This window comes from Bradyrhizobium sp. SOJA106 (genome assembly GCF_059448745.1).
On the sequence record NZ_CM182549.1, the window covers coordinates 1 to 57,671 of the forward strand.

Annotated in this window: 45 protein-coding genes and 3 pseudogenes (1 of these 48 running past the window's edge); 39 read left to right on the top strand and 9 right to left on the bottom strand. The window is 65.5% G+C overall.

All coding sequences use genetic code 11. From position 1 onward, the window contains the following. The 9 genes and pseudogenes from dnaA to AC5V87_RS00045 all read left to right on the top strand — a co-directional run. On the top strand, positions 1 to 1,413 hold the full coding sequence (gene dnaA, locus AC5V87_RS00005; RefSeq protein WP_456841590.1) for a chromosomal replication initiator protein DnaA: 1,413 nt from the start codon (positions 1 to 3) through the stop codon (positions 1,411 to 1,413). A 385-nt stretch (positions 1,414 to 1,798) separates the two neighbouring features. Beyond that, positions 1,799 to 2,917: a DNA polymerase III subunit beta gene (gene dnaN / locus AC5V87_RS00010; RefSeq protein ID WP_456841591.1), complete on the top strand. Its 1,119-nt coding sequence runs from the start codon at positions 1,799 to 1,801 to the stop codon at positions 2,915 to 2,917. 197 nt (positions 2,918 to 3,114) lie between these two features. Beyond that, positions 3,115 to 3,479 (top strand): annotated as a pseudogene (locus tag AC5V87_RS00015) (endonuclease domain-containing protein). A gap of 86 nt (positions 3,480 to 3,565) precedes the next feature. Continuing rightward, a complete protein-coding gene (recF, locus tag AC5V87_RS00020) occupies positions 3,566 to 4,702 on the top strand; it encodes a DNA replication/repair protein RecF (RefSeq protein ID WP_495369632.1) in 1,137 nt (378 codons plus the stop codon). A 554-nt stretch (positions 4,703 to 5,256) separates the two neighbouring features. Beyond that, positions 5,257 to 7,692: a DNA topoisomerase (ATP-hydrolyzing) subunit B gene (gyrB, locus tag AC5V87_RS00025; RefSeq protein ID WP_495369633.1), complete on the top strand. Its 2,436-nt coding sequence runs from the start codon at positions 5,257 to 5,259 to the stop codon at positions 7,690 to 7,692. A gap of 226 nt (positions 7,693 to 7,918) precedes the next feature. Then, a complete protein-coding gene (murA, locus tag AC5V87_RS00030) occupies positions 7,919 to 9,214 on the top strand; it encodes a UDP-N-acetylglucosamine 1-carboxyvinyltransferase (RefSeq protein WP_495369634.1) in 1,296 nt (431 codons plus the stop codon). A gap of 186 nt (positions 9,215 to 9,400) precedes the next feature. After that, on the top strand, positions 9,401 to 10,795 hold the full coding sequence (locus tag AC5V87_RS00035; RefSeq protein WP_495369635.1) for an MATE family efflux transporter: 1,395 nt from the start codon (positions 9,401 to 9,403) through the stop codon (positions 10,793 to 10,795). Then, positions 10,792 to 11,280, top strand: coding sequence for a DUF2867 domain-containing protein (locus AC5V87_RS00040; protein WP_456841596.1), 489 nt, complete (start codon positions 10,792 to 10,794; stop codon positions 11,278 to 11,280). Before AC5V87_RS00035 ends, AC5V87_RS00040 begins: the two co-directional genes overlap by 4 nt. Continuing rightward, a pseudogene (locus tag AC5V87_RS00045) lies at positions 11,277 to 11,396 on the top strand (2-hydroxychromene-2-carboxylate isomerase); the annotation flags it as partial. The gene AC5V87_RS00040 and the pseudogene AC5V87_RS00045, both read left to right, overlap by 4 nt. A 187-nt stretch (positions 11,397 to 11,583) precedes the next feature. Here AC5V87_RS00045 and AC5V87_RS00050 read toward each other — a convergent pair. Continuing rightward, positions 11,584 to 12,699: an FUSC family protein gene (locus tag AC5V87_RS00050; protein ID WP_495369636.1), complete on the bottom strand. Its 1,116-nt coding sequence runs from the start codon at positions 12,697 to 12,699 to the stop codon at positions 11,584 to 11,586. Between the two features lie 123 nt (positions 12,700 to 12,822). On the opposite strand from AC5V87_RS00050, the gene AC5V87_RS00055 reads away from it, so the two are divergent. Further along, complete coding sequence (locus AC5V87_RS00055) at positions 12,823 to 14,190, top strand: MmgE/PrpD family protein (RefSeq protein WP_495369637.1); 1,368 nt, start codon at positions 12,823 to 12,825, stop codon at positions 14,188 to 14,190. A 384-nt stretch (positions 14,191 to 14,574) separates the two neighbouring features. Here the strand turns inward: AC5V87_RS00055 and AC5V87_RS00060 are convergent. The 3 genes and pseudogenes from AC5V87_RS00060 to AC5V87_RS00070 all read right to left on the bottom strand — a co-directional run. Next, a pseudogene (locus AC5V87_RS00060) lies at positions 14,575 to 15,966 on the bottom strand (serine hydrolase domain-containing protein); the annotation flags it as partial. A 141-nt stretch (positions 15,967 to 16,107) separates the two neighbouring features. Beyond that, a complete protein-coding gene (locus AC5V87_RS00065) occupies positions 16,108 to 17,166 on the bottom strand; it encodes an AraC family transcriptional regulator (protein ID WP_495372013.1) in 1,059 nt (352 codons plus the stop codon). Between the two features lie 53 nt (positions 17,167 to 17,219). After that, positions 17,220 to 17,792, bottom strand: a complete 573-nt coding sequence (locus AC5V87_RS00070) for a GNAT family N-acetyltransferase (protein WP_495369638.1) — start codon at positions 17,790 to 17,792, stop codon at positions 17,220 to 17,222. 64 nt (positions 17,793 to 17,856) lie between these two features. Here AC5V87_RS00070 and AC5V87_RS00075 point away from each other — a divergent pair, with 64 nt between their 5' ends. The 3 genes from AC5V87_RS00075 (at position 17,857) to AC5V87_RS00085 (ending at position 22,217) form a co-directional block, all read left to right on the top strand. After that, positions 17,857 to 18,774, top strand: coding sequence for a pirin family protein (locus AC5V87_RS00075; protein ID WP_495369639.1), 918 nt, complete (start codon positions 17,857 to 17,859; stop codon positions 18,772 to 18,774). A 63-nt stretch (positions 18,775 to 18,837) separates the two neighbouring features. Further along, positions 18,838 to 19,752, top strand: coding sequence for a phosphoribosylaminoimidazolesuccinocarboxamide synthase (locus AC5V87_RS00080; protein ID WP_495369640.1), 915 nt, complete (start codon positions 18,838 to 18,840; stop codon positions 19,750 to 19,752). Between the two features lie 248 nt (positions 19,753 to 20,000). After that, entirely contained in the window at positions 20,001 to 22,217 is a 2,217-nt protein-coding gene (locus tag AC5V87_RS00085; protein WP_495369641.1) for an SLC26A/SulP transporter family protein, read from the top strand. 145 nt (positions 22,218 to 22,362) lie between these two features. On the opposite strand, the gene AC5V87_RS00090 is transcribed toward AC5V87_RS00085, so the two are convergent. Both AC5V87_RS00090 and AC5V87_RS00095 read right to left on the bottom strand, forming a co-directional pair. Then, positions 22,363 to 23,853 carry an NAD-dependent succinate-semialdehyde dehydrogenase gene (locus tag AC5V87_RS00090; RefSeq protein ID WP_495369642.1) on the bottom strand — a complete coding sequence of 497 codons (1,491 nt, stop codon included), beginning with the start codon at positions 23,851 to 23,853 and terminating at the stop codon, positions 22,363 to 22,365. 177 nt (positions 23,854 to 24,030) lie between these two features. Then, positions 24,031 to 24,351, bottom strand: coding sequence for a hypothetical protein (locus AC5V87_RS00095; protein ID WP_194478636.1), 321 nt, complete (start codon positions 24,349 to 24,351; stop codon positions 24,031 to 24,033). Positions 24,352 to 24,682: 331 nt separating this feature from the next. Between AC5V87_RS00095 and AC5V87_RS00100 the strand changes: the two genes are divergently transcribed. Further along, the gene (locus AC5V87_RS00100; protein WP_495369643.1) at positions 24,683 to 25,876 is read left to right on the top strand and encodes a serine hydrolase domain-containing protein; all 1,194 of its coding nucleotides are present in this window, start codon (positions 24,683 to 24,685) and stop codon (positions 25,874 to 25,876) included. A gap of 241 nt (positions 25,877 to 26,117) precedes the next feature. Here AC5V87_RS00100 and AC5V87_RS00105 read toward each other — a convergent pair whose 3' ends face one another. Beyond that, entirely contained in the window at positions 26,118 to 27,119 is a 1,002-nt protein-coding gene (locus AC5V87_RS00105) for an adenosine kinase (RefSeq protein WP_456841606.1), read from the bottom strand. Positions 27,120 to 27,243: 124 nt separating this feature from the next. On the opposite strand from AC5V87_RS00105, the gene murJ reads away from it, so the two are divergent. From murJ to trmB, 16 genes are all read left to right on the top strand, one after another. Next, complete coding sequence (gene murJ / locus AC5V87_RS00110) at positions 27,244 to 28,794, top strand: murein biosynthesis integral membrane protein MurJ (RefSeq protein ID WP_495369644.1); 1,551 nt, start codon at positions 27,244 to 27,246, stop codon at positions 28,792 to 28,794. Positions 28,795 to 28,868: 74 nt separating this feature from the next. Next, positions 28,869 to 29,921 carry a tryptophan--tRNA ligase gene (trpS, locus tag AC5V87_RS00115; protein WP_456841607.1) on the top strand — a complete coding sequence of 351 codons (1,053 nt, stop codon included), beginning with the start codon at positions 28,869 to 28,871 and terminating at the stop codon, positions 29,919 to 29,921. Positions 29,922 to 30,027: 106 nt separating this feature from the next. Beyond that, positions 30,028 to 30,522, top strand: coding sequence for a universal stress protein (locus tag AC5V87_RS00120; RefSeq protein ID WP_456841608.1), 495 nt, complete (start codon positions 30,028 to 30,030; stop codon positions 30,520 to 30,522). Between the two features lie 285 nt (positions 30,523 to 30,807). Continuing rightward, positions 30,808 to 31,377 (top strand): NifU family protein, encoded by a 570-nt coding sequence (locus AC5V87_RS00125; protein WP_456841609.1) that lies wholly within the window; start codon positions 30,808 to 30,810, stop codon positions 31,375 to 31,377. 196 nt (positions 31,378 to 31,573) lie between these two features. Continuing rightward, entirely contained in the window at positions 31,574 to 32,266 is a 693-nt protein-coding gene (gene tsaB / locus AC5V87_RS00130) for a tRNA (adenosine(37)-N6)-threonylcarbamoyltransferase complex dimerization subunit type 1 TsaB (protein ID WP_456841610.1), read from the top strand. Beyond that, the gene (gene rimI, locus AC5V87_RS00135) at positions 32,263 to 32,748 is read left to right on the top strand and encodes a ribosomal protein S18-alanine N-acetyltransferase (RefSeq protein WP_495369645.1); all 486 of its coding nucleotides are present in this window, start codon (positions 32,263 to 32,265) and stop codon (positions 32,746 to 32,748) included. The genes tsaB and rimI overlap by 4 nt, the downstream gene beginning before the upstream one ends. A 38-nt stretch (positions 32,749 to 32,786) precedes the next feature. Beyond that, a complete protein-coding gene (locus AC5V87_RS00140; RefSeq protein ID WP_456841611.1) occupies positions 32,787 to 33,242 on the top strand; it encodes a Fur family transcriptional regulator in 456 nt (151 codons plus the stop codon). A 98-nt stretch (positions 33,243 to 33,340) separates the two neighbouring features. Further along, positions 33,341 to 34,021, top strand: a complete 681-nt coding sequence (locus tag AC5V87_RS00145) for an HAD family hydrolase (protein WP_456841612.1) — start codon at positions 33,341 to 33,343, stop codon at positions 34,019 to 34,021. 192 nt (positions 34,022 to 34,213) lie between these two features. Further along, positions 34,214 to 35,608 carry a tRNA (N6-isopentenyl adenosine(37)-C2)-methylthiotransferase MiaB gene (miaB, locus tag AC5V87_RS00150; protein ID WP_495369646.1) on the top strand — a complete coding sequence of 465 codons (1,395 nt, stop codon included), beginning with the start codon at positions 34,214 to 34,216 and terminating at the stop codon, positions 35,606 to 35,608. 64 nt (positions 35,609 to 35,672) lie between these two features. After that, positions 35,673 to 36,665 (top strand): PhoH family protein, encoded by a 993-nt coding sequence (locus AC5V87_RS00155; protein WP_456841614.1) that lies wholly within the window; start codon positions 35,673 to 35,675, stop codon positions 36,663 to 36,665. 59 nt (positions 36,666 to 36,724) lie between these two features. After that, positions 36,725 to 37,234: an rRNA maturation RNase YbeY gene (gene ybeY, locus AC5V87_RS00160; RefSeq protein WP_456841615.1), complete on the top strand. Its 510-nt coding sequence runs from the start codon at positions 36,725 to 36,727 to the stop codon at positions 37,232 to 37,234. Between the two features lies 1 nt (position 37,235). Next, the gene (locus AC5V87_RS00165; RefSeq protein ID WP_495369647.1) at positions 37,236 to 38,354 is read left to right on the top strand and encodes a hemolysin family protein; all 1,119 of its coding nucleotides are present in this window, start codon (positions 37,236 to 37,238) and stop codon (positions 38,352 to 38,354) included. Continuing rightward, positions 38,351 to 39,964, top strand: a complete 1,614-nt coding sequence (lnt, locus tag AC5V87_RS00170; RefSeq protein WP_495369648.1) for an apolipoprotein N-acyltransferase — start codon at positions 38,351 to 38,353, stop codon at positions 39,962 to 39,964. The genes AC5V87_RS00165 and lnt overlap by 4 nt, the downstream gene beginning before the upstream one ends. A 222-nt stretch (positions 39,965 to 40,186) precedes the next feature. Then, entirely contained in the window at positions 40,187 to 40,600 is a 414-nt protein-coding gene (locus AC5V87_RS00175; protein ID WP_018319423.1) for a helix-turn-helix domain-containing protein, read from the top strand. Between the two features lie 85 nt (positions 40,601 to 40,685). After that, positions 40,686 to 41,843: a M20 family metallopeptidase gene (locus AC5V87_RS00180; protein ID WP_495369649.1), complete on the top strand. Its 1,158-nt coding sequence runs from the start codon at positions 40,686 to 40,688 to the stop codon at positions 41,841 to 41,843. After that, positions 41,840 to 42,550 (top strand): tRNA (guanosine(46)-N7)-methyltransferase TrmB, encoded by a 711-nt coding sequence (gene trmB / locus AC5V87_RS00185; protein ID WP_456841618.1) that lies wholly within the window; start codon positions 41,840 to 41,842, stop codon positions 42,548 to 42,550. Before AC5V87_RS00180 ends, trmB begins: the two co-directional genes overlap by 4 nt. An 86-nt stretch (positions 42,551 to 42,636) precedes the next feature. On the opposite strand, the gene AC5V87_RS00190 is transcribed toward trmB, so the two are convergent. Further along, positions 42,637 to 43,719, bottom strand: a complete 1,083-nt coding sequence (locus AC5V87_RS00190; RefSeq protein ID WP_495369650.1) for a DUF2336 domain-containing protein — start codon at positions 43,717 to 43,719, stop codon at positions 42,637 to 42,639. Between the two features lie 360 nt (positions 43,720 to 44,079). Here AC5V87_RS00190 and rimP point away from each other — a divergent pair, with 360 nt between their 5' ends. From rimP to pnp, 8 genes are all read left to right on the top strand, one after another. Continuing rightward, positions 44,080 to 44,835: a ribosome maturation factor RimP gene (rimP, locus tag AC5V87_RS00195; protein ID WP_495369651.1), complete on the top strand. Its 756-nt coding sequence runs from the start codon at positions 44,080 to 44,082 to the stop codon at positions 44,833 to 44,835. 2 nt (positions 44,836 to 44,837) lie between these two features. After that, on the top strand, positions 44,838 to 46,448 hold the full coding sequence (gene nusA / locus AC5V87_RS00200; RefSeq protein WP_456841621.1) for a transcription termination factor NusA: 1,611 nt from the start codon (positions 44,838 to 44,840) through the stop codon (positions 46,446 to 46,448). Positions 46,449 to 46,471: 23 nt separating this feature from the next. Then, positions 46,472 to 47,155, top strand: coding sequence for an RNA-binding protein (locus AC5V87_RS00205; protein ID WP_495369652.1), 684 nt, complete (start codon positions 46,472 to 46,474; stop codon positions 47,153 to 47,155). A 72-nt stretch (positions 47,156 to 47,227) separates the two neighbouring features. Continuing rightward, the gene (gene infB / locus AC5V87_RS00210) at positions 47,228 to 49,912 is read left to right on the top strand and encodes a translation initiation factor IF-2 (protein WP_495369653.1); all 2,685 of its coding nucleotides are present in this window, start codon (positions 47,228 to 47,230) and stop codon (positions 49,910 to 49,912) included. Positions 49,913 to 50,067: 155 nt separating this feature from the next. Next, the gene (gene rbfA / locus AC5V87_RS00215; protein ID WP_495369654.1) at positions 50,068 to 50,499 is read left to right on the top strand and encodes a 30S ribosome-binding factor RbfA; all 432 of its coding nucleotides are present in this window, start codon (positions 50,068 to 50,070) and stop codon (positions 50,497 to 50,499) included. Continuing rightward, positions 50,496 to 51,614, top strand: coding sequence for a tRNA pseudouridine(55) synthase TruB (gene truB / locus AC5V87_RS00220; RefSeq protein ID WP_495369655.1), 1,119 nt, complete (start codon positions 50,496 to 50,498; stop codon positions 51,612 to 51,614). Before rbfA ends, truB begins: the two co-directional genes overlap by 4 nt. Before the next feature lie 2 nt (positions 51,615 to 51,616). Further along, entirely contained in the window at positions 51,617 to 51,886 is a 270-nt protein-coding gene (gene rpsO, locus AC5V87_RS00225) for a 30S ribosomal protein S15 (RefSeq protein WP_283038809.1), read from the top strand. Positions 51,887 to 52,349: 463 nt separating this feature from the next. After that, on the top strand, positions 52,350 to 54,512 hold the full coding sequence (gene pnp, locus AC5V87_RS00230) for a polyribonucleotide nucleotidyltransferase (RefSeq protein WP_495369656.1): 2,163 nt from the start codon (positions 52,350 to 52,352) through the stop codon (positions 54,510 to 54,512). A 121-nt stretch (positions 54,513 to 54,633) separates the two neighbouring features. On the opposite strand, the gene katG is transcribed toward pnp, so the two are convergent. Then, entirely contained in the window at positions 54,634 to 56,799 is a 2,166-nt protein-coding gene (gene katG, locus AC5V87_RS00235) for a catalase/peroxidase HPI (RefSeq protein WP_456841627.1), read from the bottom strand. A 114-nt stretch (positions 56,800 to 56,913) separates the two neighbouring features. Here katG and AC5V87_RS00240 point away from each other — a divergent pair, with 114 nt between their 5' ends. After that, positions 56,914 to 57,671: the 5' portion of a hydrogen peroxide-inducible genes activator gene (locus tag AC5V87_RS00240; protein WP_456841628.1), read on the top strand. 169 nt of this gene lie beyond the right edge of the window; the window shows 758 of its 927 coding nt (coding positions 1-758); its start codon is at positions 56,914 to 56,916; its stop codon lies beyond the right edge, outside the window.

Consider the following 57,671-nt stretch of genomic DNA (forward strand, 5'->3'; position numbering starts at 1 on the left):
ATGAACACATCGGAACAGGATCGCTGGTCGCGCGTGAAGAACCGGCTGCGCTCGAACGTTGGCGAAGACGTCTATACGAGCTGGTTTGCGCGCATGGATTTGGAAGGCGTGCAGGACGAGAGCGTACGGCTGTCGGTTCCGACCCGCTTCCTGAAGAGCTGGATCCAGGCCCATTACGCCGAGCGCGTGCTGTCGTGCTGGCAGGCCGAGATGCCCGAAGTGCATCGCATCGATCTCACCGTCCGCTCCGCGGTGCGCCCGCTGGCGGCGCCGAAGGAAGCGCCCGTGCCAGTCGAGACGCGCCGCGCGCCGGCGCCGGAATTGCGCTCGACCGCGACCGCGCCGGTCTCGGCCAATCATGATGCGCTCGGCGGCTCGCCGCTCGATCCGCGCCTGACCTTTGCAAGCTTCGTCGTCGGCCGCTCCAACACGCTGGCGCATGCCGCAGCGCGCCAGGTCGCAGAGGGACGTCGCGGCGACGCCGTGATGTTCAACCCGCTCTACATCCATGCCGGCGTCGGCCTCGGCAAAACGCATCTGCTCCAGGCCGTGACCTGGGCCGGCAATTCCGGCAACGAGCGCAAGGTGCTGTATCTCACCGCGGAAAAATTCATGTACGGCTTCGTCGCCGCGCTGAAGACGCAGACGGCGCTGGCCTTCAAGGAAGCGCTGCGCGGCATCGACGTGCTCGTCATCGACGATCTGCAATTCCTTCAAGGCAAGTCGACGCAGGCCGAATTCTGTCACACGCTGAACGCGCTGATCGACGCCGGCCGTCAGGTCGTGATCGCGGCCGACCGTCCGCCGTCCGATCTCGAAAGCTTAGATGATCGCGTCCGCTCGCGTCTCGCCGGTGGTCTCGTGGTCGAGATGGGCTCGCTCGGCGAGGAGCTGCGCCACGGCATTCTCAAGTCGCGCGTCGCGGCGGCCCGCGCCCATCATGCGACCTTCGACGTGCCGGAGGAGGTGCTGCATTATCTGGCGCGCACCATCACCCATAATGGCCGCGACCTCGAAGGCGCGATCAACCGCCTCTTGGCCCACTCCAAGCTCAACAACCAGCCGGTGACGCTGGAGATGGCCGAGCGCGAAGTGCGCGACCTGGTCCGGCCGCAGGAGCCGAAGCGGATCAAGATCGAGGACATCCAGCGCGTCGTGGCGCGGCAGTATAATGTCAGCCGCTCCGACCTCTTGTCGTCGCGCCGCACAGCCAATGTGGTGCGCCCGCGCCAGGTGGCGATGTATCTCGCCAAGACGCTGACCCTGCGCTCGCTCCCCGAGATCGGCCGCCGCTTCGGCGGACGCGACCACACCACGGTGCTGCATGCCGTGCGCAAGATCGAGGCGCTGGTCTCCAAGGACACCGCGCTCTCGGAGGAAGTGGAATCGCTGAAGCGCCAGCTTCAGGAATAAACGCCTATTTCTTTCTGCGCAGGGCTGACTGCATCCTAGCCTGCATCGGAGATCGTCATGCCCGGGCTTGTCCCGGGCATCCACGTTCTTGGTGCCGCGAGGAAAGGCGTGGATGGCCGGGACAAGCCCGGCCATGACGCGCGGAGACGTCCGTGCCCCTGACGAGGGCGTTGAGCTTCGGCACGAAAACATCGGTAAATCGTGGGGAACCACCCCCCAATCCCTTGAATCCGGGGGCTTTCCGCGCCACCTTGCGCGACCCTGAGGGCTTTGGTCATATCGGCTGGATGATCCGGCTTTCGGGGATCTTCGGTGCCGAGGCGCGCGTCCCGCCGCCCGGCCTTCTCAACGCTGTGTTTTCCTTGGGGATCGGGCGAGTAGTGCAATGAAGGTTACGGTCGAACGCGCGCAACTCCTGAAATCGCTGGGCCATGTCCACCGCGTGGTCGAACGCCGCAACACGATCCCGATCCTCGGCAACGTGCTGGTCCGGGCCGAGAATGCGAAATTGTCGCTGAAGGCGACCGACCTCGACCTCGAGGTGACGGAAACGCTCGCTGCGGAAACCGCAACCGCCGGTTCCACCACCGTGCCGGCGCACATGTTCTACGACATCGTGCGCAAGCTGCCGGATGGTTCGCAGATCGTGCTGGAGGCCGACGGCGACCGCGCGGTGCTGGCGATCCGCGCCGGCCGCTCGCGCTTCACGCTCCAGACCCTGCCGGAGAATGATTTCCCCGATCTCGCCGCCGGGGACATGTCGCATTCGTTCTCGCTGGCCGCCAAGGACGTCAAGCGGCTGATCGACCGCACCCAGTTCGCGATCTCGACGGAAGAGACGCGCTACTACCTCAACGGCATCTACCTGCACGCCGCAGGCACCGCGAAGGCCGCCACCTTGCGCGGCGTCGCCACCGACGGCCACCGCCTCGCCCAGCTCGACCTGGTGCAGCCCAAGGGCGCCGAGGGCATGCCCGGCGTGATCGTGCCGCGCAAGACCGTCGGCGAAGTGCAGCGCCTGATCGAGGACACTGAAGCCGAGATGACCATCGAGCTGTCACAGGCCAAGATCCGTTTCACCATCGGCAACGTGGTGCTGACCTCAAAGCTGATCGACGGCACCTTCCCCGACTACGGCCGCGTGATCCCGCAAGGCAACGACAAGGAGCTCGTCGTCGACAAGAAGGATTTCGAGAACGCGGTCGACCGCGTCTCCACGATCTCCAGCGAACGCGGCCGCGCCGTGAAACTCTCCCTGTCCGCGGGCAAGCTGGTGCTGTCGGTGACCAATCCTGACTCGGGCAGCGCGACCGAAGAGCTCGAGGTCGAATACGCCTCCGACGCCCTCGATATCGGCTTCAACTCCCGCTATCTGCTCGACATCGCCGCCCAGATCGAAGGCGACGTCGCCACCTTGAGGCTCGCCGACCCCGGCTCCCCGACCCTGGTGCAAGACCGCGACGACAAGAGCGCGCTGTACGTGCTGATGCCGATGCGGGTGTGAGAGGCGTGCTCCTCGCGGACATCGGAGACAACCCCTCACCCGCCGCTGCTTCGCGTCGGCACCCTCTCTCGCAGAGAGCGAGGGTGAAGCACCAGTTCCTCGGCTTGAAAAAGCGCGATGCGCGTTGTCGGGCCCTCTCCCCTTGTGGGAGAGGGCAGCTCCGCAGGCAGGTATATACTCGGTCGGGTGAGGGGTTGATGCCGCAGGATCCGTCCCATCGGCCATCCCCAAGCATCTCCGCCAACGTGCGAAGAACATGCGGCACGAGCCGACGGACGCAGAGAGGGCAATGTGGCGCTTGCTGAGGGATCGTCGGCTCTTCACATTCAAGTTTCGTCGACAGGTGCCGTTCAGAAACTACATTCTCGATCTTGTCTGCTTCGAGAAATCGCTGGTGATCGAGATCGACGGAAGCCAACACGCAGAATCACGGAAGGACGCGACTCGTGAGGCCGTGCTTGCCGCCGAAGGGTTTTGGACTTTGCGCTATTGGAACAACGACGTGCTACAGCAGCCCACCTCTGTGCTGGAGGATATCCTTGCAAAGCTTGCCGGGCGGTAAGATACCCCTCACCCGTCGCCTCACTTCGTGAGGCGCCACCCTCCCCCACAAGGGGGGAAGGCACTGCCCGGCAATGACGAGCTAAGATGACCCCCTCCCGCATTCACCGCCTGACGCTGACGCATTTTCGCAATTACCGGGCGGCGGGGCTCGAGACGGCGGCTGACATGGTGGCGCTGGTCGGGCCGAACGGGGCGGGCAAGACCAATTGCATCGAGGCGGTCTCGTTCCTGTCGCCGGGACGGGGCCTGCGGCGCGCCACGCTGGAAGATGTCGCCGACAACCAGGGCGACGGCTCCTGGGCGGTGTCGGCGCAAGTCGAGGGCGCGCTGGGGCTGGCGACGCTCGGCACCGGCATCGAGCCGCCGCGCACCGATGCCACCGTGAGCCGGCGCTGCCGCATCGACCGCGAGCCGGTGAGTTCGGCGGCCGCCTTCGGCGACCATATCCGCATGGTGTGGCTGACGCCGGCGATGGACGGGCTGTTCATGGGCGCGGCCTCGGAGCGGCGGCGCTTCTTCGACCGCCTGGTGCTCGCCATCGACAACGAGCATTCCAGCCGCATCAACGCGCTCGAACGCTCGCTGCGCTCGCGCAACCGCCTGCTCGAGACGCGCAATTACGACGACCATTGGTGTGACGCGATCGAGCGCGAGACCGCCGAGCTCGCGGTGGCGGTCGCGGCCACGCGCGGCCAGACCGCCGCACGGCTCACCGGCATGCTCAACGCACGCGCGCAGGCTTCCGCATTTCCGTCGGCGCAGATCGCGCTCGACGGCTGGATGGAGAACGCGCTGCTCGAGGAGACCGCGACCTCGGTCGAGGACCGCTACCGCCAGATCCTGCGCGACAACCGGCCGCGCGATGCCATCGCCGGCCGTACCACCGACGGTCCACACCTCACCGACCTCCAGGTCGTCTATGCGCCGAAGGGCATGCCGGCGCGCGACGCCTCGACCGGCGAGCAGAAGGCGCTGCTGATCGGCCTCGTGCTGGCGCATGCGAACCTGGTCGCCGAGATGACCGGCATCGTGCCGCTGTTGCTGCTCGACGAGGTCGTCGCGCATCTTGATCCGAACCGCCGCGCGGCGCTGTTCGACGAGCTGCGCAAGCTCGGCGCGCAGGTCTGGCTGACCGGCGCCGACCCGGCCGCCTTCGCCGAGATCGGCGCCGGCGGCGAAGTGTTTGACGTCGAGAGCGGACGAGTCTCGGCCCGGCGATAGACCTTGGCATTGAACCCGGCCGTTTTCCGCGGCGACTAGCTCTGTGAGGCCGCGCCGACGCTGTCGCAGCCGCTGCAAATCGCGCGATCACATCAAGCGCGACATCCTTGATATCCTTGGAGAGCAAGATGCGGACGGTAAGGCTCGGGACGAAAATCCCGGCACGATGGCGGGCGTTCGTGTGCGGCCTCGCCTCTGCGTGCTCGCGGCCAGCGCCAGCGCGTGGGCGCCGCACGTGGTTCACCTCTCCCGACGGAGAGGTGAACCACGTCCTTTCGGCCCCCCGAACCGTTTACTGGAAGATCCTCGGACAGCCTCACCGATCCCGTGAAAACACCGCCTTCGAGAGCCCCGGAACACGACCTCGATTCGCGCTTTTTGCAGCGCCCAGAATCGGCTCCCACCGGCCTTGAAAATCGGTCAAAAAACCCCATCTTCCCAAAGGGTTGCCGGAAGATACTTTGCGCTAGGCGCAGGCCCTCTTTCATGGCACAAATAACCTCAAATCAGCGCCTTTTGCGCCGCTGATTCGGGCGACATCTCGAAGGCCTCTCATGACAGAACCAGCTCGGCAGCCGCGTGCCGAAAACGAGCCCTCCAACGCGAGCGATTACGGTGCGGAATCGATCCGCGTGCTCAAGGGTCTCGATGCCGTCCGCAAGCGCCCGGGCATGTATATCGGCGACACCGACGACGGCTCGGGCCTGCACCACATGGTCTACGAGGTCGTCGACAACGCCATCGACGAGGCGCTGGCGGGCCACGCCACGCGCGTCGAGGTGATTCTCAACGCCGACAATTCCGTCACCGTGCGCGACGACGGCCGCGGCATTCCGGTCGACATCCACAAGGGCGAAGGCATCTCGGCGGCCGAGGTCATCATGACCCAGCTCCACGCCGGCGGTAAATTCGACCAGAATTCCTACAAGGTCTCCGGCGGCCTGCACGGCGTCGGCGTCTCCGTCGTCAACGCGCTGTCGAGCAAGCTGATGCTTCGCATCTGGCGCGACGATAAGGAGCACTATATCGAGTTCGCCCATGGCGATGCCGTGGCACCGCTGGCGGTCGTCGGCGATGCTCCCGGCAAGCGCGGCACCGAGGTGACGTTCCTGGCCTCGACCGAGACCTTCAAGAACATCGAATATGACTTCGCCACCCTCGAGCACCGCCTGCGCGAGCTCGCCTTCCTCAATTCCGGCGTCCACATCGCCCTCTCCGACATGCGCCACGCCGTCGAGAAGCGCGAGGAGATGTACTATTCCGGCGGCGTCGAGGAGTTCGTCAAATATCTCGACCGCAACAAGAAGGCCCTGGTGCCGACGCCGATCATGGTGCGCTCGGAGGCCAACGGCATCGGCGTCGAGGCCGCTTTGTGGTGGAACGACAGCTACCATGAGAACGTGCTGTGCTTCACCAACAACATCCCGCAGCGTGACGGCGGCACCCATCTGGCCGGTTTCCGCGGCGCGCTGACGCGTCAGGTCAACGGCTATGCCGAGGCCAACGCCAAGAAGGAAAAGATCGCGCTCACCGGCGACGATTGCCGCGAAGGCCTCACCGCCGTCTTGTCGGTGAAGGTGCCGGATCCGAAATTCTCGTCGCAGACCAAGGACAAGCTGGTGTCCTCGGAAGTGCGCCCCGTGGTCGAGAACGTGCTCAACGAGGCACTCCAGGCCTGGTTCGAGGAGCACCCGTCCGAGGCCAAGATGATCGTCGGCAAGGTGATCCAGGCGGCCGCCGCGCGCGAGGCCGCGCGAAAGGCGCGCGAGCTGACGCGCAAGAGCCCGCTCTCGGTCTCCTCATTGCCCGGCAAGCTTGCCGACTGCCAGGAAAAGGATCCGGCCAAATCCGAGCTCTTCATCGTCGAGGGTGACTCGGCAGGCGGCAGCGCCAAGCAGGGCCGCAACCGCGAATTCCAGGCCGTCTTGCCGCTGCGCGGCAAGATCTTGAACGTGGAGCGCGTCCGCCCCGACAAGATGCTGTCGTCGGAACAGATCGGCACGCTGATCACGGCACTCGGCACCGGCATCAGCGACGACTTCTCGGTCGAGAAGCTGCGCTACCACAAGATCATCGTGATGACGGACGCCGACGTCGACGGCGCTCACATCCGCACGCTGCTGCTCACCTTCTTCTACCGGCAGATGCGCGACATCATCGACGGCGGCTATCTCTATATCGCCCAGCCGCCGCTCTATAAGGTTTCGCGCGGCAAGTCCGAGCAATATCTGAAGGACGAGCGGGCGCTGGAAGACTATCTGATCGACGCCGGTCTCGACGACTGCGTGTACATCCCCGGCACCGGTGGCGACCGCTCGGGGCGCGATTTGCGCGCGCTGGTCGACGACGCCCGCGTGGTCCGCAGCATCCTGCGCAATCTGCACAGCCGCTATAACCGCAAGGTGGTTGAGCAAGCCGCCATCACCGGCGTGCTGAACAAGACGATCTACGGCAATCCCGAGAACGCGACGGCCGCCGCGCAGTACATCGCAAGCCGGCTGGACAACCAGGCCGAAGAGGTCGAGCGCGGCTGGGTCGGGCAATTCGTCGAGGGCCAGGGTTTTGTGTTCGAGCGCACCGTGCGCGGCGTCAAGGAAGCGGCCGTGATCGACGACGCGTTGCTCGGCTCGGCCGAGGCCCGCAAGCTCGACGAGTACACGACCAAGCTCCAGGACGTCTACGCCCGCTCCGGCAAGCTGCGGCGCAAGGACAGCGAGCACGTGGTGCACGGCCCGGTCGATTTGTTCGAGGCGGTCACCGATGCGGGGCGCAAGGGCATCACACTGCAGCGCTACAAAGGTCTCGGCGAGATGAACCCGGAGCAGCTCTGGGAGACCACGCTCGACACCGAGGCCCGCTCGCTCTTGCAGGTGAAGGTCAAGGAAGTCGACGAGGCCGACGACATCTTCACCAAGCTGATGGGCGACGTGGTCGAGCCGCGCCGCGACTTCATCCAGGAACATTCGCTCAGCGCGACGATCGATATCTGAGGCCGGTTAAGCCGAGGGCTCGCTGCAACCTCTCCCGCTTGCGTGCGGGAGGTCGGCGTGGCCCGCCAATGCGAAGCATCGTCCGGATCCGCGCGTTCCGCGCGCCTCACCATGAGGGATCAACAGCCGTTTCGGAGCGGCAATAGCGCCCACCACAATTGCTCCCGCGCGCGATTCTCTGTACTTTCCGCCCGAAACAGCCCGGCCCCCAACAGGACAGAACCAAGTGGCGCCCATCCAATACATCGTCGAGGGCGGTCACCGGCTCTCGGGCTCGATCGAGCCGTCCGGCAACAAGAATTCGGCGCTGCCGATCATCGCGGCCGCCCTGCTCACCGAGCATCCGGTGACGCTTCAGAACGTGCCGCGGATCCGCGACACCGAGACGCTGGTCGAGCTGGTCCGCTCGGTCGGCGCGGCGGCGGAGTGGATCGAGCGCAACACGCTTCACATCCACGCCAAGAGCATTCGCGCCGCCGATCTCGATCCCGAGCTCTGCGTGCGCATCCGCGCCTCGATCCTGCTCGCCGGTCCCCTGCTGGCGCGCTGCGGCGAATTGATGCTGCCGCCGCCCGGCGGCGACGTCATCGGCCGGCGCCGGCTGGACACGCATGTGCTGGCGCTGGAGCAGCTCGGGGCCAAAGTCACCGCGACCGACCGGCTGGAGTTCCGCGCGCCGCGGCTGACGGGCGCCGACGTGTTCCTGGACGAGCCCAGCGTCACCGCGACCGAGAACGCGCTGGTCGCGGCGGTCGCCGCCGACGGCGCTACTTATTTGCGCAACGCGGCGTCCGAGCCGCATGTGCAGGACCTCGCCAACTTTCTGGTCGCGCTCGGCGCCAGGATCGAGGGCGTCGGCACCAACACTATGACCATTCATGGGGCGGCGACGCTGGGCGGGACGACCTACCGGATCCAGCCCGACCACATCGAGGTCGGCTCGCTGATCGGGCTTGCCGCCGTGACGCGCTCGCCCTTGCGCATCACGCGCGCCGGCGTCGAGCATCTGCGCTCGATCCGCATGGGGTTCGAGCGGCTCGGCATCGTCTGCCGCGTCGAGGGCGACGATCTCATCGTGCCCTCCAACCAGACATTGAAGATCCAGGACGATTTCGGCGGCCACGTGCCGAAGCTGGAGGACCAGCCCTGGCCCGCCTTCCCGGCCGATCTGATGTCGATCGCGATCGTCACCGCCACGCAATGCGAGGGCGTGATCCTGATGTTCGAGAAGATGTTCGAATCCAGGATGTTCTTCGTCGACAAGCTGATCGGGATGGGCGCGCGCATCGTGCTCTGCGATCCGCACCGCGCCATCATCGCCGGTCCCAGCCGGCTGCACGGCGCGACGCTGAGCTCGCCCGACATCCGCGCCGGCATGGCCATGCTGCTCGCGGCGGTGTGCGCCGAGGGCACTTCGACGATCAACAACGCCGACCAGATCGAGCGCGGCTACGAGCGCATCGAGGAGCGCCTCAACGCGCTCGGCGCCAAGATCAAGCGCGTGCCGGAGCGGAAGGGGTGACGCCGCTTCCACTTTCAGAAATGGTCTCGTGCCCCGGACGCGGCGCAGCACGTCGGTGATGCGCTGCTGAGCCGGGGCCCATACGGCAAAGAGCTACACTCGTGACTCCTGGGTCCCGGCTCGCGCTTCGCGCGTCCGGGACGCGAGAGCCATGTTTTCGACCAGCGGCTGTGCTATTCACCCGCCATGCTCGACACCGTCCAACATCATTCGCAGCCGCAGGCCGGCGTGCCGCAGAACCATCTCGCGCAGGAACTGGTCGAGACGCTGCGGCTGGCCGTGCCGATGATGCTGACGCAGCTCGGCCAGATCGCGATGATCACCACCGATCTCGCGCTGATCGGGCGGCTCGGCGAGGATTCCGTCGCCGCGGCCGCGCTGGCGCATACGGTCTATTTCGTCAGCTTCACCTTCGGGCTCGGCCTGATGTCCGCGGTGTCGCCGTTGGCGGCGCAGGCATTCGGCGCCAGCGATGTCAGGCGGATCCGCCGCTCCTTGCGCGTCGGGCTGTGGGCCGCGCTGCTGATCTCGCTGCCGATGATGGCCTCGCCGCTCTATGGCGAGCAGATCCTGCTGGTGCTCGGCCAGGCGCCGCAATCGGCCGCGCTCGCCCAGCGCTATCTCAACGGCCTTGCCTGGGGCATCGCGCCGGCACTCGGCTTCATCGCGCTGCGCAGCATGATGAGCGCGGTGAACCGGCCGCAGGCGCCGCTGTGGATCACCATTGCGGCGATCCCCGTCAATGCCGCACTGGTTTATTGCCTGATCCACGGCCTGTTCGGCCTGCCCGAACTCGGCCTGTTCGGCGCGGGGCTTGCGACCACGCTGGTCAATCTCGGCACCTTCGTCGCCGCGCTCGCCATCGCCGCATGGCGCAAGCCGTTCGCGGATTATCATCCGCTCGCCCATCTCTGGCGGATCGACTGGCCCTTGATGCGCCAGCTCATCGTCGTCGGCGCGCCGATCTCGTTCTCGCTGCTGCTGGAATATGGCCTGTTCTCTTCGGCGGCATTGCTGATGGGGTTGATCTCGACGGCCGCGATCGCCGCGCACCAGATCGCGCTCCAGATCACCGCCGTGCTGTTCATGGTGCCGCTCGGCATCGGCATGGCGGCGACGGTGCGGGTCGGCCAGGCCTTCGGCCGCAACGAGCCGCTTGCGGTCACGCGCGCGGGCCTCGTCGCGGCCCTGCTCGGCATCGTCCTGGTCTCCGCCCTGACTGTCGTCATCATCAGCGGCCGTTATCAGGTTGGGCGGCTGTTCTTCGGCAGCGGCGAGGCCAGCGCGCCAACGGTCGAGCTGACGGCGACGCTGCTGGTGGTCGGCGCGACCTTCTTCATCGCCGACGGCCTGCAGACCATCATGGGCGGCGCGCTGCGCGGCATCAATGACACCAGGATGACACTGGTGTTCGCGGCGATCGGCTATTGGTGCGTGGCATTTCCCGTCGGCTGGGTGCTGGCTTTCAACGCCGGCTTCGGCGCGGTCGGCATCTGGATCGGGTTCTCGGTCGGGACGTTCGTCTATGCCGGCCTCCTGATCTTGCGCTTCCACATGCTGACGCGCAAAATGGCGGGATGATCGGGACCGTCCGCGAAGTCGCTCCTAATGTCGATGCCGGCGCGCTGCTGTCGGGCGCCCAGTTCATCGATGCCTTTCGTGTCGAGGTCGGCGCGAGGCAATTGAGCGCCCGCGAGGCTTGCACCCAAATGGTGCTGCACGGGCCGCGCTGGATCGATGCGCTGACGCGCTTGCGCAACATCCTGGTGAAACCCTTCGGACTGAAGACGTCGGGCGAGGGTGCTCCGGCTCCGCACGGGATGATCGGCCTGTTTCCAGTGCTGAGCGAGACGCCGGAGCGGCTAATCGCCGGGTTTGACGACTACCATCTCGATTTTCGCGTCGTGGTTGACGTCACCGGCGAGGCGGTGGACCGGCGCGTGACATTGACCACGTTGGTGCGGACCAACAATCTGCTCGGACGTGCGTATCTCACGTTGATCGTACCGTTCCACAAGCTCGTGGCCCGCAGCATGATGGCAGACATCGTGGAGCCGGTCCGATGACCCTGTCGGTCGAGCTCTTCTACTCCTACCGGAGTCCCTTCAGCTATCTGGCGCTGCCGAAAACGCTGAGGCTCGTCGAGCAATATGATCTCGCGGTGAACCTGCGTCCTGTCTACTTGCACGGCCTGAGCAAGCGCCTCGTCCTTCGAGACGACCGCTCTGCGGTCTCCTCAGGATGAGGCTAATCGGGATCGGAGCCTGCTGAAATGGCGGCCACGCACTCCGTCCTCATCCTGAGAAGCCCGCGCAAAGCGGGCGTCTCGAAGGATGGCCGCAGGGAAGCCGCTTCCATGTGCCATTGCCCTACTCCGCCACGCGCGCGGACTTGTCGCTTGCTACCTCCGACCATTCGCCGACGACGCGGTCGAGATCGCAGAGGTTCTGGTGCATCTGCTCCAGGGAGAAGCCGAGCGCGAAGAAACGCTCGGCGGTGTCGCCGGGATGGCCGCGGATCAGGCCATCCTGGCGCACGGCGGCGACCGCCTCGGCATAGTGCTGAAGCGCGACGTGGACGGGATGGATCGGCGGCGCGCCGGCGCCCTCGCGCAAGGCCGCAGCGGCCGCGCGCAGGAAGCGCGCGATCACCGTGGAGACCTCCGTCAGGGGCGCAGCGAGCCGCATCTGCACCTCGACCGGCAGCGGCACTACGGTGGCGCGGCCGATCATCACGACGTCATGGCGCAGCCGCAGCACGGTGCGCAGCAAGGGACCCGTGTCGGGCCCGCTCGACAGCCGCGCGGCGCGCTCGCGCTCGGCCTCGGCGCCGATGGCGTTCATGCCGACCATCGCGGTGCCGATGCCGTCCTGGATCCGGTGCAGCGCGTCGTTGTCGCGGCCGCGCGTCAGGCCGGCGAGCAGCTCGGTGAAGGCATCGGCGATCAGCTCGAGCAGCTTTGCCGCACTGGCGCGGATCTGCCGTACCGCGCGCGAGGGCAGCACCAGGAACGACACGAGCAATCCGGTGACCGCGCCGACGCCGACCTCGCTGACGCGGTCGATCGCCGAGGTCATGGGATCGGAGTGATGCATGGTCGGAACCAGCAGCACGATCACGGCCGTCACCGTCGCGGCGCTGAGGCTCGGATTGATCGCGGCGATGAAGGCGAGCGGGGCGACCGAGAGCACCAAGAGGCCGAGCAGACCCGCCTCGCTCGAGTAGGGGATCAGGATCGCGATGGCGCCGCCATAGATCGCGCCGCCGATGGTGCCGAGCACATAGTCACGCGTCGCCTTCAGCGAGCGCCCGACGCTCATCTGGGTCACGATCAGCGAGGTCAGGACAGCCCAGAGCGGCAGCAAGAGATGCAACGCGGTGGCGATCGCATAGGCCGCGGTCGCGGCCACGGTGACGCGGATCGCCAGTCCCAGCTGCGTCCGTCGTGACCGGATCCGCTCGAAAGCCTTCTTCGCGAATGTCATCGTCAGAAGCCCCGCTCCAATCCCTCGCAACCAAGCCAAAGCATAGCTGATGCCCGCGGAAGCAAGGCGGCTTGAAAGGCCAAATCAGCCCGCCTAACTTGCGCGCCAAAACGAGGAAACACGATGGCCCACGAAACCGCAACGCTCGCCGCCTATGTCGTCAATCTGAAATGCCAGGATATTCCGGCGGAGGTGCTGGATCGCGCCAAGGTGCTGACGCTGGACTTCCTCGGCAGCGCCATCCGGGCCCGCAGCGAGGCGGAATCCACCCCCTCGATCCTGAAGATGCTGGAGGCGCTCGCGCTCGACACCAAGGGCGAGTCCACCGTGTTCGGCGATACAAAGACCTGGACGCCGGCGGTCGCAGCGCTGCTCAATGGCGCGCTGGGCCATTCCCTCGACTTCGACGACACCCATGCCGATTCATCGCTGCATCCGAGTGCGCCGGTGGTTCCGGCCGCCTTCGCCGTCGGCGAGATGGTCGGCGCGTCCGGGCGCGACGTGCTGACCGCGATCGTCGCGGGCTATGAGGTGTGCTGCCGGCTCGGCAACGCGCTCGACCCGACCTCGCATTATGCGCGCGGCTTCCATCCGACCGCGACCGCCGGCACCTATGGCGCCGCCGCGGCGGCTGGAAAGCTGTTCGGCTTGTCCGAGAAGCAGATCATCTCCGCCTTCGGCGTGTCCGGCAGCCAGGCCGCGGGCTCGCTGCAATTTCTGGTCAACGGCGCCTGGAACAAGCGCTACCAGGTCGGCGCCGCCGCGATGAATGGCGTGATCGCCGCGACGCTGGCGCGCAATGATTTCGTCGGGTCGACCGAATCGGTCGAAGGCAAGCACGGCCTGCTCGCCGGCTACACCGACGATGCGCATCCGGACAAGGCGGTGGCCGAGCTCGGCAAGAGCTACGAGACCATGAAGATCGGCGTCAAACCCTATCCGAGCTGCCGCTACACCCATGCTGCGATCGACGCGCTGATCGCGATGCGGCGCGACCACAATCTGACCCCCGACCAGGTCAAGCGCGTCGAGATCGGCCTGCATCGCAACGGCATCACCCTGACCGGCGATGCCGCCACCAAGCGCCATCCGCGCTCGATCGTCGGCGGTCAGTTCTCGATGTTCTTCACCGGCGCGCTCGCGCTCGATCAGGGCTCGTTCGGCTGGGACGATTACAACCGCCTTGGCGACGCCGCCATCGACGCGCTCGCCGACAAGTTCGACGTGGTGCAGGACGACCGGCTCGAGGTCGGCCGCACCCATCCGTTCGGCGCGCGCGTCAGCATCACCACGGATGATGGCGTCCATGAGCGGCTCTACGCCGATCCCTCCGGCGAGCCGACGTCGTTTCCCGACACGCAGGCCATGCAGCAGAAGTTTCTGACCTTGGCCCGCCCGGTGCTGAACGCGCGGGCGGAGAAGTTTGCCGACGCGATCATGACGCTGGAGCGGTTCGACCGCGTGGCGCAGGCGACGGAGCTTGCGAGGTAGGAGGCGTCTCTTCGCCTCGCCCCGCTTGCGTGGAGAGGCCGGAATGCGCGCGAACTCTCCGCGAATCCGACTCTCACCTCCCTCGCGGAGACTCCCCCTCACCCCAACGCTCTCCCCTCAAGCGGCAGGGCAATCGCATATGGCTTGCACGATGCGGCGGCATCGGCACTGGGCTCCCTCTCTCGCTTGCGGGAGAGGGTTGGGGAGAGGGTGTCTCCGCAACGGGATAATCCCCCAGAGGAAAGAGCCCTCACCCGCCGCGCTCTGCGAGCGCGTCGGCCTCTCCCGCAAGTGGGAGAGGCGGAGCAAGCCCGCAGACAGTCCCGTGAACTTCATGTGCGATTCCCCTGCCGCAAACAGGGCAAGGGGGGAAGAGGTGGGGTGCGTCGCCGCCACCACATCGCGTACGAGATCGAACACGCCGTCTGCTTCCGGCGGCCAGTTCGGCGAGCGGCCCATCCGCACGATCACCAGCTTCTCGGACGGGATCACGATGGTGTACTGCCCGATCGTGCCCTTGGCGAAGAAGGCATCGCGCGGCCAGCCGTGTGTGACGCGAAAGTTGGCGCCAAAGCTGTCGCCCTGGTTGGTCCAGAAGCCGGCGCCGATGCCGACCCATCCGCCCGGCGTCGCCGTGGCCGAATAGTTCACCCAGCCCTCCGGCAAGATGCGCTTGCCGCCCACGATCCCGTCATCGAGATAGAGCTGGCCGAAGCGCGCCCAGTCGCGCGCGGAGGCGAGCATCTCGCTCGAGCCCTCGATCGTGCCTGAACCGTCGAGCTGGAGCGTGACATGGCGCATACCGAGCGGCGCGAACAATTCGCGGCGTGCAAAGCGGAGCGCATCTGCGGGACTGCCGCCGGCGGCATTGCGGATCAGATGCGAGAGGATGAGCATGTTGCCGTCGTGATAATTCCACGCCGTGCCCGGCGCGGTGGCAAGCGGAATGCTCTCGGCATAGGCCGCCATGTCGGTCTCCATGAACTTCATGCGGTTGACTGGCTCGAACGCCGAACCGAGCGAGGCCTGCAGCGACCTGCCGAGCGCAAGGCCCGCGGTATGGCGCAGCAGCTGATCGATGGTGATCACGCGGCGTGGATCGTCGGCATTCTTCCAGGCTGCGACCGGCGCGGGCGCGTCGAGCTTCAGCTTGCCGTGGCGCACGAGGATTCCAATGAGCGCCGAGATCATGGACTTCGTCATGGAGAAGCTGAGCAGCGGCGTCTCCGGCCCGATGCCGTCGGCGTAGCGCTCGGCGATGATGCGGCCCGACTTCATCACGACGACCGCGCGGGTGCGGCGGTAGGGCGGCTGCGCGGACTCGGTGAAGGCGCGATCGAGTGCCGCAGCGAGCTCGGGAGTTTGCGGCGGCACGACCGAAGGGCCGGCGATCTCCGGCAATAGCGCGGGCTGCCTCTCGTCCGGCGGTGGCGCGACGTCGGTGATGCCACTGCCATGCTCGAGCGTGCAGCCGAGCCCCTCGCGATAAACGGCGTGGCTGCGGCCGATGCCAAACAGCGTCACGGTGACGTCCTTGCGCGTGCGGTCGACGTGATAGTCCATCGCCCAGGTGATCAGCCCGGTCCCGGGCATGGCGTCGTTGGTCTCGGTGAAGTTGCGGCGAGGGTCGAGGCCGGAGACGAACGTCTCCGAGCACAGGATGTCGGCGACGAACCCGGTCGCGACCTTTGGTACGTCGCGGGCCCGTGCGGCGCCGAGCGCGAGGCCGGCAGCGGCGATGGTGGTGGTGAGGAGGACGATCTGGCGGCGGGTCACGGCTTTTCTCCGGCTGGGGACGTGGCGGGAGGAAGCCGGAACCGGCGGAGGAGCGCTCGCCGGATTTGGAACAGGGCCTGATTGAAGTCGTAGCGGGCTGGTCGATTTTGAAATAGTTCAGCGATTACAGCGGCTTAAAATCTAGACCGCATTCACCTTCAGCCGCCGATACTCCGTCGGCGTCACGCCCGTGACTGCCTTGAAGGCACGATTGAACGGGCCGAGCGACTGGAAGCCGGCGTCCATGGCGATGGTGATGACGGGGACTTCGGCCTGGGCGGGATCGGCCAGCGCGGCCTTGGCTTCCTCGATGCGGTGGTTATTGAGGAACACATTGAAGTTGCGGTAGCCGAGGCGCTGGTTGATCAGCCGGCGCAACCGGTATTCGGGAATTTTCAGCCGGCCCGCCAGCGCGCCAATGGTGATGTTCTCCTGGCGATAGATCCGCTCGTCCGCCATCAGCCGCATCAGGGCTTCGATGAGCTTTTGATCGACGGCGTCATCCGTGGCTTGCGGACTGAAAACGACCGCTGGCGCGGCCTCCGCGGCAACCGAAAACAGATCGCCTTCATCGACGCGCATCATCGTACAGGCAATGGCCGCGACGATGCCGGCGAGCACACCGGCGTTGATCGTGTTGCCGACGTCGCCGACGCTGTCGGCAACCAGGATCTGAAGCACTGCATTCAGCCCACCATAAAGTGCGGCGGCGCAGACAATGAAGACGCGAACATTGCGGCGGCGCTCAACCAGATCGGCTGGCCACGACTTGATCATCTGCGCGACTGCGAGCGCGATGAATCCCAGCACGATCAGATTGACGACCGTCACGGAGAATCGCGCGTTTCCGCCCGGTGCGATCCAGAGACATCCGGCAAAGCTGAACGCAGTCACCGCAGCCCAGATCATCCCGTGCCACCAGCGCAGGCGGAACTCATCGTCGAACAGCGCGCGTGTGAACAGCCAGAACACGACGATATTGCCGGTCGACAGCGCGATCAGCGGCGCGTGCCAGCCTGCGGCCAGAGAAGAGACGCCCACCGAGTAGCTCGCCGCATGCGCGGCCGATCCGAGTGCGAAGGCCGCGCCGAGCCGCCCCGCCAGCACGTTGCGGAAATCGGAGACCAATGATGCCGCCAGCACCAGCAACAGCGCCACGCTGGCGGCGCGGAAGGCGAGTTCGAGGTTGGTCAGCAGCATCCGGTCGGTCCGCTTCGTCGGCGCCATGAACTTAGGTCAGATCGGAGATCGATTCAATTTTGCCGGCGCCACAAGGCCCGCGACGTGATCCAGGCGTCGGCAGGCTTGCCGAACAGGTCGATCTGTCGCTCCTTCCGTGCACCCAGGCTGCGCGCCACGGCTTGCGATGGCACGTTCTCGCTCTCGATGCAGTGCATGATCTCGTCGATCTCAAAACTGTCGAACGACCAGTCGATCGATGCGCGGGCCGCCTCGACCGCATAACCCTTGCCGCGATACTCCCTGGCAATGCCCCAGCCGACCTCGAAGGCGGGCCAGCCCGGCGGGCACCAGGGACCGACGCGCCCGACATATTTGCCGCTCGATTTCTCCTCGACCGCGAACATGCCGAAGCCATAAAGCGCCCAATGCCCGGACATCACGGCCGCGTTGCGCCAGCCGCCGATCTCGGTGGTCACGGGCTTGCCGTCCGGCGCGATGAAGCGGGCGGTGCCGGGATCGGTCAACATGGCGGCGTTCGGCGCGACGTCGCTGGCGCGCCACGGCCTCAGGATGAGGCGTTCCGTCTCTATTCTGGGACCGGTGGCCTGGAGCAGAACGGCGCCAGGCTTGAGCGGCGGAATCATCAGTCTCCTCCCGTTCCCATCATTGTTCTGCTACGATCATACCAGCAAAGAACAGGAGTCCACCATGAGCTGGCAGCCCTCCAACGATCCCGTGCTCGGTGATCCCATGTCCTGCGACGCGCTCGATCTCGTCATCGTGCCGCGCACGCGCGACCTCGGCGACGGATTTCAGGTTCGACGCGCGCTGCCGCATGGCAAGCGGCAGATGGTCGGGCCCTTCATCTTCTTTGATCATTTCGGACCGGTGCAGTTCGTCTCCGGCAAGGGCATGGATGTGCGGCCGCATCCGCATATCGGGCTTGCCACCGCCACCTACCTGTTCGACGGCGCCATCATGCATCGCGACAGCGAGGGCAACATCCAGGAGATCTCGCCGGGCGCGATGAACCTGATGACGGCCGGCCGCGGCATCGCGCATTCCGAGCGCACGCCGGATGCACAGCGCGCGTCCGGGCAGAAGATGCTGGGCCTGCAGAGCTGGATCGCGCTGCCGGCTGGATCGGAAGAGATCGCCCCCTCGTTCCAGCATTACGCCGCGGGCGATTTGCCGATGATCTCCGAGCGCGATTTCACCGCGCGAGTGATCGCGGGCTCCGCCTTCGGCATCACCTCGCCCGTGTCGATGGTGTCGCCCTGGTTCTATACCGAGGTCACGGCGGTGGCGGGCGCGACCGTGCCGCTCGACCCCGATCAAGAGGAGCGCGCGATCTATATCGTCGACGGCGAGGTCGAGATCGCTCATGAGCGCTATGAGGGGCCGCGGCTGCTGATCTTCCGCCCGGGCGACCGCATCACCGTGAAGGCGCTCAAGGCGACGCGGATGATGTTTCTCGGCGGCGATGCGCTGGAGGGCCCGCGCCACATCTGGTGGAATTTCGTCTCCTCCAGCAAGGAGCGCATCGAGCAGGCCAAGCAGGACTGGAAAACCGGCCGCTTCGCCGCGGTTCCGCAGGAACATGAGTTCATTCCGCTGCCGGAATAGGCTAATCCGGTTTCCGGCCGCGCCATCAGACGCGGCCGGACGTCCCGTGCGAAAGCTTACCCGATGACCACCATGCTCTCCAGCAACCTGCCGCTGCCGAAGATCGGCCGTGGCAAGGTGCGCGATATCTACGCCGTCGACGACGACCGCCTGCTGCTCGTCACCACCGACCGCATCAGCGCCTTCGACGTCGTGATGGGCGAGACCATCCCGATGAAAGGCGCGGTGCTGACGCAAATCAGCGCGTTCTGGTTCGGCAAGCTCGAAGGCGTGGTGCCGCATCACATGATCAGCGCCGACACCGACGAGATCATCGCCGCCGTGCCTGCGCTGAAGCCGCATCGCGCCGAGATCCTCGGCCGCGCCATGCTTTGCAAGCGGACCAGAGTCTTTCCGATCGAATGCGTCATCCGCGGCTACCTCTCGGGCTCGGCCTGGAAAGAGTACGCGGCCAGCGGCACGCTCGCCGGCGAGAAGCTGAAGGCAGGTCTCGTCGAAAGCGAGAAGCTGGAGCCTTCGATCTTTAGCCCGGCGACCAAGGCCGAAAGTGGCCATGACGAGAACATCACCATCGCGAAGATGCGCGACGTCGTCGGCGACGAGGTCGCCTACACGCTCGAGAGCATGACGCGCGCGGTCTACACGCTCGGCGAGGAGCTGGCGCGCGAGCAGGGCATCATCATCGCGGACACCAAGTTCGAGTTCGGTCGCGACAAGGACGGCCGCATCATCCTGATCGACGAGGTGATGACGCCGGATTCCTCGCGCTTCTGGGCGGTCGACGCCTACAAGCCCGGCCAGCCGCAGGCGAGCTTCGACAAGCAACCCTTGCGCGACTATCTCGACGTCGAGCGCCGCGCCGGCCGCTGGAACGGCGACGCCCCAGCGCCGCCTCTGCCGGCCAGCGTGGTGGAGGCTACCAGCAAGCGGTATCTGGAGGCGTATCGGCGGGTGACTGGTAAGGAGCTGACGATTTAGGCCCTCGCAGCCTCAAAAACCGGATGCCTCACCCGGATGAGCGAAGTGCAATCCGGGCCACGAGGAGACGTCGGGCTGCCCAGCTCTCCAGATATGTCCGGCAGAGCGCGACGAAACATCGTGGCGAGGGACATCCCCATGGTCCTTGATCCCGATCTTCATCAACGGCCGTTGAAAGACCGGACCGTCCGGTTGCGCTAGGGTCGCAGCCTCCGACCATTCAAGCAGAGGATGCGGGCGACCAGCGCGTGGCAGATTCGACAATTCATTCCACTTCGTTTCTCCGCTTAAGCCCGATCGTCACACGCGCGCTGCACGACGTGCTCGGCGCCGCCGCCGCAAGCGTCCTGACCGTCACCCTGGGGCTCTCTTATGCGGTCCTGATCTTCGCCGGCCCGCTGGCGCCCTATTTGAGCTACGGCGTCGGCGTCACCTTCGTGGCATCAGCGGTTCTCGCTCTCGTCATCGGCGTCGGAAGCTCGTTACGGTTTGCGATCGCCGCGCCGGAGGCCTCGACGGCCGCCGTGACCGGGATCGTCGCCTCCTCCCTGGTCGAACGGATCGTTGAAGCGGACCCCACTGCGCCGCTCCTGGCTCCGCTCCTCGTCACCTTCGGTCTCGTCAGCATTGCCACCGGCCTCGTGCTCTGCGCTTTCGGAGTGACGCGGATCGGCCGGGCCATTCGCTACGTGCCGTATCCCGTGGTCGGCGGCTTCCTCGGCGCGACGGGCTGCCTGATCCTCCTGGGAGCTATCAGGGTCATCACCGACCAGCCACTTCAGGTGGCGACGCTCGGAAGCTTCGCCAATACGACCACGGCGCTCGAGATCGCCGCCGCCTGCGCGATGGCCGCCGTGCTCTATCTGACCTGGCATCGCTCTCGCGCGCCAATGGGGCTGCCGCTCATCCTGATCGCAGGGACACTCGCCGCGCATCTTGCGCTTTGGCTCGCCGGCATTGCGCCGGTAGACGCGCGGGCGCTGGGGTGGACTTTCCATCCGCCGGAGCAGATCGGGCTGGTGTGGCCGTGGTCAGTGCAGGCGCTTGCCGATTATCCCTGGTCCACGCTGCCGGAGCTGTTCGGCAATCTCATCGCCGTGATCTTCGTCACCGCGTCGAGCACGCTGTTCAACACCACCGGCGTCGAGGTCGCGACGCACCGCGAGGCCGACCTCGAGCGCGAGTTGAATGTCACCGGCTTTGCGAACATCCTTTGCGGCGCGCTGGGCGGATACACCGGCTGCATCTCGGTCAGCCGTTCCATCCTCAACTTCTCCGCCGGCGGGCGCGGCAGGCTCTCCAGCCTCAGCGCTGCGGCGATCTCGGCTTCGATGCTGGTCATCGCGCCGACGCTGCTCGGCTTCATGCCGAAGCTCGTGCTCGGCGGGCTGCTGGTCTATCTCGGCAGCGACACGCTGCACAAATGGATCGTGCAGTCGCGGCGGCGGTTGTCGAGGCCGGAATATCTGTCGCTGCTCGCGATCATCCTCATCATCCTGAAATGGGGATTCATTGCCGGAATCCTGATCGGCGTCGTGATCGGCTGTGGGATCTTCGCCGTGAGCGCCTCGCGCATCAGCTCCGTCAAGTTCGGCTTCGACGGCTCCGAATATCGCTCTTCCCTCGACCGATCGCGCCAAGAGCGGGCGCTGTTGGCTGCCCACGGCAGCAACATCCAGGGCCTGAAACTGCAGAGCTACCTGTTCTTCGGCTCGGCCAATCGTCTGTACCAGCATGTCAAGGCGCTGCTACACCTGCATCCGGAGTGCCGCTTCCTGGTGTTCGATTTCACGCTCGTCACCGGCATCGACTCCTCGGCCGCCTACAGCTTTGACCAGATCAAGCGTGCGGCGCGGGAGCGTGGCGTCGAACTCGTGCTGGTGCATCTTCCGACCAGTGCGGCCAAGGCGCTGCGCGCCAGCGGCTTCATCTCGCACGAGGTGCTTGTCGTTGAGGAGCTCGACCATGCCCTGGAGCGGTGCGAAAACGAGATCATTGCCCTGCATCGCGGCCATGCGCAGGAGGAGGCCTCCTTGCGCGACTGGTTCACGCAGATCCTCGGCGACGAAGACGATGCCGCACAATTAAGCCGCTGCTGCGAACGTCTCGAGGTCGTCGCCGGCGAGGTCATCGTGCAGGCCGGCGATCCCGCGGATTCCATGCATTTCATCCTCGACGGCCGCGTCGGCGTCATGGTGCCCGCCGAGGACGACCGCACGACGCGCGTGCGCAGCCTCGGCCGCTACACCACGATCGGCGAGATGGGCCTCGTGTCACACGCCCCGCGCAGCGCGACGATCCAGGCTGAAGTCGACAGCGTGCTCTACGTGCTGAACACGCATCAGTTCGACGCCATCAAGGAGGAAGATCCCGCGCTCAGCCACAAGCTGCTGACCTATTTCGTGTCAGTCATGGCCGAGCGGCTGACGTTCGCGAACCGGACGATCGCGGTGCTGCGGCGGTAAGAGTTGTGCTGCCAAGCCCCGTGATAAGGCAGTTGGCGTGACCCATTGCGCGGCCTTGGCACAATAGCTCCGGGCGCCCATTTCCAACTATGATCATGCGTACCATTGGTTCTCCGAGCACGACAGGCGCTCGAAAGCGAGGGCCTTAGACCCCCGCCATCATCACGTATTTGATCTCGACATATTCTTCCATGCCGTGGCGCGAGCCTTCGCGGCCAAGGCCGCTCTCCTTGACGCCGCCGAAGGGAGCGACTTCCGTCGTGATCAGGCCGGTGTTGACGCCGACCATGCCTGATTCCAGCGCTTCGGCGACGCGCCAGACACGGCCGAGATCGCGGGAGTAGAAGTAGGAGGCAAGACCGAACGGCGAGGCGTTGCACATCGCGATCACGTCGGCCTCGTCCTTGAAGCGGATCACCGGCGCGAGCGGGCCGAAGGTCTCTTCCTGCGAGACCAGCGAGTCCGGCTTGACGTCGGCGAGCACCGTCGGCTCGAAGAACGAGCGGCCGAGCTCGCTGCGCTTTCCGCCGGTGACGATTTTGGCGCCGCGCTTCACCGCATCGGCGATGTGGCGCTCGACCTTGTCGACGGCCTTCATGTTGATCAGGGGCCCCTGGGTGACGCCGCTTTCGGTGCCGTCGCCGATCTTCATCGCCGCGACCTTCTTCGAGAGCTTTTGCACGAACTCGTCGTAGATCTTGTCCTGGGCGTAGATGCGATTGGCGCAGACGCAGGTCTGGCCCATGTTGCGGTATTTCGAGACGATGGCGCCTTCGACCGCCGCATCGATGTCGGCGTCGTCGAACACGATGAACGGCGCATTGCCGCCGAGCTCAAGGCCGAGCCGCTTCACGCCGACGGAGGCCTGCTGATAGAGGATCTTGCCGACCGCGGTCGAGCCGGTGAAGCCGACGAAGCGCACCGCCGGATGCTCGCACAACACCTTGCCGATCGGCGGCGCATCGCCGGTGATGATGTTGAGCACGCCCTTTGGGATACCGGCCTTTTCCGCGAGCACGGCCAGCGCCAGCGCCGACAGCGGGGTCTCGTTGGCGGGCTTAAGCACCACGGTGCAGCCCGCGGCCAGCGCCGGCGACACTTTTCGCGTGATCATGGAGTTTGGGAAATTCCACGGCGTGATCGCGCCGCAGACGCCGATCGGCTGCTTGATGGCGAGCAGCCGCGCATCGGGCCGCTGCGTCGGGATGGTCTCGCCATAGACGCGGCGGGCCTCTTCGGCGAAGAACTCGATATAGGCGGCGCCGATGTCGACCTCGCCGAGCGCTTCCGACAGCGGCTTGCCCTGCTCTGAGGTGAGGATCAGCGCGAGGTCCTCGCGGTTGGCGATGATCAGCTCGAACCATTTGCGCAAAATGTTGGAGCGCTGCTTTGCGGTGTGCTTGGCCCACGCCGGGAACGCACGCTCGGCGGCTTCGACGGCCTTGGTGGTCTCGTCCGCACCAAGCTGCGGGACCTTCGCGATCTCGACACCGGTTGCCGGATTGTTGACGGCGAAGACGGGCGTGCCGACCCAGGCGCCATCGATGTAGCAGGCCTCCTTCAGCAGCGAGGGATCCTTCAACCGGTCGCGCAGGGTGGTGGCTTGCGTGGCGCGTGCGGCGGCGGTCGGGGTCATGGCGTTGCTCCTCGGACATCGATTTGGTCCCGAATATAGGGGCAGGCGGTGCGCAATGCACCGCCCGGCAACGCACATCTGATGGGAGCTAAGCTGGGAGCAGCGTTTACCTCACCTCTCCCTAAGGGAGCGGTAGGCATCGTGAGCTCGGCAACAGCTCAACGCGGTCGTCGGTGGTTACGCCGCGCCGCTCATATAGGTCTCGCGCCGGCCAATCATGCGCTCGGCGGCCGCCTTGGCATCGGCCTTCGAGGAGGTCGCGCAAGTCCGGTATTCGAGATCGGGAACGTCGGAGGTATCGCGGCGGCCAAACCAGGATTTCGAGCCGACCGGCAGCAGCGCCAGCGACTGCGCGAGATTGTCGACCGCGCCGAACGAGTAGAGTGCGCCGGTGCCGGCGATCCGGACCTCGTAAATGCCGGGCGAGATCGGCGCCTCCAGATTGTCCCCTCGTCCGGGACGGGGATAGCGCTTCCATTCGCTCCAAGTCGAAATCATTTGAGGTCCCCCTCGCGGTCATGGACGGCCGCAAATTGCATCAAGTTCTAACGTCAGGCGCTGATCGGGCCATGTGCTGAACGCCGCAACGCACAAAATGTTTCAAGTGCTTCAAACATTGAAAACATATCGCCTAGGCCCATCCAAGGTCATGGTGAGTTGCGGCCGTCCACCGCAAATTGCAGTTCAGCGCGTCTTGTCGTCCTGCGGCGACAGCGCACCGTCAAGTCACGACATCGCGACCGGCGCGCAAGTTGAGATACTTGCCGCACGCGACCTCCGGGAGGACAATCGATCACTTCCAACAATAATCAAACCGGAGGAAACGCGTATGCGAAGCCAAGCTGAGATCGACGAGATCCTGCGCCAGAAGAGCGACGCCAAGGAAATCCCCGGCGTCGTCGCCATCGCCGCGAGCGGCAGCGACCTGCTGTATCACGGCGCGTTCGGCAAGCGCGATTTGTCGAAGCCCGATGCGATGACCGAGGACAGCGTGTTCTGGATCGCCTCGATGACGAAGGCGGTGACATCGGCGGGCGCGATGCAGTTGGTCGAGCAAGGCAAGCTCTCGCTCGACGCGCCGATCGGCGACGTGCTGCCCGACCTCGCCAAGCCGCAGGTGCTCGAAGGCTTCGACGCCGCGGGCGAGCCGAAGCTGCGGCCGGCGAAGGGGCCGATCACGCTGCGCCAGCTCATGACCCACACCGCCGGCTTCTGCTACGACATGTGGAACGGCGAGTTCGCGCGCTACATGGAGAAGACCGGAACGCCCGGGATCATCACCTGCCAGAACGCCGCACTGAAGACGCCCGTCATGACCGATCCCGGCACGCGCTGGGAATACGGCACCAACATCGATTTCGTCGGCAAGGCGGTGGAAGCCGTCAGCGGCAAGCGGCTCGACGCTTACCTGCGCGACAACATGTTCGCACCGCTCGGCATGAGCGACACCGGCTTCAAGATCACCGACGACATGCGCAAGCGCCTCGTCGGCATGCATGCCCGCGGCGCGGACGGCCAGCTCGCCTCGATCCCGTTCGAGCTCGAGCAGACCCCGGAATTCCACATGGGCGGCGGCGGGCTCTATTCGACTGCCGCCGACTACATCAAATTCACCCAGATGATCCTCAACAAGGGCCACGGCAACGGCAACCAGGTGCTGAAGCCCGAGACGGTCGCAACGATGGGGCAGAACCACATCGGCGATCTCGCCATGGGCAAGCTGACCACGGCGGCCCCGATGTACACCAACGACGTCGATCTCTATCCCGAGCAGGTGAAGAAATGGGGCCTCAGCTTCATGATCAACACGGTCAGGACCGCTGAGGGCCGCAGCGCGGGCAGCCTCGCCTGGGCGGGCCTCGCCAACACCTATTACTGGATCGACCCCGCGCGCGACGTCACCGGCGTGATCCTGATGCAGCTCTTGCCGTTCGCGGACGGAAAGTGCCTCGAGGCGTTCGCGGCCTTCGAGCGCGGCGTGTATGCCGGGCTCGATGCGGGCAGCGGGAAGAAAGCGGCGTAGTTGCGCGTCTCTGTCCCCGCGTCATGGCCGGGGGCTTGTCCCGGCCATCCACGCCTCACCGAGTGGTACGAAGAACGTGGATGCCCGGGACAAGCCCGGGCATGACGGCTGAGTGCTTGACGCGCGCCTGCATCAACGTCGTCATTGCGAGCGCAGCGAAGCAATCCAGCGTCTTTCCGCGGAGACAGACTGGATTGCTTCGTCGCTGCCCTCCTCGCAATGACGGGGAGAGAGCGAGGGCCTAAACCGTCAGCCCACGCTGCTGGGCGAGCTGCTTCAAGGACACCTGCGGGCGGGCGCCGATGTGCTGGATCACTTCGGCGGCCGCAAGCGCGCCGAGCTCGCCGCACTGCTTGTGCGACAGATCGCGCGCGAGGCCGTACAGGAAGCCGGCCGCGAACAGATCGCCGGCGCCGGTGGTATCCACCAATTGCTTGATCGGCGAAGCGGGAGCTGCGACCGCGTCAGTCGGCGTCACCACCACGCAGCCCTTCTCGCTGCGGGTGACGACGCCGAGCTTGACGTCGTTGCGCAGCTGCTTCAGCGCGGTGTCGAAATCCGAGGTCATATAGAGCGAATGCAGCTCGGACTCGTTGGCGAACACGATGTCGACGGTGCCGCCCCGCATCAATCCCAGAAACTCGTCGCGGTAGCGATCGACGCAGAACGAATCCGACAGCGTCAGCGCCACCTTGCGCTTGGCCTCATGGGCGATGCCGGCCGCCTTGACGAAGGCGTCCTTGGCGTTCTTGGGGTCCCAGAGATAGCCCTCGAGATAGACGATGCCGGCCGCCGCGATCTCGGCCGGATCGATGTCGGCGGGCGACAGGTCCTGCGCGGCGCCGAGATAGGTGTTCATGGTGCGCTCGCCGTCATCCGTGACCAGGATGTAGGAGCAGCCGGTGGCGGGGCCGTCCTTCGCGGCGGGCGTGTTGAAAGCGACGCCGGCGGCGCGGATGTCGTGGACATAGAGCTTGCCGATCTGGTCGTCCTTGACCTTGCCGACATAGGCGGCGCGTGCGCCCAGGCTGCCGATGCCGACGATGGTGTTGGCGGCAGATCCCCCCGAGACTTCCGTGGCCGGGCCCATGTCTGCGTAGATCGCGGCCGCCCGCGCCTCGTCGATCAGGGACATGCTGCCCTTGGTCATCGCATGCTTGGCCAGAAAAGCCTCGTCGGTCCTGACCAGCACGTCGAACAGCGCGTTGCCGATGCCGAGAACGTCATATTTCACGTCAGCCATTCACCTTGATCCTGTTTGGCGGATTGCGATACCCGGCAAAATCCGCTTCCTGTCGGCCTGAAATCCGGCTCGCGGCCTATCACGACCGGGCCTGCACGGGCAAGCAACGGTATTATAACGGGCCATGATCCGCTCCTTCCTGACCGTCTCGACGGGAACACTGGCCTCGCGGCTGCTGGGCTTTGCCCGCGATTCCCTGATCGCGGCGCTGCTCGGCACCGGCGCGGTGGCGGACGCGTTCCTGGCCGCCTTCCAGCTCGTCAATGTGGTGCGGCGCCTGCTCAGTGAGGGTGCGCTGAATGCGGCGCTGATCCCGGCCTGGCTGCGCGTCCGCGAGAGCGATGGCGAGGCGGCCGCCTCCGCCTTCGCAGGCCGCGTGCTCGGCACGGTGAGCGTGGCGCTGATCGCGCTCTCGATCGTCATTGCGCTGGTGATGCCGCTGATCGTCACGATCATCGCGCCGGGATTCCTCAGCAGCGGGACGCTCGATCTCGCGGTTCAGAACGCGCGGCTGATGCTGCCTTATCTCGCCTTCGCCGGCCCGGTCACGGTGCTGATGGGACTGTTGAACGCCCGGGGGCGGTTTGCGTTGACTGCGTTCTCGCCGCTGCTGTTCAATATCGCGCTGATCGCCGTGATCGCGATGCTGCTCGCCTGGCACGCCGATGCGGTGCTCGGGGCGTGGATGCTGGCGGCGACGGTCGGCATTGCCGGCCTGCTGCAACTCGCGATGCTGCTGTCGCAGCGAAGCGGACTGCTTGCGACGCCGCTGCGCGTCAGCTTCGACAAGGAGATGCGCGGCTTTTTCGCCAGGGCCATCCCCGGCATGATCGCAAGCTCGGGGCCGCAATGGCTGATGGTGGCCGGCGCGATTATCGCTTCGGCGACGCCCTCCGCCGTGTCCTGGCTCTATTTCGCCAACCGCCTGATCGAGCTGCCGCTCGGCATCGTCGGCGTCGCCATGGGCACCGTGCTGGTGCCGGAGCTGACGCGCGCCGTCGGGAGCGGCGATCGCGATACGGTTGCGCATGCGGAATCGCGCGCGCTGGAGCTTGCCACGGGGCTTGCGCTGCCCGCCATGCTCGGCCTGATCGTGCTGGCCGAGCCGATCGTGCGGCTGCTGTTCGAGCATGGCGCCTTCGGCGCCGAGGACAGCGTCGCCACTGCACATGCGCTGATGTGGCTGGCGCTGGGCCTGCCGGCCCACGTGCTGATCAAGGCGCTGTCGCCGGCCTTCTTCGCCCGCAGCGACACGATGACGCCGCTCATGGCCACGGCCAAAGGCTTTGTCGTCGCGGTCGCTCTCGCCGTCCTGCTCGGCCATGTCTTCGGCGCGAGCGGGATCGCCGCGAGCATCGCGGCCGGCGCCTGGAGCAGCGCGCTTTCGCTGCTCCGGAAAGGCAACAGCAAATTCGGCTTCTCGGTCGATGCAGCCGCGCGAAAACGGCTGCCACGGATCGTGCTCGCCGCGGTCGCCATGGGCGGCCTGCTCTGGCTGACCATGGATCTCATCTCCGCCGAAGCGCACGGCCTGATCCGCTTCATCGTGCTGGGCGCGCAAATCGGAGCCGGGATCGCCATCTACGGGCTGCTGCTGCAAATCCTCGGCGCCGCTTCCTGGCGCGAGGCGGCCAGTGCCTTGAAGCGGCCCGTCACGAAGGACCAGCGCGCCTGAAGCAAGCGAATTACCCTTGACGGGGCAGCGCCGCTGTTGGAAACGACGGCCGAATACCTATGGGAAGGCTTACCATGCCATTCGTTGAACGGGTCTTTTCGGGCGTCCAGCCGACCGGCAATCTGCACCTCGGCAATTACCTCGGCGCGATCGTCAACTTCGTGAAGATGCAGGAAACCCACAACTGCATCTATTGCGTCGTCGACATGCACGCGATCACGCAAGGCGTGGACGTCTGGGGCGGCCCGGCCGAGCTCGCGCGCAATACCCGCGAGGTGACCGCGGCCTTCATCGCCAGCGGCATCGATCCCAAGAAGCACATCGTGTTCAACCAGAGCCAGGTCTCGGGCCATGCCGAGCTCGCCTGGATCTTCAACTGCGTCGCTCGCATGGGCTGGCTCGGCCGCATGACCCAGTTCAAGGAGAAGGCCGGCAAGGATCGCGAGAACGCCTCCGTCGGGCTGTTCGATTATCCCGTGCTGATGGCGGCCGACATCCTGCTCTACCGCGCCACCCACGTTCCGGTCGGCGAGGACCAGAAGCAGCATCTCGAGCTCTCGCGCGACATCGCGCAGAAGTTCAATAATGACTTCGGCGAGTCGATCCGCAACAACGGCGCCAATGACGGCCTGTTCTTCCCGCTGCCGGAACCCTTGATCACGGGCCCGGCGACGCGCGTGATGAGCTTGCGCGACGGCACCAAGAAGATGTCGAAGTCGGACGCGTCCGACAATTCGCGCATCAATCTGACCGACGATGCGGACACCATCGCGCAGAAGATCCGCAAGGCGAAGACCGATCCCGAGCCGCTTCCGACCGAGGAGAAGGGCCTGGAAGCGCGCCCCGAGGCGGACAATCTCGTCGGCATCTTCGCCGCGCTCTCCGGCCGCCCCAAGGCCGACGTGCTCAGGGATTTCGGAGGCGGCCAGTTCTCCAGCTTCAAGAACGCGCTGGCTGAGCTATGCGTGACCAAGCTCGCGCCGATCGCTGGCGAGATGAAGCGCCTCGTCGCCGACCCCGGCCATATCGACACCATCCTGAACGACGGTTCCGATCGCGCCCGCGCCATCGCCGAGGAAACCATGAACCTGTCGAAGGACATCGTCGGCTTCATCCGCCGGCGCTAAAGCGCATCCGCGACATACGGCCGGCGTCAGGGCGCCGGCCGCTTCTCCCCTCCCCAATTTTGCGGGAGTGTGGCAGCATGCCAGCCGTGCACATTCCGGGACATGCATGACCAGCAAGCGACTTTGCTTCGAGCCGGGTCACAAGCCCAAATGCCTCGTCATCGTCGACGACACCGCCGAATGGGATCGCGCGGTCTACTATGCGAGCCGCTGGGCGATCCGCGCCGGCGGCGGCGTGGTGATGCTGCGCATCATCGAACCCGAGCAGCAGAGCCAGGAATGGCTGGGGGTCGCCGAGATCATGCGCGCCGAGGCGCATGAAGCGGCAGAGGCCGCGCTCGACCGCGCCGCCGGCAGAGCCAACGGCATCGCCGCGATCACGCCGGAGCGGGTGATCCGCGAAGGCGCAGCGATGGAACAGCTGCTCGCTGTCATCGACGAGGACCCTGATATCGCCATGCTGGTGCTCGCCGCCAGTCCGGGCGCCGAAGGTCCCGGGCCGCTGGTCGCACTGCTCGCGCATGAGCTGGGCACGTTCCCGGTGCCGGTGACGATCATCTCGGGCGCGCTCAGCGACCAAAGCGTCGATTCGCTATCGTAGGCTTGCAGCCAGCCCAATATTCGTCATGCCCGGGCTTGTCCCGGGCATAGGCGTTCTTGGCGCGACGAAGCAAGGCGTGGATGGCCGGGACATAGGCGAGCGGAAGCGACGCCCTCCTTCGGACGGCTATGCCCGGCCATGACGTCGCGGAGGCGCTTTAACTCCCTAACCCCCTGAAATAACAGCAAAACACCCTCGCCGCCCCTTGATCGTGCGTTCGCCGTCGCCATCTGCTAGTGGATGGAGCACGCGCCGGCCTTGAACCGGCGACGTCTGGAGAAAACCATGTTCATTCAAACCGAAGCCACCCCCAATCCCGCCACGCTGAAGTTCATTCCCGGCCGCGTCGTGGTCGACGGCAGTCCGATGGAATTTTCGAGTCGCGAATCGGCGGCGCGCTCGCCGCTGGCGGAAAAGCTGTTCGACGTGCCCGGCGTCACCGGCGTGTTCTACGGATCGGATTTCATCACCGTGACCAAGGCGAGCGGTGAGTGGCAGCAGCTCAAGCCCGCGATCTTAGGTGCCATCATGGAGCACTACATGTCCGGCGCGCCGCTGCTCGCCGACGGCACCGCGACCAGCGATAACGATCTCGACGACCAGGACGAGTTCTTCGACGAGGCCGATGCCGAGACGGTCGACATGATCAAGGATCTGATCGAGACCCGCGTGCGGCCGGCGGTCGCCAATGACGGAGGCGACATCACCTTCCGCGGCTTCAAGGACGGAATCGTCTATCTCAACATGAAGGGCGCCTGCTCCGGCTGTCCGTCGTCGACCGCGACGCTTCAGCACGGCATTCAGAACTTGCTGAAGCACTTCGTGCCCGACGTGGTCGAAGTCCGGCCGATGTAAAAGGTGCCGTAGGGTGGGCAAAGGCGCGTTTGCGCAGTGCCCGCCATGTACCTGCGATAGAGATGGTGGGCACGCTTCGCTTTGCCCCCTACGAAATGCGGCGCTGTCGGGGGCTACGAATAGTGAATGACGAATGGCGGATAGGCGTCTGCTTCGCTAGACTGATCGTTATTCGCCACACGCCATTCGTTTTTCCATGTTGATCCTCGCCATCGATACTGCGCTCGACGCTTGCTCTGCGGCCGTGCTCGACACCGAAACGGCCGAGCTGCAAGCGCAGGAATCCCTGCCGATGAAGCGCGGTCATGCGGAAGCGCTGATGCCGCTGATCGCGCGGGTGATGAAATCGGCAGATCTTGCGTTCACCGCGCTCGACCGCATCGCGGTCACCACCGGCCCCGGCAGCTTCACCGGCCTGCGGGTCGGCATCTCGGCGGCGCGCGGGCTTGCGCTCGCAGCCGGCAAGCCGACGGTCGGAGTGACCACGCTGTCGGCCTATGCCGCGGCTATCGTCAGCCGGAACGAGGCGGCGCCCGTGATCTCCGCGATCGATGCCCGGCATGATCACGTCTATTTCCAGATCGTCGCCGGTGATGGCAGCCAGCTGGTGCGGCCGGGCGTTGCTGCCATCGACGAAGCCATCGCGGCCTCGCAGTTCGGCGCCCCGCATCTGGTCGGCAATGCCGCACACATCCTCGCCGAGCGCTGGCCAACAGACGCAGCGCAGCCCGTTGCGGTGGACGCGCAACCCGCGCCGGATATCGACTGGGTCGCCTGGCTTGGCGCGGCGGCCGCTCCCGAGACAAATCCGGCGCGGCCGTTCTATCTGAAGGCGCCCGACGCAAAGCCACCTGCGCTGCCGCCGCTCGCACAAGCCGCAACCTCATGATGAGATGGCTTTCGGAGTGGTGGCGCGGCGGCACCGCCGCCGTCGAGCCCGCCTCCGCGCGCGATGCCGCGCGGCTCGCACAGCTGCATGGCGCGTCGTTTGCGCGCGGCTGGGGCGAAAGCGAATTCGAAAGCATGTTGATCGAGCGCAACACGCTGGTGCATCGCTTGCGCCTCGGCCGCAAGACGATCGGCTTTGCGGTGTCGCGGATCGGCGCGGACGAGGCAGAGATCCTCTCGATTGCGGTCGACCAGGCCCATCGCGGCCGCGGCCTCTCCCGGACACTGCTGATGACCCATCTCGGCCACCTTGCCGGGCGCGGTGTGCGCACAATATTTCTCGAAGTCGAAGAAAATAACCAACCGGCGCGGCGGCTCTATGATGGGGCCGGATTCGTGGTGGTGGGGCGCCGCGAACGCTACTATAAGCAGGCCAACGGGGAACAATTGAACGCCCTTCTGATGCGACGTGACTTGTCGTAACATCGATGGCAGACAGCGCCCCGCCAGGCAGACACATCATGACCGCACTGAAACCTTCTTCCGCTTCCAAGGCGTCCGGCATCGAGGCGCGCTGTGCCGCCACCGGCATGCGCATGACCGAGCAGCGCCGTGTCATCGCCCGCGTGCTGGCCGAGGCGGTCGATCATCCCGACGTCGAGGAATTGTACCGGCGCTGTGTCGCCGTCGACGACAAGATCTCGATCTCGACCGTGTATCGCACCGTCAAGCTGTTCGAGGATGCCGGCATCATCGAACGCCATGATTTCCGCGAGGGCCGCGCGCGCTACGAGACGATGCGCGACAGCCATCATGACCACCTCATCAATCTGCGCGACGGCAAGGTGATCGAGTTCACCTCCGAAGAGATCGAGAAGCTGCAGGCGGAGATCGCCCGCAAGCTCGGCTACCGCCTGGTCGACCACCGGCTCGAGCTCTATTGCGTCCCGCTCGACGACGACAAGCCGACGAATTGATGAACCTATCTTTCGGCGAGCTCTCTTCCCCTCTCCCCGTTGGGGAGAGGTGGCAGGACCCGCATCGCCCAGATCATTTCAACCTCGCCGCACACTGAATGCCCATAGATCTCATCATCTTCGATTGCGACGGCGTGCTCGTGGACAGCGAGGCGATCTCCTGTCGCGCGCATGCCGATGTGCTGACGCGGCACGGCTATCCGATCACGTCGGCAAAGGTGTCCGAACGCTTCCTCGGCCGCTCGACAAAACAGGCTAATCTCGAGATCGAAGCCGAGCTCGGCCGTAAATTGCCCGAAGCCTATCACGGCGATCTGCAGGACGAGCTGTTTCGCGCCTTCGAAGCCGACCTCGAAGCGATCCGCGGCATCCACGACGTGCTCGACGTCCTTACGCAACGTGTCTGCGTTGCCTCGAGCGGTTCGCATCCGCGCATGCAAGTGAGCCTAGGGAAGACAGGGCTCTATGATCGCCTCGCGCCAAACATCTTTTCGTCCTCGCAAGTGACGAACGGCAAGCCCGCACCGGACCTGTTCCTGTTCGCGGCCAAGGAAATGGGCGTGCCGCCCGAGCGCTGCGTCGTGATCGAGGACAGCCTGGCCGGCATCGCCGGCGCGCGGGCCGCCGGCATGACCGTGTTCGGGTTCTGCGGCGGCAGTCATTGCGGCGCCGGCCATGCCGAGACCCTGCGCCGGGCCGGGGCCGACCTGACCTTCTCCGACATGCATCAATTGCCGGAGCTGGTCCGGCAGGTCGCGGCGGACGCCCTCGCGGGGTGATTTCGGCCGCTCAGCGTCATTCTGGGGCCCGCACGGCGCGCGTGAAATGCGGAATCCAGAGGTTTTGGCGCGAGATTCCGCCCTTCGCGCTGGCGCGAGCCCCGGAATGACGGCTGAAAGTGCCCCGTTCGCTGGATTTTCGGCCCTCCAGCCTATATCTGAGGGCCGTCCTCCACCTCAATGCCGGGTTCCATGACGCCGCCGCGCAAGCTGCACATCAAATCATATGGCTGCCAGATGAACGTCTACGATGCCCAGCGCATGGTGGACACGCTGGCTCCGGAAGGATTCGTGGAGACTGATAGCGCCGAGGACGCCGACCTCGTCATCCTCAACACCTGCCATATCCGCGAGAAGGCCTCGGAAAAGGTCTATTCCGAGCTCGGCCGGCTGCGCGTTGCCAAGGACGAGGCGGCGCGCTCCGGCCGCGCGATGCAGATCGCGGTCGCCGGCTGCGTGGCGCAGGCCGAGGGCGAGGAGATCGTGCGCCGCGTGCCGGTCGTCGACGTCGTGGTCGGGCCGCAGAGCTATCATCACCTACCTGATCTGCTGAAGCGCGCCGGCCATGAAGGCCGCGCGATCGAGACCGAGTTTCCGGCCGCCGACAAGTTCGGCTTCCTGGCCCAGCCCAAACCCGACGCGATCCGCGCGCGCGGCATTTCCGCCTTCGTCACGGTGCAGGAAGGCTGCGACAAGTTTTGTACGTTCTGCGTCGTGCCGTACACGCGAGGTTCGGAAGTCTCGCGCCCGGTCGCAAAAATCGTCGACGACGTGAAGCGGCTCGCCGATAACGGCGTGCGCGAGCTCACGCTGATCGGCCAGAACGTCAACGCCTATCACGGTGAGGGTCCCGACGGAAAAACCTGGCCGCTCGGCCGCCTGCTCGAGCATCTGGCGACGATTCCCGGCATTGCGCGGCTGCGCTATTCGACCAGCCATCCCCGCGACGTCGATGACAGCTTGATTGCAGCCCATCGCGATCTCGAGGCCTTGATGCCGTTCGTGCACCTGCCGGTGCAGTCGGGCTCCGACCGGATTCTCGCCGCCATGAACCGCAAACATACCGCCGATGATTATCGGCGCGTCATCGACCGTTTCCGTACCGCGCGCCAAGACATTGCTTTTTCATCAGATTTCATCGTCGGCTTCCCCGGCGAAAGCGAGCAAGATTTTCTCGCCACCCTCGCGCTTGTCACGCAAATCGGCTACGCTGCGGCATATTCGTTCAAATACTCCGCCCGGCCGGGAACGCCGGCTGCGGATATGCAGGAGACGGTGTCCCCCGCCGAGATGGACCAGCGATTGGAGCGGCTCCAGGAACTGATCGACAGCCAGCAATCGGCCTTCAACAAGGCTGCGATTGGCTCAACGGTCGACGTGCTGTTCGAACGTCCGGCGCGCAAGGACGGCCAGATCGTCGGCCGCACCGCATTCCTCCAGCCCGCCCATGTGATGGCCTCGCCCGACATCATCGGACAGATCCTGCCGGTCAGGATCGACAGGCTCGAGCGCTACAGTTTCCTTGGCGAGCTCGCCACAACGCGCAGCGCGCGCGAGCCCGCTTTATCGCAAGCCACTGGAGCCTGAACCCTTGCCCAAAAGTGCATCGGATTCGTCTTCTATCGCTCCCAGCCGCAAATTTGACCGCGACATGCAAGTTCCGCCCGAGACCCAGGTCGTCATCGACTTCGACGACAACCGTGCCGCATCCGCGCTGGTCGGCCCCTACGGGCAGCACCTCGCGCAGATCGAGCGGCGGCTCGGTGTCGTCGTGGACTCCAAGGGCAACCACATCACCATCGGCGGCACGCGCGACGGCTGCGACGCGGCGCGGCGCGTGCTGGAGATGCTCTACGCGCAGGCGGTGAAGGGACAGGACCTCGACCAAGGCGAGGTCGAAGGCGCGATTCGCGCCGTGATCGCGCAGGGGTCGCTGTTCGAGTTCGACGCCAAATCGGCCAAGGCGACCTTCGACAGCATCAACTTGCGCAAGCGTCCGGTGCGCGCGCGCACCCCCGCGCAGGATTCCTACATCCGCGCGCTGAAGCGCCACGAGCTGGTGTTCGGCATCGGGCCCGCCGGCACCGGCAAGACCTGGCTCGCCGTGGCGCATGCCGCGCAGCTGTTCGAGCGCAAGGAGGTCGACAAGATCATCCTGTCGCGTCCGGCGGTGGAAGCCGGCGAGCGGCTCGGCTTCCTGCCCGGCGACCTGCGCGAGAAGGTCGATCCTTATCTGCGCCCGATCTACGACGCGCTTTATGACCTGATGGATGCGCGCATCGTCGAACGTGCGCTGCAGACCGGCGAGATCGAGATCGCGCCGCTCGCCTTCATGCGCGGCCGCACGCTGACCAATGCCGCCATCATTCTGGACGAGGCGCAGAACACCACGTCGATGCAGATGAAGATGTTCCTGACCCGTCTCGGCGAGAACAGCCGCATGATCGTGACCGGCGATCCCTCGCAGATCGATCTGCCGAACGGCCAGACTTCGGGCCTGGCTGAAGCGACGCGCCTCTTGAGCGGAGTCGAAGGCATCGCCCAGGTTCATTTCAAAGCCGAGGACGTGATCCGCCACGAGCTCGTGGCGCGCATCGTCGCCGCCTATGAAGGTTCGCCGCAGCGGCCGGCCGCGCAATCCTGACGAGATAGCAACCGGACCAAGTGGGCGCCGACACAGCGCCTTTCGTCCCAGACAACACAATGGCCCATCCCAACCTTCCCATGACCGAGGTCCTCGTCGTTGCCGATTGCTGGCAGCGCGAGCCCGATTCCGAAGCCGTCATCCAGCGCGCGGTTGCCGCCGCCGCCGAGAGCGTCGATGAAGACGTCGCCGACGCGGAAGTGGCTGTGATGCTGACCGATGATGCCGGCATCCGCACCCTCAACAGCAACTGGCGCGGCATCGACAAGCCGACCAACGTGCTGTCGTTTCCCGCGCTCCAGCCGGAGGGCGAGCGGAAGGAGGGCGATGCGCCGCGCATGCTCGGCGACATTGCGATCGCCTATGAGACCATGCGGCGCGAGGCGAACGAGGAACACAAGCCGTTCGACCATCATTTGAGCCATCTCGCAGTGCACGGTTTTCTGCATCTGATCGGCTATGACCACGAGAACGACGACGACGCCGAGGAAATGGAAGCGCTGGAGACGCAGATCCTGGCGCACCTCGGCATCCCCGATCCCTATGCCGAGCGTCCGGGGACGCATTGAGATGCCGGATTCCGAACCAATCCACGACAACCCGCGCAACACGGCCAATCTGCCGGCCGTGGTGACGCCAGGCGAGGTGATGCGGCCGACTGCGGAGGGCTGGCTGCTGCGCGCCATCCGCACGCTGTTCGGCTGGAAGGCCGGCTCGGTGCGCGACGACCTCCAGGTCGTGCTCGACGCCACCACGCCCGACGACACCGGCTTCTCCGCGGTCGAGCGCACCATGCTGCGCAACATTCTCGGCCTGCACGAGCGCCGCATCGCCGACGTCATGGTGCATCGCGCCGACATCGTCGCAGTGAAGCGCGACATCCCGCTCGGCGAGCTGATGGACCGCTTCGAGAGCGCCGGCCATTCTCGCCTCGTGGTCTACAACGAGACGCTCGACGATCCCGTCGGCATCGTCCACATCCGCGACCTGCTCGCCTTCATGACCGCGCGTGCGCGCGTGTCGGAAGCCGCCAAGACCAAGCGCAAGAAGCCGCTCCCGGCGGGCCTCGACCTGCGGGCGGTCGACCTCGCATTGCCGCTGGAGGATGCGCGCATCATCCGCAAGCTGCTCTACGTGCCGCCGTCGATGCGCGCGATCGACCTGCTCGCGCAGATGCAGGCGACGCGCATTCATCTGGCGCTGGTCGTCGACGAATATGGCGGCAGCGACGGGCTGGTTTCGCTGGAAGACATCGTGGAGCAGATCGTCGGAGAGATCGACGACGAGCACGACAGCGACGAGCCACCGTCGATCGTGCGCCTGCCCGATAACGCCTTCATCGCCGATGCCCGCGCCAGCCTCGCCGACGTCCGCACCGTGATCGGCGAGGACTTCGTCACCGGCGAGGCCGGCGAGGAGGTGGAGACGCTCGGCGGCTATCTCGTCAGCTTCGTCGGCCGCCTGCCGGTGCGCGGCGAGGTGATCTCGGGCCCCGGCAATTACGAGGTCGAGGTGCTCGATGCCGATCCGCGCCGCGTCAAGCGGCTGCGCATCTCGACCCGCAAGGAGCGCCCGGCCCCGCGCACCCAGCGCGAGAGCCGCCGCCGCGAGGCTACGCCGGACGGCAGTCAGCCGCCGGCCGGCGACACGCCCACCCCGCCGCCGAGCGAGGGGACCGGCCAGCAGTGAGCGCGCTCCAGCGACTTCGGCAGATCGCGCTGGCCATCATCCTCACCTGGGGCTGGAAGCGCGCGCTCATCGCGATGGCCGCCGGTGCATTGTCGGTGCTGGCATTGGCGCCGTTCAATATATTCCCGGTGCTGTTCATTACTTTTCCGGTGCTGGTCTGGCTGATCGACGGCGCAGGCGCGGGACGATATGGCGGCGTGCCCGCCGCGGCGCTAACCGGCTACTGGTTCGGGCTCGGCTATTTCGTTCCCGGCCTCTACTGGATCGGCTACGCCTTCTTTGTCGACGCCGATGTGTTCGCCTGGCTGACCCCGTTCGCCGTGCTGGGCCTGCCCGCCTATCTCTCCATCTTCACGGCGATCGGCTTTGCGCTCGCGCGCCTGCTCTGGACCAAGAACGCCACGCGCGTGCTCGCGCTCGCGGCAAGCCTCACCATCAGCGAATGGCTGCGCGGGCACGCGCTGACGGGCTTTCCCTGGAACGCGTTCGGCTATGCGCTATCCGAGCCGCTGCCGCTGGCGCAGACGGCGTCGCTGATCGGGCTGTGGGGCATGACGTTCCTGACGGTTGCGATCTTTGCGAGCCCCGCGACGCTGATCGACCGCACGCCCGATCGCCGCCTGCAATGGCGCGTGCCCGCCGCTGCGATTGCGCTGCTGATCGTCATGGGCATCTTCGGCGCGGTCCGCCTGTCGCTGCATCCGACCACGATGGTCGCGGGCACCAAGCTGCGCCTGATGCAGCCGGACCTGCAGCAGGACGCGAAATTCAACTACGCCGCCAAAGCCGAGGTGATGAAGAAATACCTCGCGCTGTCGGACCGCGCCTCCGGGCCGCAATCGACCGGCGTGCGCGATGCCACCCTCCTGATCTGGCCAGAATCCGCCTTTCCGTTCTTCCTGACCCGCGAAGCCGACGCAATGGCGCAAATCGCCGAGCTGTTGCCGAAGGGCACGACGCTGATCACGGGTTCGGTTCGCGCGCCCGATTTGCCGCGCGGCGTGCCGGTCACGCGCGCCTACAATTCGATCTATCTGATCGATCACGACGGCAGCGTGCTCTCCGTGTACGACAAGCTGCATCTCGTGCCGTTCGGCGAATTCCTGCCCTATCAGGATCTGATGGAGAAGCTCGGCTTCGAGCAGCTCACGCGCGTGCGCGGCGGCTTCATTCCCGGAACTGTGCGAAACGCACTTTCAGTGCCGGGCGCGCCAAGCGCACTGCCGCTGATCTGCTACGAAGCCATCTTTCCCGGCGAGGTTGCCGGACGAAGCGAGCGGCCGGGCTGGATCGTGAACCTCACCAATGACGGCTGGTTCGGCATCTCGACCGGTCCTTATCAGCATCTGGAGCAGGCGCGGATGCGCGCGATCGAGCTCGGATTGCCGCTGGTGCGCTCCGCCAATACCGGCATCTCCGCAGTGATCGATCCGGTCGGGCGAACGATTGCCAGCCTCGGTCTCGGCATCGAAGGCATTTTGGATGCAAGCCTGCCCGCCGCGATCCCGCCGACCGTCTATGCGCGCGTCGGCGATGCGCCCGCAGCGATGCTCGTCGCGCTGGCGGTATTTCTGGCGCTCCGCCGCCGTGGGACCAAGCGGCACCCCTGATCGCACTCGCGTCGCGGGCCGCGGCCGGAATCCTTTGACAACCGCAGTCCCACGGTTGACAGACTGCACGCGGGTTCCCCATTCTGCACCGGCTGCGAAAGACAGCGGCGCATTGCTAAATTTCTCCGCAATGTGACCCAATAACAGGGTTTGATTTTGACGATGCTGGCACCTGAGGCAACTTGCCGATTGCGCTGAGGGTGGTGTTTGGAGGCTGAGGAAATGTCGAAAGCGCCCAACCCTGTTGACAAATATGTCGGCAGTCGCGTGCGTATGCGCCGCATCATGTTGGGCATGAGTCAGGAAAAGCTCGGTGAAGCTTTAGGTCTGACTTTCCAGCAGATTCAGAAGTACGAGAAAGGCACCAACCGCGTCGGCGCGAGCCGCATCCAGCAGATCGCCGAGATCCTCCAAGTGCCGGTGTCGTTCCTGTTCGAGGGCGGCCCGAGCGGCGTGCCGGGGCCGGACGGCTTCAGCGAAGGCGCCTCACCCTCTTACGTCTCCGACTTCCTCGCGACCTCCGAAGGTCTCGCACTGACCAAGGCGTTCACCCGAATCACCGACTCGAAGATGCGCCGCTCGATCGTCGATCTCGTCGAGCAGATCGCCGCGCGCGAAGGCCCCGACAAACGCTGAGGCGCCGCTTCGATCCGATTTGAGGCTGCGCGAAATCTGGCCTATGTCGTGATTTGCGGCCGCGTTTTGCTGCGCGCCCTCTCCGATGATGCAGCTCGAAGGCACAGATGCGTTCATGACCAGCGCCAATTGGTTCGATTCCCAAACTATTCTCGATGGCATCCGCCGCTGGGTGGAGATCGAGACGCCGACGGACACACCTGAACAGGTGAACAAGCTGATGTCGCTGGTCGCGGAGCAACATCGCGACCTGCCCGTCACGCTCGAACGCGTCGCCGGCATCGACGGCTGCGGCGATCATCTCATCGCGCGTTCGGCGTGGGGGCAGGATCAGCCAGGCGTCCTGGTCCTCAGCCATCTCGATACGGTTCACCCCATGGGCTTCATCGAGCGCCTGCCGTTCAAGGTTGAAGGCGACAGCGCATTCGGTCCCGGCATCTACGACATGAAGGGCGGCGCCTACATCGCCCATCACGCCTTTCGCGCGCTGTGCGCCGCTGGCAATCGTTCGCCGCTCGGCATCACCCATGTCTTCACCTCCGACGAGGAGATCGGCAGTCCCACCTCGCGTGCGCTGATTGAGAACGAGGGACGCAAGGCCAAATACGTGCTGGTGACGGAGCCGGCGCGCGAAGGCGGCAAGATCGTCACGGGACGCAAGGGCGTCGGACGCTTCCGCGTGTTCATCAAGGGCGTGCCTGCGCATGCCGGCACGCGGCCCCAGGACGGCCGCAGCGCCGTCCGCGAGCTCGCCAACGTGATCCTGGCGCTCGAAGGCATGAACGATCTGGAGCGCGGCGTCACCGTGAATGTCGGCGTGGCGCGCGGCGGCACACGCCCCAACGTGACCCCGGAAGAGGCCTTTGCTGAAGTCGATCTGCGCGTGCCGAGCTTTGCCGACGCAGAAGAATTCGTCGGCAAGATCCTCGGGCTGACATCGAAGACCGAAGGCGTCAGCGTCACCGTCACGGGCGAGCTCAATCGGCCGCCCTACGAGAAGAGCAACGCCGGCGCCTCGCTGTACGAGCATGCCAAGACGCTCGCCGCCGAAATCGGCTTCGAGCTGATCGACACCCATACCGGCGGTGGCTCGGACGGCAATTTCACCGCCGCGCATACCGCGACGCTCGACGGCCTCGGCGTCGACGGCAAAGGCGCGCACACCCATTATGAGCAGCTCTACGTCTCCTCGCTCGCGCCGCGCGCGCGGCTGCTCCATCGGCTATACCAGACGCTGCGATGAGCGAACGCAAATCAGATCCCAATCGCGAGGACAGCGAGCGCGCCTTCTTCGGACGCCGCAAGGGCCACAAGCTGCGGCAGCACCAGGCCGCGCTGGTCGATCAGCTGCTGCCGCATCTCGCGCTCGACATCGAGGGCGAAGCGCCGGCGAATGCCGCAGAGATCTTCGATCCCGCGGCAGACGATGTGCGGCTCGAGATCGGCTTCGGCGGCGGCGAGCATCTTGCGGCGGAAGCGCAGCACTTCACGACCACCGGCTTCATCGGCTGCGAGCCGTATGTCAACGGCATGGCCAAGATCCTCGCGCAAATCGAGGCCGGCAACATCGGCAACATCCGCCTGTTCGCCGGCGATGCCGCCGAGCTGCTGGCCTGGCTGCCTCCGGCTTCGCTGTCACGGATCGATCTGATCCATCCCGACCCCTGGCCGAAGCGCCGGCACTGGAAGCGGCGCTTCGTCCAGGACAGGATGATCGCGGCGATGGCGCGCGTGCTGAAGCGTGGCGGTGAATTCCGCTTCGTCTGCGACATCGACGATTACTGCGCCTGGACGCTGTCGCATCTGGCGCGCTCTCCCGATTTCGTCTGGCTTGCCGAGCGCGCCGACGATTTCCGCCAGCCATGGGCGGGCTACACCATGACGCGCTACGGCCGGAAGGCCGCGCGCGAGGGGCGCAAGGCGGCGTATTTGCGGTTCAGGCGGGTGTAGCCGTTATTCCGGGGCGATGCGCAGCATCGAACTATGGTGCGCAATCGCGCACCATAGTTCGCGCTCGCGCGCCCCGGAATGACATTTCAAATCGTCTGGCGGTTGCGCCAGAAATTGACGACGCGCTCGGCCGTCGCCGGCATCAGGCGGGAGAAGTTCGTGCGGGCCGCCTCGATGTCGGCGTCTGCAGGCGTGCGTTGCGGGCTGTACCAGAGCAGGACCAGCGCGCGCACCGTGGGCCAGCCGAGATTCAGCACACGACCCAGCACCAGGATCGGATCGTAGCGATCGCCCGCGATCAGGCGATCGAGGATCAAGAGGCGGACGCCGGACATTGCCGACAGCGAAGCGATCGATTCCTCGTATTTGTGCGCCTTGGCGAAGCCGAGCAGCGCGCTCTCGCCGAGATGACCCTCGCGGCGCAGTGCGAGCACGGTACGCTGCGCGTCCGAATAATCGCGGCGCGGTCCCGGCGGTAGCGCCGCCTCCTCGATCGCCGCCATGGCGCGCTTGATCTCGACCTGGCGCGCGGGATTGACCACGGTGGAGAGACGGCGGCGGATGACGTCGAGCGTGCCGTCGAGCAGCTCCTTCAGATTCTCACCCGAGAGATCGCTGCGCTGGCCGATCTTGAGCGTCAGCACGCCGTCCTGCGCCGCGCGCCTGATCAGCTCGGAATAGCCGCCGGGCGAGAACACCGCGCCGCCATTGCCTGCGGCGCGACGCACCACGTCGCGATCGCCGCGCTCGATCAGCACGTCGGTGATGACGGCCGACAAAGCGGGGCGCTCGGTCATCGCCAGCAGATGGCCCTGGCCCTTCAGCCGCGCGATCTCGACCAGAGCGGCATCGTCGAGCACCGGCGAGCGGCGCAGCACGGGGCCGGCCACCATGATCTCGTTTTCGCGCGCCAGCTGGTTGACCAGATGCGGCGGCGCATTGTTCAGGCGCGAGAAGCGCTCGGCGAGATCCACCCGCGAGGCGAGCTCGGCATGGGAGACGAGATCGATCAGGAGATTGTCGAAGAGATCAATCAGCTCGGGACTGAGCCTTTCGGGATCCTGGAAGAACAGGTCGGAGATGGCGCGCGCGATCTCGCCGCGACGCCTGGGGTCGCCGCGTTTGACGATATCGTCCAGTTCGGGAATGAGCGACGTGGCAACGGTCATGAAAACGCAAACTCGTACAGGGCACGCCGCGGGTGCGCCCTTGGTCCAAGTCGCCCCACAATCGGGGAATTTAGGCCTGCTTCATGAAAGAAGCGTTGCCTTAAGGGGGCCGCGAATCGGGCGCAAAAAGCCTCCTCGCCGCTGCGATGGGCCTTGTCCGAGCGAGCGGAAAGGGCTATATCAGCGCCAATTCATCTTCTCATACGATCCGCGTAGTGAGAGTGGGCCCGAAAGGACCCGCTCTTTTTTATTACCTGGGCGGAAGGTGCAGCCCGACACGCTGTCGGGAAAGTTCCGAATCGGGCTTTGTTAACCAAGCCTTAACCCAAGCGTTAACCAACGAGCGTCTTGATCCCTGCGATGACCGGACCGACCACTGGTTCCACCGATGCCGAGTTGCTGGCCGAGCCGAGGCTCGTGGTCGAGCCGGGCGTGGCGGCACGGGTGTCTGCGGTCGCAACGCCTGTGCTGGAAGGCATGGGCTACCGCCTGGTGCGGGTCCGCATCTCTGGCGAAGCCGGCTGCACGGTGCAGATCATGGCCGAGCGGCCGGACGGATCGATGCAGCTCGAGGATTGCGAGGCGGTCTCGCGGGCGCTGTCACCCGTGCTCGACGTCGCCGATCCCATCGACCGCGCCTACCGGCTGGAAATCTCATCGCCAGGCATCGATCGTCCGCTGGTGCGCCGTTCCGACTTCGAACGTTTTTCCGGGCACCTCGTCAAGATCGAGATGGCTGTCGCCCATGAGGGGCGGAAGCGGTTCCGCGGCACGCTCGGCGCTGTCGAAGGCGACCGCGTGCATCTGCACCGCGACGACGTCAAGGCCGGCGACAATCCCGACGTCCTTCTGACGATGGAAGATATCGGCGAGGCGCGGCTGGTGCTGACCGACGAGCTGATCGCGGAATCCATGCGCCGCGGCAAGGCCGAGGAGCGCCAGATGCGCCGGGATCTCGGCCTGGAACCGCCGCAGGCACCGCACGCCAAGATCAGCGAGAAGACCACCAGGAACACCAGGCCGAAGAAGAAGCCGGCCCCGACCAATACCAAGAAACATCGCCTGGCCGCCGAACGCGCGCGGCGTGGCGAGATCGAGCCTGACGAAGGAGACTAGCCATGGCAGTCAGCGCCAATCGACTTGAATTGCTCCAGATCGCCGATGCCGTTGCGCGCGAGAAATCGATCGACCGCGGCATCGTCATCGCGGCGATGGAGGACGCCATCGCCAAGGCCGCGCGCGCCCGTTACGGCAGCGAGACTGACGTTCATGCCGAGATCGACCCGAAGAAGGGCGAGCTGCGGCTGTCGCGCCACATGCTCGTCGTCGACAAAGTCGAAAACCATTCCAACCAGATCTCGCTGGCCGATGCGCAGCGTGCCAATCCCGGCGCCCAGGTCGGCGATACCATCGCCGACACCCTGCCGCCGCTGGAATATGGCCGCATCGCCGCGCAGTCGGCCAAGCAGGTGATCGTGCAGAAAGTGCGCGAGGCCGAGCGCGACCGGCAGTATCAGGAGTTCAAGGATCGCATCGGCGACATCGTCAACGGCGTCGTCAAGCGCGTCGAATATGGCAGCGTGATCGTCGATCTCGGCCGTGGCGAAGCCATCATCCGCCGCGACGAGATGCTGCCGCGCGAAGTGTTCCGCAACGGCGACCGCGTCCGCGCCTACATCTTCGACGTGCGCCGCGAGACGCGCGGCCCGCAGATCTTCCTCTCCCGTACCCATCCGCAGTTCATGGCGAAGCTGTTCGCGCAGGAAGTGCCTGAAATCTACGACGGTATCGTCGAGATCAAGGCGGTGGCCCGCGATCCGGGCTCGCGCGCGAAAATCGGCGTGATTTCCCGCGATTCCTCGGTCGATCCGGTCGGCGCCTGCGTCGGTATGCGCGGCTCGCGCGTGCAGGCGGTGGTGAACGAGCTGCAGGGCGAGAAGATCGACATCATCCCGTGGTCGCCCGACATCGCCACCTTCGTGGTCAACGCGCTGGCGCCGGCCGAAGTCTCCAAGGTCGTCATCGATGAGGATCGCGAGCGCATCGAGGTCGTGGTGCCCGACACCAACAACCAGCTCTCGCTCGCGATCGGCCGGCGCGGCCAGAACGTGCGTCTGGCCTCCCAGCTCACCGGCTGGGACATCGACATCCTGACTGAGCAGGAGGAATCGGAGCGCCGCCAGGCCGACTTCGAGAACTCCACGCGCGTCTTCATGGAATCGCTCAACGTCGACGAAGTGGTCGGCCAGCTGCTGGCGTCCGAAGGCTTCACCTCGGTCGAGGAACTCGCGATGGTGGACCTCAAGGAACTCGCCAGCATCGAGGGCTTCGACGAGGAGACCGCGCAGGAGCTCCAGAGCCGTGCCCGCGAATATCTCGAGCAGCAGGAAGCCGAGATCGAGGCGAGGCGCAAGGAGCTGGGCGTCGAGGACGCCGTCAAGGACGTGCCCGGCGTGACCTCGAAGATGCTGGTAAAGTTCGGCGAGAACGACATCAAGACGGTCGAGGATCTCGCCGGCTGTGCCACCGATGATCTGGTCGGCTGGACCGAGCGCAAGGAAGGCGGCGAGCAGGCCAAGCATCCGGGTGCGCTCGACGGCATCGACATCTCCCGTGACGATGCCGAAGCGATGATCATGCAGGCGCGCGTCAAGGCCGGCTGGATCACCGAGGCCGATCTCGCCAAGCCCTCTGAAGAGGCCGAGGCAACCGAAGATCAGCCGGCTTAAGGGCGACGGAGGATGTCGCCCGGATGCTCGCCAGCACTGACAGCGAACTCGACCATGGGCCGCGGACCGAAAGGTCCGCGACCATGCGCATGTGCGCGGTCAGTCGCGAGGTCCGGCTGATCGACGAGCTAATCCGCTTCGTCGTATCCCCTGACGGGCAGATAGTTCCCGATCTCAAGCGCAAGCTGCCCGGGCGGGGCATGTGGATCACTGCCTCGCGCGAGGCGGTTGCGGAAGCCGTCCGGCGTCACCAATTTAGCAAAGCCTTCAAGCGCGAGCTGCGCATCCCTCAGACGCTTCCCGCCGATATCGAGGCGCTCCTGGTTCGGAGTGTGACGGAAGCCCTTGGGATCGCCGCCAAGGCGGGCCAGGTCGTGGCCGGCTTCGGCAAGGTCGAAAGCGCGCTTCGGGAAGGCACGGTCGAGGTCCTGATCCACGCCAGCGACGGGGCCGCGGACGGAATCCGCAAATTGGACATGCTGGCGCGTCAAAATGCCGGAAATCGCGGCGCCAAGCCGCCGATTCCCGTCGTCACCGCACTGAAATCGGTAGAATTGGATTTGGCACTAACCCGGTCAAATGTGATACATGCTGCCCTGCTCACGGGCCCGGCGAGCAAGTCATTCCTGTCGCGTAGCCAGATGCTGGTCCGATACCGGATGGCGGACGCTGACAAGACTGCCGAGAAACCCGGCCAGGATTTCTGAGAAGACAACGACGACCCGATGGGACGGTGCGGGAACGCACAACACTAACAAGATCAGGATTAGGACTGCTGAATGGTTGATACCAAGACCCCTGGCGACAAGAAGCTGAGCGTTCCGAGCAAGACGCTATCGCTCAAGCCGCGCGTCGAAACGGGCACTGTGCGCCAGAGCTTCAGCCATGGCCGCAGCAAGCAGGTCGTGGTCGAGAAGCGCGGCAAGCGCCGCATCGACGGCACCCCAGAGCCGCAGACTCCCGAGGCGCCGAAGCCCGCGCAGGCTGCACCCGCGCCCGCTCCGTCGCGCCCCTCCCCCCCGCGCAATGCCGGCTCCGGCGTGGTGCTGCGCACGCTGACCGAGGACGAACGTTCGGCCCGCGCCAGCGCGCTGGCCGATGCCAAGCTGCGCGAAATCGAGGAACGCCGCCAGGCCGAGGAAGAGGCCCAGCGCCGCGCCGTCCGCGAAGCCGCCGAACGCGCCGAGCGCGAGGCCGCCGAATCCCGCCGCAAGGCCGAGGAAGAGCGCCACCGTCACGAGGACGAGGCCAAGCGCAAGGCCGAGACCGAGGCCAAGAAGCGTTTTGGCGAAGGCGACCAGCCCGCCGCCGGCGCGCGTCCGACCGCTGCAGCCTCAGCCCCGGCGACCAGCGGTCCGCGCCCCGCGCCCACGACGACGCGACCGGGAGCAACGACGACCGCTCGTCCGGCAAGCGCCACTCCGTCACGGGGAGGCCCTGTGGGTCGCGCCCCCGCCGTTGCCGCGGGACCGGACGAGGATGATGGTCCGCGCCAGATTCGTCGCGGTCCCGGCGGCGCTGCGCGTCCCGCGGCAGCTCCCAAGGCCACCCACAAGCCCGGCCCGCAGAAAGAACGCGGTCGCCTGACCGTCGTCACCGCGCTCAATGCCGACGAGGTGCGCGAGCGCTCGATCGCCTCGTTCCGCCGCCGCACCCAGCGCCTGAAGGGTCACGCCTCGAACGAGCCGAAGGAAAAGCTCGTCCGCGAAGTGACGATTCCGGAAGCGATCACGATCCAGGAGCTCGCCAACCGCATGTCCGAGCGCGCGGTCGACGTCATCCGCATGCTGATGAAGCAGGGCGCGATGCACAAGATCACCGACGTGATCGACGCCGACACCGCGCAGCTGATCGCCGAAGAGCTCGGCCACACCGTCAAGCGCGTCGCCGCCTCCGACGTCGAAGAGGGTCTGTTCGACCAGGTCGACGATTCCACCGACACCGAGACGCGTTCGCCGGTCGTGACAGTGATGGGCCACGTCGACCACGGCAAGACCTCGCTGCTCGACGCGCTGCGTCATGCCAACGTCGTCTCGGGCGAAGCCGGCGGCATCACCCAGCATATCGGCGCCTATCAGGTATCCTCGCCCGAAACCGGCAAGAAGATCACCTTCATCGACACGCCCGGCCACGCCGCGTTCACTGCGATGCGCGCCCGCGGCGCCAAGGTCACCGACATCGTCGTGCTGGTGGTTGCGGCCGATGACGGCGTGATGCCGCAGACGATCGAGGCCATCAATCACGCCAAGGCGGCGAGAGTGCCGATCATCGTTGCCATCAACAAGATCGACAAGCCCGAAGCCAAGCCCGAGCGCGTGCGCACCGAGCTGCTCCAGCACGAGGTGCAGGTGGAATCCTTCGGCGGCGACGTCGTCGACGTCGAGGTGTCCGCCAAGAACAAGACCAATCTCGACAAGCTGCTCGAGATGATCGCGCTCCAGGCCGAAATCCTCGACCTCAAGACCAATTCGGAGCGTCCGGCCGAAGGCACCGTGATCGAAGCCAAGCTCGATCGGGGCCGTGGTCCGGTCGCGACCGTGCTGGTCCAGCGCGGCACGCTCCGTGTCGGCGACATCATCGTCGCCGGCGCCGAGATGGGCCGCGTCCGCGCGCTGATCTCGGATCAGGGCGAGACGGTGCAGGAAGCCGGCCCCTCGGTGCCGGTCGAAGTGCTCGGCTTCAACGGTCCGCCGGAAGCCGGCGATCGTCTCGCCGTGGTCGAGAACGAAGCCCGCGCCCGCCAGGTCACCAGCTACCGCGCGCACCAGAAGCGCGAGAACGCGGCGGCCTCGATCTCCGGCATGCGCGGCTCGCTCGAGCAGATGATGTCGCAGTTGAAGACGGCGGGCCGCAAGGAGTTCCCGCTGATCGTCAAGGCCGACGTGCAGGGCTCGCTGGAAGCGATCCTCGGCTCGCTGGAGAAGCTCGGCACCGACGAAGTCGCTGCCCGCATCCTGCATGCTGGCGTCGGCGGCATCTCGGAATCCGACGTGACGCTCGCGGAAGGCTTCAACGCCGCGATCATCGGCTTCTCGGTTCGTGCGAACAAGGAAGCTGCCGCGGCCGCCAAGCGCAACGGCATCGAGATCCGCTACTACAACATCATCTACGACCTCGTGGACGACGTGAAGAAGGCGATGAGCGGTCTGCTCGCGCCGACCTTGCGCGAAACCATGCTGGGCAATGCCGAGATCCTGGAGATCTTCAACATCTCCAAGGTCGGCAAGGTCGCCGGCTGCCGCGTCACCGACGGCACCGTGGAACGCGGCGCCAATGTGCGCCTGATCCGCGACAACGTCGTCGTGCACGAAGGCAAGCTGTCGACGCTGAAGCGCTTCAAGGACGAAGTGAAGGAAGTCCAGTCCGGTCAGGAATGCGGCATGGCCTTCGAGAACTATCACGACATGCGTGCCGGTGACGTGATCGAGTGTTATCGCGTGGAGACGATCCAGCGCTCCCTGTAAGTCCAAATCTTACCGAAGCGCCCGGATCTTTTTGAGCTGAAATTGCGGGAGTGCGATGGCCGGATTTTTCCGGCCATCCACGCCTCATTCGTTTCAACAGGACAAATGACAATGCTCGTGTCCCAAACACGGGCACGACGAGGTGATTTTCGACGATGCCCCGCCACCACCAGAAGAAAAGTTCCGCGCCCGGCGGCTCGCAACGCCAGTTGCGCGTCGGCGAGCAGGTTCGCCATGCGATGGCCGAGATTCTGGCGCAAGGCAATGTGCATGATGCGGACCTCGAAGGTCACATCATCACCGTGCCGGAGGTACGGATGTCGCCCGACCTCAAGCTCGCGACAATCTACGTGATGCCGCTCGGTGGCCGCGACACCGAGATCGTGATCGCTGCGCTCGAGCGCAACAAGAAGTTCCTGCGCGGCGAAGTCGCGCGGCGCATTAACCTGAAATTTGCACCTGACATTCGCTTCCGCGTCGACGAACGATTCGACGAAGCGGAACGGATCGAGAAGCTTTTGCGAACACCTGCGGTGCAGAAGGACCTGGAACAGGATCCGGATTCGGATCGGGAAGAAGAGCAATGACGATGGACCCCGTACACGGCACGATCGGCGTCAACGATGCCGATCAGCGCGACGTGACGAAAAATAACTTTGCGGATCTCGGCGGCGATTCCCAGCCGCATCAGGAGCCGCGGCGCGTCAACAACGATCCGCGCGCCAGGCAGCAGAAGGGCAACCAAGTCCGCCGCGACCGCCGCGACGTCCATGGCTGGGTCGTGCTCGACAAGCCGATCGGCATGACCTCGACGCAGGCCGTCGCGGTGCTCAAGCGCCTGTTCAATGCCAAGCGCGCCGGCCACGCCGGCACGCTCGACCCGCTCGCCTCGGGCGGCCTGCCCATTGCCCTTGGGGAAGCCACCAAGACCGTCCCCTTCGTCATGGACGGTCGCAAGCGCTACCAGTTCACCGTGTGCTGGGGCGAGGAGCGCGACACCGACGACATCGAGGGCCGCGTCGCCGCGACCTCCGACCAGCGCCCGACCCGGGAAGCCATCCTGGCGCTGCTGCCCCGCTTCACCGGCGTGATCGAGCAGATCCCGCCGCGCTATTCCGCGATCAAGATCCAGGGCGAGCGGGCCTATGACCTCGCCCGCGACGGCGAGGTCGTGGAACTGGCGCCCCGCCCCGTCGAGATTCACCATTTAACCCTTGTCGATCAACCGGATAACAACCGGGCCGTGTTCGAGGCCGAGTGCGGCAAGGGTACCTATGTCCGGGCGTTGGCCCGCGATATGGGCCGGATTCTCGGCAGTTTCGGCCATATCTGCGCGCTGCGGCGGACCCTGGTCGGTCCATTTGACGAAAACGACATGATTCCGCTGGATCAGTTGGAGGCTTTGTGCGATAGAGCCGCGTCCGGCGAGGGCAGCCTCGCCGATGCGCTCATGCCCGTTGAGACCGCGCTGGACGACATCCCGGCACTGGCCGTCACTCGGGCTGATGCGGCAAGGCTCCATCGGGGCCAAGCCGTTTTGTTGCGCGGACGGGATGCGCCCACTTGTAGCGGCACAGTCTATGTCACGGTGGCAGGCCGTCTTTTGGCGCTTGCCGAAGTCGGCAATGGCGAAATCATCCCCAAGCGTGTGTTCAACCTGACCGGCCTGACTGCCAGCCCCGGTCGCAACGAGAGAAATTGACGATGTCGATTGCCGCAGAACGCAAAGCGGAAGTCATCAAGACGAATGCCACCAAGGCCGGCGACACCGGCTCGCCCGAGGTTCAGGTCGCGATCCTGTCGGAACGCATCAACAACCTGACCAACCATTTCAAGACCCACGTGAAGGACAACCATTCGCGTCGCGGCCTCTTGAAGCTGGTCTCGACCCGCCGTTCGCTCCTCGACTATCTCAAGAAGAAGGACGAGGCGCGGTACAAGGCGCTGATCGAGAAGCACAACATTCGTCGTTAAGTGTTCCTGCGCGCGCCACTGGCGCGCGTTTTTGCGTGGTTTCGAACGAAAGCACTTATTTAAAGGTTTTTGATCGAGGCTGCGTGCGCGTCGGATGCGGGCCCAAAGCGCGATGAGAATCGTTCTTTGGATCGTTGTTTGAGCATGATCTTTCGGAAAACCGCTTCGGACTTTTCCGGATCACGCTCGAGTGACGGCAAGCATCCGAGGCATGATCGGCGAGCACCGCGGTTCGGTGTTCGCGTTCGTGCCGACTGACAGTCCAGCAGCAATCCGGCGGCTGGACACAACGGGCAAGGCGCCCGTATGACCCGAAAGGATGGACGCCATCCGACATCCAAAAACCATGGCAGGATCGCAGGACGCTGATCGCCCGCTTCGATCAGCGTCCCGCAATCTTGCGCATGGTTTTTGTTTTTCGAGCGCCGTCCCTTCTTTCGAGAACCCATGAAAGAAGACCTCTATGTTCAATAAGCATTCAGTCGAGATCGACTGGGGCGGACGCCCTCTCAAGCTGGAAACCGGCAAGATCGCGCGCCAGGCCGACGGCGCCGTCATCGCCACCTATGGCGAGACCGTGGTGCTCGCCACCGTCGTCGCCGCGAAGGCGCCGCGCGAAGGCGTCGACTTCCTGCCGCTGACCGTCGACTATCAGGAGAAGGCCTACGCCGCGGGTCGCATTCCCGGCGGCTATTTCAAGCGTGAGGGCCGTCCGACCGAGAAGGAGACGCTGGTCTCCCGCCTGATCGACCGTCCGATCCGTCCACTGTTCGTCGACGGCTGGCGCAACGAGACGCAGGTGATCGTCACCGTGCTCTCGCACGACATGGAGAACGATCCCGACGTCGTCGCGATGGTCGCGGCCTCGGCTGCGCTGACGCTGTCCGGCGCGCCCTTCAAGGGCCCGATCGGCGCCGCCCGCGTCGGCTTTGCCAATGACGAATTCGTCCTCAACCCGACGCTCGACGAGATGGTCGACACCCAGCTCGACCTCGTCGTCGCCGGCACCGCCGACGCCGTGCTGATGGTGGAATCGGAAGCCAAGGAGCTGAACGAAGACATCATGCTCGGCGCCGTGATGTTCGGTCACCGCCACTTCCAGCCTGTCATCAACGCGATCATCGAGCTCGCCGAGAAGGCTGCCAAGGAGCCGCGCGAAGTCACCGCGATCGACAATTCGGCGCTCGAGAAGGAAATGCTCGGCCTGATCGAGCAGGAGCTGCGCGCCGCCTACGCGATCCCGATCAAGCAGGAGCGCTATGCCGCGGTCGGCGTCGCCAAGGAAAAGGTGATGGCCCACTACTTCCCGGAGGGCCAGGAGCCGAAATACGACAAGCTCCGCGTTGCCGGCGTGTTCAAGGAGCTGGAAGCCAAGATCGTCCGCTGGAACATCCTCGACACCGGCAAGCGCATCGACGGCCGCGACGTCAAGACCGTGCGCAACATCATCGCCGAAGTCGGCGTGCTGCCGCGCGCCCACGGCTCGGCGCTGTTCACCCGCGGTGAGACCCAGGCGATGGTCGTGACCACGCTCGGCACCGGCGAGGACGAGCAGTACATCGACGCGCTGTCGGGGACGTACAAGGAAACGTTCCTGCTGCACTACAACTTCCCGCCCTACTCGGTCGGCGAGACCGGCCGCCTCGGCGGCACCAAGCGCCGCGAGATCGGCCATGGCAAGCTGGCCTGGCGCGCGATCCACCCGGTGCTGCCGCCGCACCACGAATTCCCCTACACGGTCCGCGTGGTGTCGGAGATCACCGAGTCCAACGGCTCCTCATCGATGGCTTCGGTCTGCGGCGCCTCGCTCGCGTTGATGGACGCCGGCGTGCCCTTGAAGCGGCCGACCGCGGGCATCGCGATGGGCCTGATCCTCGAGGACAAGCGCTTTGCGGTTCTCTCGGACATCCTCGGTGACGAGGACCATCTCGGCGACATGGACTTCAAGGTCGCCGGCACCGAGCAGGGCATCACCTCGCTCCAGATGGACATCAAGATCGAGGGCATCACCGAGGAGATCATGCGCGTCGCCCTTGGCCAAGCCAAGGAAGGCCGCATCCACATCCTCGGCGAGATGGCCAAGGCGCTCACCGCAGCGCGCGCCGAGCTCGGCGAATACGCGCCGCGAATCGAGACCTTCAAGATCCCGACAGACAAGATCCGCGAAGTGATCGGCACCGGCGGCAAGGTGATCCGCGAGATCGTCGAGAAGACCGGCGCCAAGGTCAACATCGAGGACGACGGCACCGTGAAGGTCGCCTCCTCCGATGGCGAGGCGATGAAGGCCGCGATCAAGTGGATCAAGTCGATCGCGTCCGAACCGGAAGTCGGCCAAATCTATGACGGTACTGTCGTCAAGGTGATGGAGTTCGGCGCCTTCGTGAACTTCTTCGGCTCCAAGGACGGCCTCGTCCACATCAGCCAGCTCGCGGCCAACCGCGTGCAGAAGACCTCTGACGTCGTCAAGGAAGGCGACAAGGTCAAGGTCAAGCTGCTCGGCTTCGACGACCGCGGCAAGACCCGCCTGTCGATGAAAGTGGTCGACCAGACCACTGGCGAGGACCTCGAAGCCAAGGACAAGGCCGCCGAGGGCGAGAAGGCCCCGCGCGAAGCCGCCGGCGAGTAAATCGCTCTACGACATCAAAAAAGAAAGGGCGGCCAAGAGAGAGGCCGCCCTTTTTGTTGTGTGCTCGTCCCAGGAGAGCTGCGCGCCCTCTCCCGCAAGCAAGCGGGAGAGGTGCAAAGCCTCACGCCGAGATGTCGTAGCGGTCGAGGTTCATCACCTTGGTCCAGGCCTTGGCGAAGTCCTTGACGAACTTCTCCTTGGAATCCGAGGTCGCGTAGACCTCGGCGAAGGCGCGGAGCTGCGAGTGCGCACCGAAGATGAGATCGACGCGGGTGCCGGTCCACTTCACCGCGTTGGTCTTGCGGTCACGCGCCTCGTAGGTGCCGTCTGCGACCGGCGTCCACTGCGTGCTCATGTCGAGCAGATTGACGAAGAAGTCGTTGCTGAGCGTGCCCACCTTCGAGGTGAACACGCCGTGCTTCGACCCGTTCGCATTGGCGCCGAGCACGCGCAGGCCGCCGACCAGCACCGTCAACTCGGGGCCGGTGAGCTTCAGAAGCTGCGCGCGATCGACCAGGGCTTCTTCCTGCTGCATGAACTGCTGCCGCTTGCCGACATAGTTGCGGAAGCCATCGGCCCGCGGCTCCAGCGGTGCGAACGAGGCCGCATCGGTTTGCTCCTGCGAAGCATCCATGCGGCCCGGCGTGAACCCGACCTTGACGTCGACGCCGGCATCCTTGGCGGCCTTCTCGACCGCCGCGGTGCCGCCGAGCACGATCAGGTCCGCGAGCGAGACCTTCTTCGCGCCTGACGAGGCGTTGAACTCTTTCTGGATCGCTTCGAGCTTGCCGAGCACCTTGGCGAGCTGGGCCGGCTGGTTCACCTCCCAGTCCTTCTGCGGAGCAAGACGGATGCGCGCACCATTGGCGCCGCCGCGCTTGTCCGAGCCGCGGAACGTCGAGGCCGACGCCCAGGCGGTCGAAACCAGCTCGGAGACCGAGAGGCCCGAAGCCAGGATCTTGCCCTTCAGCGCCGCGATGTCCTGATCAGAGACCAGCTCGTGATCGACCTTCGGAATCGGATCCTGCCAGATCAGCGTCTCCTTCGGCACCAACGGACCGAGATAGCGCTGGATCGGGCCCATGTCGCGATGGGTGAGCTTGAACCAGGCGCGGGCGAAAGCGTCCGCGAACTGATCCGGGTGCTCCAGGAAGCGGCGCGAGATCTTCTCGTAAGCGGGATCGAAGCGCAGCGAGAGGTCCGTCGTCAGCATCGTCGGCCGATGCTTCTTCGACTTGTCGAAGGCGTCAGGAATGATCGCATCGGCACCCTTCGCCACCCACTGATTCGCACCGCCCGGGCTCTTCGTCAGCTCCCATTCGTACTTGAACAGGTTCTCGAAGAAGTTGTTGCTCCACTTGGTCGGGGTCTGCGTCCAGGTCACCTCGAGGCCGCTGGTGATGGCATCGCCCGCGAGGCCCGAGGCATGCTTGCTCTTCCAGCCGAGGCCCTGGTCTTCCAGCGCGCCCGCTTCCGGCTCCGGGCCGACCAGCGACGGATCGCCGGCACCATGGGTCTTGCCGAAGGTGTGGCCGCCGGCGATCAGCGCGACGGTTTCTTCGTCGTTCATCGCCATGCGGAAGAAGGTCTCGCGGATGTCCTTGGCCGCGGCGAGCGGATCCGGCTTGCCGTTCGGGCCTTCCGGATTGACGTAGATGAGGCCCATCTGCACGGCGCCGAGCGGCTCGGCGAGCTGGCGTTCGCCGCTGTAGCGCTCATCGCCGAGCCAGGTGCCTTCGGGGCCCCAATAGAGCTCTTCCGGCTCCCAGACATCGGCACGGCCACCGGCGAAACCGAAGGTCTTGAAGCCCATCGATTCCAGCGCGACGTTGCCGGCGAGCACCATCAGATCCGCCCAGGAAATCTTGCGGCCGTATTTCTGCTTGATCGGCCAGAGCAGGCGGCGCGCCTTGTCGAGATTGGCATTGTCGGGCCAGGAGTTGAGCGGTGCGAAGCGCTGCTGACCGGCGCCGGCGCCACCGCGGCCGTCGGTGATGCGGTAGGTGCCCGCGCTGTGCCAGGCCATGCGGATCATCAGACCGCCGTAATGACCGAAGTCGGCGGGCCACCATTCCTGCGAATCCGTCATCAGGGCGGTGAGGTCCTTGATGACCGCGTCCAGGTCGAGCGACTTGAACTCCTTGGCGTAGTCGAATTCCTTGCCCATCGGATCGGACAGATCGGAATTCTTGTGCAGCACCTCGATGTTGAGCTGCGTCGGCCACCAGTCGCGGTTTGTGCGCGTGGGTTTTCCGCCCGAAAACGGGCACTTCGAAGTGTCGTCCATGAATACCTCCTCTGGCGGCGTCGAACTCGCGCCCTTGACCAGGTAGAACCACTCTAAGCGCCACCTCCTATCAGGTGAAGTTGACTTTAGTGATCGCTGCGATAGGATTTTCTGATGATCAATCTGACGCTGCGCCAGCTCCGATATTTCGATGCGCTGGCCCGTCACGGCCATTTCGGCCGCGCGGCGGAGGCCTGCTCGATCTCGCAGCCGGCCTTGTCGATGCAGATCAAGGAGCTGGAGGAGGCGCTCGGCGGCCTGCTGCTGGAGCGCAGCGCCCGGCAGGTGGCACTGACCCGGTTCGGCGAGGAACTCGCCCAGCGCGTCCGCGAGATTTTGCGCTCGGTCGACGAGCTCGGCGATTTCGCCCGGGCGTCGCGGGACCGTTTTGCCGGCCGCCTGCGCATCGGCATGATCCCGACGATCGCGCCCTATCTATTGCCCAAGATCACGAAAAATCTCACGCGCCTGCATCCGGAGCTGGACATCCGCGTGCGCGAGACGATGACGCCGCGGCTGATCCAGGAGCTGGTCGAGGGCCGGCTCGACACTGCCATCGTGGCGCTACCGGTATCGGAGCCCTCGCTGACCGAGGTCGCCTTGTTCGACGAGAAATTCCTGCTGGTGCGCCCGGGCTCCGATGAGGGCACACCTGTGCCCTCGCGCGAGATGATGCGCGAGATGCGCCTGCTGCTGCTCGAGGAGGGACACTGCTTCCGCGACCAGGCGCTGTCGTTCTGCAACATGCAATCGGCGCCGCCGCGCGAGATGCTGGATGCGAACTCGCTATCGACGCTGGTCCAGATGGTCAGCGCCGGCATCGGCGTCACCTTGATCCCTGAGATGGCGGTGCCGGTGGAGACGCGATCGGC

Coding starts and splice junctions, on each gene's coding strand:
- dnaA (WP_456841590.1), top strand. CDS start 1: ATGAACACATCGGAACAGGATCGCTGGTCGCGCGTGAAGAACCGGCTG.
- dnaN (WP_456841591.1), top strand. CDS start 1,799: ATGAAGGTTACGGTCGAACGCGCGCAACTCCTGAAATCGCTGGGCCAT.
- recF (WP_495369632.1), top strand. CDS start 3,566: ATGACCCCCTCCCGCATTCACCGCCTGACGCTGACGCATTTTCGCAAT.
- gyrB (WP_495369633.1), top strand. CDS start 5,257: ATGACAGAACCAGCTCGGCAGCCGCGTGCCGAAAACGAGCCCTCCAAC.
- AC5V87_RS00035 (WP_495369635.1), top strand. CDS start 9,401: ATGCTCGACACCGTCCAACATCATTCGCAGCCGCAGGCCGGCGTGCCG.
- AC5V87_RS00040 (WP_456841596.1), top strand. CDS start 10,792: ATGATCGGGACCGTCCGCGAAGTCGCTCCTAATGTCGATGCCGGCGCG.
- AC5V87_RS00050 (WP_495369636.1), bottom strand. CDS start 12,699: ATGACATTCGCGAAGAAGGCTTTCGAGCGGATCCGGTCACGACGGACG.
- AC5V87_RS00055 (WP_495369637.1), top strand. CDS start 12,823: ATGGCCCACGAAACCGCAACGCTCGCCGCCTATGTCGTCAATCTGAAA.
- AC5V87_RS00065 (WP_495372013.1), bottom strand. CDS start 17,166: ATGCTGCTGACCAACCTCGAACTCGCCTTCCGCGCCGCCAGCGTGGCG.
- AC5V87_RS00070 (WP_495369638.1), bottom strand. CDS start 17,792: ATGATTCCGCCGCTCAAGCCTGGCGCCGTTCTGCTCCAGGCCACCGGT.
- AC5V87_RS00075 (WP_495369639.1), top strand. CDS start 17,857: ATGAGCTGGCAGCCCTCCAACGATCCCGTGCTCGGTGATCCCATGTCC.
- AC5V87_RS00080 (WP_495369640.1), top strand. CDS start 18,838: ATGACCACCATGCTCTCCAGCAACCTGCCGCTGCCGAAGATCGGCCGT.
- AC5V87_RS00090 (WP_495369642.1), bottom strand. CDS start 23,853: ATGACCCCGACCGCCGCCGCACGCGCCACGCAAGCCACCACCCTGCGC.
- AC5V87_RS00095 (WP_194478636.1), bottom strand. CDS start 24,351: ATGATTTCGACTTGGAGCGAATGGAAGCGCTATCCCCGTCCCGGACGA.
- AC5V87_RS00100 (WP_495369643.1), top strand. CDS start 24,683: ATGCGAAGCCAAGCTGAGATCGACGAGATCCTGCGCCAGAAGAGCGAC.
- AC5V87_RS00105 (WP_456841606.1), bottom strand. CDS start 27,119: ATGGCTGACGTGAAATATGACGTTCTCGGCATCGGCAACGCGCTGTTC.
- murJ (WP_495369644.1), top strand. CDS start 27,244: ATGATCCGCTCCTTCCTGACCGTCTCGACGGGAACACTGGCCTCGCGG.
- trpS (WP_456841607.1), top strand. CDS start 28,869: ATGCCATTCGTTGAACGGGTCTTTTCGGGCGTCCAGCCGACCGGCAAT.
- AC5V87_RS00120 (WP_456841608.1), top strand. CDS start 30,028: ATGACCAGCAAGCGACTTTGCTTCGAGCCGGGTCACAAGCCCAAATGC.
- AC5V87_RS00125 (WP_456841609.1), top strand. CDS start 30,808: ATGTTCATTCAAACCGAAGCCACCCCCAATCCCGCCACGCTGAAGTTC.
- tsaB (WP_456841610.1), top strand. CDS start 31,574: ATGTTGATCCTCGCCATCGATACTGCGCTCGACGCTTGCTCTGCGGCC.
- rimI (WP_495369645.1), top strand. CDS start 32,263: ATGATGAGATGGCTTTCGGAGTGGTGGCGCGGCGGCACCGCCGCCGTC.
- AC5V87_RS00140 (WP_456841611.1), top strand. CDS start 32,787: ATGACCGCACTGAAACCTTCTTCCGCTTCCAAGGCGTCCGGCATCGAG.
- AC5V87_RS00145 (WP_456841612.1), top strand. CDS start 33,341: ATGCCCATAGATCTCATCATCTTCGATTGCGACGGCGTGCTCGTGGAC.
- miaB (WP_495369646.1), top strand. CDS start 34,214: ATGACGCCGCCGCGCAAGCTGCACATCAAATCATATGGCTGCCAGATG.
- AC5V87_RS00155 (WP_456841614.1), top strand. CDS start 35,673: ATGCAAGTTCCGCCCGAGACCCAGGTCGTCATCGACTTCGACGACAAC.
- ybeY (WP_456841615.1), top strand. CDS start 36,725: ATGGCCCATCCCAACCTTCCCATGACCGAGGTCCTCGTCGTTGCCGAT.
- AC5V87_RS00165 (WP_495369647.1), top strand. CDS start 37,236: ATGCCGGATTCCGAACCAATCCACGACAACCCGCGCAACACGGCCAAT.
- AC5V87_RS00175 (WP_018319423.1), top strand. CDS start 40,187: ATGTCGAAAGCGCCCAACCCTGTTGACAAATATGTCGGCAGTCGCGTG.
- AC5V87_RS00180 (WP_495369649.1), top strand. CDS start 40,686: ATGATGCAGCTCGAAGGCACAGATGCGTTCATGACCAGCGCCAATTGG.
- trmB (WP_456841618.1), top strand. CDS start 41,840: ATGAGCGAACGCAAATCAGATCCCAATCGCGAGGACAGCGAGCGCGCC.
- AC5V87_RS00190 (WP_495369650.1), bottom strand. CDS start 43,719: ATGACCGTTGCCACGTCGCTCATTCCCGAACTGGACGATATCGTCAAA.
- rimP (WP_495369651.1), top strand. CDS start 44,080: ATGACCGGACCGACCACTGGTTCCACCGATGCCGAGTTGCTGGCCGAG.
- nusA (WP_456841621.1), top strand. CDS start 44,838: ATGGCAGTCAGCGCCAATCGACTTGAATTGCTCCAGATCGCCGATGCC.
- AC5V87_RS00205 (WP_495369652.1), top strand. CDS start 46,472: ATGCTCGCCAGCACTGACAGCGAACTCGACCATGGGCCGCGGACCGAA.
- infB (WP_495369653.1), top strand. CDS start 47,228: ATGGTTGATACCAAGACCCCTGGCGACAAGAAGCTGAGCGTTCCGAGC.
- rbfA (WP_495369654.1), top strand. CDS start 50,068: ATGCCCCGCCACCACCAGAAGAAAAGTTCCGCGCCCGGCGGCTCGCAA.
- truB (WP_495369655.1), top strand. CDS start 50,496: ATGACGATGGACCCCGTACACGGCACGATCGGCGTCAACGATGCCGAT.
- rpsO (WP_283038809.1), top strand. CDS start 51,617: ATGTCGATTGCCGCAGAACGCAAAGCGGAAGTCATCAAGACGAATGCC.
- pnp (WP_495369656.1), top strand. CDS start 52,350: ATGTTCAATAAGCATTCAGTCGAGATCGACTGGGGCGGACGCCCTCTC.
- katG (WP_456841627.1), bottom strand. CDS start 56,799: ATGGACGACACTTCGAAGTGCCCGTTTTCGGGCGGAAAACCCACGCGC.